Source organism: Caulobacter sp. GW821-FHT09B11 (assembly GCF_059418205.1).
Window position 1 is genome coordinate 76557 of record NZ_JBWKPK010000002.1, and the last position, 51869, is coordinate 128425.

A 51869-nucleotide genomic window follows, 5' to 3' on the forward strand; every position below is an offset into this window, starting at 1 on the left:
CCCCCGGCTCGGCACAGGCCGGCGCTACCCCCTCCGGCCCTCTGGGCCACCTCCCCCAAAGGGGGAGGATCTTAGATTCTCAGGCCGCCTCGACGTCCAGCGAGTAGCCGGCCGAGCGGACGGTGCGGATCGGGTCGCTTTCGGCCGAGCCGTTGAGGGCCTTGCGCAGGCGGCCGATGTGGACGTCGACCGTGCGGGCCTCGACATAGACGTCCGAGCCCCAGACGGCGTCCAGCAGCTGTTCGCGGCTGAACACCCGGCCCGGGTGCTGCATCAGATAGTCGAGCAGGCGGAACTCGGTGGGGCCGAGATGGACTTCCTTGCCCTGGCGCTTCACGCGATGGGCCACCCGGTCGATGATGATGTCGCCGACCGTGATGCGGTCGTCGGCCAGGGCCGGACGGATCCGGCGCATCACCGCGCGGACGCGGGCGGTCAGCTCGACCATCGAGAACGGCTTGACCACGTAGTCGTCGGCGCCGGTGTCGAGCCCTCGAATCCGGTCGCTCTCTTCACCCCGGGCCGTCAGCATGATGATCGGCACGTTGCGGGTGTCGGTGCGGCCGCGCAGGCGGCGGCAGACCTCGATGCCCGAGACCTTGGGCAGCATCCAGTCGAGGATGACGAGGTCCGGCGCGCGCTCGCTGGCCAGGGTAAGGGCTTCCTCGCCATCGGCGGCCACCGCGACCTGGTAGCCTTCCTTGTCGAGATTATAGTGCAGGAGGGTGGCCAGGGCGTCCTCGTCCTCGACCACCAGAACGTACGGAGTCACGTCGACCGACCCTCCAGAAGCTTACTGAGCGATCACGTCGAGCTTGGGACGCTGGGAGATGATCTCCTCGCCCGTCAGCTCGAAGTGGATGTTTTCGGCGATGTTGGTGGCGTGATCGCCGATGCGCTCGAGGTTCTTGGCCACGAACAGCAGGTGGGTGCACGCGTTGATCGTACGCGGATCGCCCATCATGTAGGTCAGCAGTTCGCGGAAGATCGAGTTGTAGTGCTCGTCGACTTCCTCGTCGCTGCTCCAGACGCTGATGGCGCGCTGCACGTCCGAGGCCGTGTAGGCGTCGAGCACGTCCTTCAGGCGGCTCTGCACCAGGCGGCCCATGCGCTCGATCGAGCGGGTCAGGGCGCTCATCGGCTCGGCGTCGTTGAGGATCAGGGCGCGCTTGCCGATGTTCTTGGCGAGGTCCCCGCAGCGCTCGAGGTTCATCGAGATCTTCAGGGCGGCGACGGCGTGGCGCAGGTCCACGGCCATCGGCTGGCGAAGGGCGATCAGGCGGAAGGCCTTGCGCTCGATCTCGACCTGCAGGGTGTCGAGGCGCTCGTCGCGGCCGACCACGCTCTGGGCCAGGCCCGCGTCGCGACGGGCGATGCACTCGATGGCGTCGGCCACCTGGGCTTCGGCCAGGCCGCCCATGCGGGTGACTTCAGCCGTCAGGTGGCTGAGCTCTTCGCCGTAGGATTTGACGGTATGTTCGGTCATGTCCTCGTTCCCTTCCGCTTAGCCGAAGCGGCCGGTGATGTAGTCCTGGGTGCGGCTGTCGCGAGGATTGGTGAACATCTCCTCGGTCGGACCGCTCTCGACCAGCTTGCCGAGGTGGAAGAAGGCCGTCTTCTGCGAGACGCGGGCGGCCTGGGCCATCGAGTGGGTGACGATGACGATGCAGAACTGGCTGCGCAGCTCGTCGATCAGCTCCTCGATCTTGGCCGTGGCGATCGGGTCCAGCGCCGAGCAGGGCTCGTCCATCAGGATCACTTCGGGCGAGACGGCGATGGCGCGGGCGATGACCAGGCGCTGCTGCTGGCCGCCGGACAGGCCGGTGCCGGGCTGGTGCAGGCGGTCGGCCACTTCGTTCCAGAGGCCGGCCTTCTTGAGGCTGCTCTCGACGATGGCTTCCAGCTCGTCCTTGCGGGTGGCGATGCCGTGGATCTTGGGGCCGTAGGCGACGTTCTCGAAGATGGTCTTCGGGAAGGGGTTCGGCTTCTGGAACACCATGCCGACGCGCGAGCGCAGCACCACCGGGTCGACGCTCTTGGCGTTGACGTCGGCGCCGTCGATCTCGATCGCGCCCTGCACCCGGGCCGACGGGATGGTGTCGTTCATCCGGTTGATGCAGCGCAGGAAGGTCGACTTGCCGCAGCCCGACGGGCCGATGAAGGCGGTGACCGACTTGGCCGGGATGTCGAGGGCCACGTCGAACAGGGCCTGCTTGTCGCCGTAGAAGACGTTGACGTCGCGGGCGCGGATCTTGAAGTCGCGGGTCTCGACCACGCCGTGGCCTTGCGGCACGGCGGTGTGGATCACGGGGGCGGCGACGCCGCCATCACGGTTCTGGGTGGGCATGGCGTGTCCCTGGACGAGGGCGAGAGCGTTGGGGTTGGTGACGGTCATCTTGATCCTACCACCGGCGTTCGAAGCGGCGGCGCAGGATGACGGCCGCGGCGTTCATGACGATCATGAAGACGAGAAGCACGAGGATGGCGGCGGCGGTGCGCTCGTGGAAGGCGCGTTCCGACGCGTTCTCCCAGATGAACACCTGCACCGGCAGCACGGTCGAGGCGCCGGTGAAGCCTTCCGGCACGCCCGGCACGAACGAGACCATGCCGATCATCAGCAGAGGGGCCGTTTCGCCCAGGGCGTGGGCCAGCGACAGGATGGCGCCGGTCATCACGCCGGGCATGGCCAGCGGCAGCACGTGGTGGAACACGGTCTGGGCGCGGGAGGCGCCGACGCCGAGGGCGGCTTCGCGGATCGAGGGCGGCACGGCCTTCAGCGCCGAGCGGGTGGCGATGATCACGGTCGGCAGGGCCATCAGGGCCAGCACCAGGCCGCCGACCAGCGGCGAGGACCGCGGCACGTGCAGCCAGTTGATGAACAGGGCCAGGCCCAGCAGGCCGTAGACGATCGAGGGCACGGCCGCGAGGTTGTTGATGTTGACCTCGATGACGTCGGTCCAGCGGTTCTTCGGCGCGAACTCTTCCAGGTAGACGGCGGCCATGACGCCGACCGGCACCGAGATCAGGGCCGTGATGATCAGCATCAGGGCCGAGCCGACCACCGCGCCCAGCACGCCGGCCTGTTCGGGCTCGGTCGAGTCGGACTTGGTGAAGAAGGCGAAGTTGAAGCCGCCCTTGACGGTGCCGCTCTTCTCGAGCTGGTCCAGCCAGCCGAGCTGCTGGTTGTCGAGCTTGCGGTCCTCTTCGGCCGTCGCGCGCTTGATCTCGCCCTTATAGTAGAGGTCGGCGTCGGCCTTGACCGGGCCGGTGACCTCGATGGTCTTGCCGATCACCGAGGGGTCGGCCTTGATCTTGTCGAGCAGCTGGAAGCCGAGATCGCGCGAGACCAGGTCCATGACCTTGCCCGACGTCGTGCCCAGGTCGTCGTCCTGGATGTTCAGCTTCTTCATCACCGCCTCGGCGACGATGTAGTCGTAGTTGACCCCGTCGAGGGCGGTGCGGTCGATGCGGTCCGGGTTCAGGTAGACCGGCACGCTGATCGAGTGCGTCTCGAAGGTGGTGTAGCCCTGGGCGACGATGCGGCCCACGAGCACGACCAGGAAGATCATGGCCACCACGATGGCGGCGATGCCCTGGGCCTTGAACCACATTTCCGAGCGGTAGCGCTTCTTCACGCGCGCCTCGGCGGCGGAGAGCGTCGGGCGGGGACCCTGCTCGCGCGGGCCGGCGCCGGCGTTGATGGCGGCGTCAGTCATATTGTTCCCGATACTTCTGGACGATGCGCAGGGCGATGATGTTGAGCGCCAGGGTCACGACGAACAGCGTCAGGCCCAGGCCGAAGGCCGAGAGGGTCTTGGGGCTGTCGAACTCCTGGTCGCCGGTGAGCAGGGTGACGATCTGCACGGTCACGGTGGTGACGGTGTCGAGCGGGTTGGCGGTCAGCTTGGCCTGCAGGCCGGCCGCCATGGTCACGATCATGGTCTCGCCGACGGCGCGGGACACGGCCAGCAGCATGGCGGCCATGATGCCCGGGAGGGCGGCGGGAAGGATGACCTTCTTGACCGTCTCCGACTTGGTGGCGCCCATGGCGTAGCTGCCGTCGCGCAGGCTTTGCGGCACGGCGTTGATGATGTCGTCCGACAGCGAGGAGACGAACGGGATCAGCATGATCCCCATCACCACCCCGGCCACCAGGGCCATCTGGTTCTGCACCTGCATCAGGTACTGGGCGAGCCCGTCCAGCGGACCGCCGGCGATGCTCGCGCCGATGGCGTTGAAGCCGGCGCGGAACAGCGGACCCACGGTCAGGGCGGCGAAGAAGCCGTAGACGACGGTGGGCACGCCGGCCAGCACCTCGAGCAGCGGCTTGACCACCGAGCGGACGCGGCGATCGGCGTATTCCGAGAGGTAGATCGCCGAGTAGAGGCCGACCGGAGCGGCCACCATCATGGCGATCAGCATGATCAGGAAGGTGCCGGCGAAGAGCGGCACGGCCCCGAAGGCGCCCGACGAGGCCACCTGGTCGGCGCGCATGGCGATCTGCGGGCTCCACTCGGTGCCGAACAGGAACGACAGCGGGTTGACGCTCTGGAAGAAGCGCCAGCTTTCCCAGACCAGCGACAGCACGATGCCGAGCGTGGTCAGGACGGCGGCGACCGAGCAGGCGATCAGCAGGCCGGTGATCCAGCCCTCGACGCGGTTGCGGGCGCGGAATTCAAGGCCCACCCGCGGCAGCGCCAGCAGCACGCCGGCCAGGGCCAACAGGGCCGCCAGGGCGATCGTGCTGTAGCGGACGGTGGCGGTGATCCGGCGCGACTCGGCGATCTTGGCGTCCAGCGCCGTCTTCAGCTCGCCCTCGTAGACGACTTCCGACGGCGACTGCTTGGCCGCGATGGCGCGGGCGTCGCTGAAGAAGACGTCCTGGCGGTCGGGCGTCAGGGCCAAGACGGCCGCGGGACGCTCGGCCTGCAGGACCGTCTCCTCGACCCGGCCGCCGAACACGGCGCCGAGCAGCAGCAGGAGGGCGGCGGGCGCGGCGGCCCAGAGGGCGGCGTAGGCGCCGTAGTAATTGGGCAGCGAATGCAGGCGCACGGAGGCGCCGCCAGCGGCCTTGAGCGCCCGGCCGCGGCCGAGCAGGAAGGCCGCCAGCGCGAAAAGCGCCAGGGCGAAGAGCGAGAGCCAGGTCAGCATGCGTGAAGCGGTCTTGCGCGTGGGATGCGAGCACGACGCCCGTTGCGCCGCCCCGCCCGTGACCGATCTATGCCGGGCGGGCGACGACCTTATGCGACGTTTCTACGACAGTTTTACGACACCACCCGGAGCCGCCCCGTCTGCTGTGGCCAGGTCCTTCTCCGGCAAGGCTTTCGCCATTGGCAGGTAGACGCCGAAAGTCGCCCCCTCGCCCTGCACCGACTCCACGTGCAGGCCGCCCCGGTGGCGGTTGATGATGTGCTTGACGATGGCCAGGCCCAGACCCGTGCCCTGGCGCTCGCCGCTCTTCTGGCCCTCGACGCGGTAGAAGCGCTCGGTCAGGCGCGGCAGGTGCTCGCGGGCGATGCCCGGCCCCCGGTCGCTGACCCGCAGGCCGGCGTAGAGCAGCTCGGAGGCGGAATGGTCGGGCGTCAGCAGCGACAGGCGCGCGGCGGCCGGATCGCGCGGCGCGACCGCCGTCGCGGCGGTCAGGCCGGGGAAGATCTCGACCCGCACGACGCCCTCCCTGGGCGTGTACTTGATGGCGTTGTCGACCAGGTTCTGGATCACCTGGACAATCTGGTCGCGGTCGCCCTCGACCACCGCCGAGCCGCGCGGCGGCAGGATGGAGTCGAAGCTGACCTGCTTGTCGCGGGCCTGCGGGGCCAGGGCGTCGACGACGTCCTGGGCGGCCATGGCCAGGTCGACGCGGCCGGCCGGGGCGATGTGCTCGTTCAGCTCGATGCGCGACAGGCTCATCAGGTCGTCGATCAGGCGCGACATCCGCTCGGCCTGGGCCTGCATGATGCCGAGGAACTTGTCGCGGGCGCCCGGATCCTCCTTGGCGTGGCCGCGCAGGGTCTCGATGAAGCCCGACAGCGAGGCCAGCGGCGTGCGCAGCTCGTGGCTGGCGTTGGCCAGGAAGTCGGCGCGGGTGCGCTCGCTGCGGCGCACGTCGGTCTCGTCGCGCAGCACCAGCAGGGCCAGCTGCGAGCCATGGTCGTCGCGGCCCAGCGGCCGGGCGTGGGCGGTCCAGTCGCGGCCCTGCGAGCCGACGCCGGTCCATTCGACCGTGCGCTCGACCCCGCCGAACAGGCTCTCGTCGACCGCCTCCAGCACCTGGGGGCTGCGCACGGCGGTGACCAGCAGGGCGCTTTCCCGGATGCGGAAGCGCTCGCGGGCGGCGGCGTTGGCGAAGACGAAGCGGCGGCCGGTCAGGTCGTCGGCCTCTTCGGCGGCGATGACCATCAGCGGTTCGGGCAGGTTCTCGAGGATCACCGCGAAGGGCGGCGCGCGGTCGGCGGCGGCCGCGGCCGGGATCGTCGCCAGGGTCTCGCTCTCTATGAGGCGGCGCAGGCGGCGCAGCAGGAAGACCCCGCCCCCGCCCAGCAGCACCGCCGCCGGCAGGGCCACGCCCGGCTGGGCCGCGCCCAGGGCGGTCATGGCCACCAGCGCGACCGGGCCGCCGGCGACCGCGGTCCAGGCGCCCGCCCACGCGCCCGCCAAGGGGCCGCCCCAGCGTTCCGGCGCGACCGGAGAGGGGGGGGAGACGGTGGGCATGAGGGCGTCCGGGCTCCTGCTGGGAACGAGGGCCTCGATGGGCCCGACGGCGGGGACCAAGGCTCGTAGGCCAGTTTTGTGACGAAGCGATGATTCGTCGAAGCAGATATGGCGCCGCCCGATCTCATGGGATAGACGGGGAACCCCTAGATGCGTGTCGGGCGAGGCGTTCACCGCAATTTCGCCGCAACCTGACGCAATCTCGGGGGCAGAGGGTATTCTCCTTAGGGTGGTCGGTTCGTATGCAGCGCAAGGTCCTGGTCGCGACGGTCGCGGCCGCTCCTCTTATGGCCATGGCCTTGGCCGCGCAGGCCGAGACGGTGGTGAACACCGAGCGCACGACCCCGATCGCCACGGCATCGGCGGGAACGGGCGGCGCGGCCGACGATGTCAAGATCGACACGGCCGGCACGATCAAGCTGACGGCCTCCGGCGCGCTGGTGACGCTGAACAGCAACAATAAGGTCACCAACACCGGGACGCTGAGCGCCCAGGGCGTCAACGACTCCACCGGCATACTGATCAACGGCGGGCGGACCGGCACGGTCACCCAGACCGGCACGATCACGCTCGACGAGGACTACACCGCCACCGACACCGACTCGGATGGCGACGTCGACGGCGCCTTCGCCCTGGGCCAGAACCGCTACGGCATCCGCCTGGTCGGCCCCGGCGCCTTCACCGGCGACATCCTGGCCACCGGCGGCTCGATCACCATCGAGGGCAACAACTCGGCCGGCATCTCGCTGGAAAGCGCCCTGGTCGGCAACCTGACCAACGGCGGCTCGATCTCGGTGATCGGCAGCAATTCCTACGGCGTGCGGGTCGCCGCCCCGGTGACCGGCAAGGTCACGATCAACGGCGGCGTCAGCGCGGTCGGCCAGAACTCGGTCGGCGTGGCCATCGACGGCGACGTCACCGGCGCCTTCGTGGTGCAGGGCGGCGTCAGCGCCACCGGCTACCGCTACACCAGCCGCCCCACCGACAAGGCCGTGCGCGACAAGCTCGACGCCGACGACCTGCTGCAGGGCGGCTCGGCCGTCCGCGTGGCCGGCAACGTCACCGGCGGCGTGCTGCTCGACGTCCGCCCGGCCGACAACGACACCACCAAGACCGACGAAGACGGCGACGGCGTCGAGGATTCGGTCGAGGGCAGCAGCGCCCTGACCGTCTACGGCGGCGCCCCGGCCCTGCTGATCGGTTCGGACACCGGCGCGATCGCCATCGGCGCGGTCGGCACGGGCGACAACGCCTACGGCGTGATCGCCAAGGGCTCGATCCTGGCCAACGGCCTCTACGACAACGTGGCGGCCACCGGCGTCCAGCTGGGCGGCAACGCCGGCCAGGCGACCAACATCGCCGGCGGCTTCCGTTCGGACGCCGGGATCACCGTCCAGGCCTACGAGGCCAACAGCACCGGCATCCGGGTCACGGCGGGCGGCAACGCCGCGACGATCTGGAACAAGGGCACGATCAATTCCTACAGCGTCTCCGAAGGCCTGTTCGACGCCCGCGGCGTCGTCATCGAGGCCGGCGCCGGCACGACCACCCTGCGCAACGGCGGCGTGATCAACACGACCGTCGTCGGCGAAAAGGGCACGGCCTACGGCGTCATCGACTATTCGGGCGGCCTGACCACGATCGAGAACACCGGCTCGATCATCGCCTCGATCTCGCCGACCGACGACGACCTCGACACCGACGACAGCGACACCGACGCCACCAACGAGACCATCACCGGCAAGGCGGTGGCCATCGACGTCAGCCGCAACACCACCGGCGTCACCCTGACCCAGAACGGTATCAACGACGGCGACGACGGGGCCGACGGCGTGGCCGACACCGACACGGACGGCGACGGGGTCGACGACGCCGACGAGCCGGCCATCATCGGCGCCATCCGCTTCGGCTCGGGGAACGACACCTTCAACGTGCTGAACGGCACCGTTGTCGGCGACATCTCGTTCGGGGCCGGCGCCGACGTCTTCCGCATCGACGGCGGCGCGGCCGTCATCGGCTCGATCAGCGACAGCGACGGCCGGCTGGACGTCACCATCGGCAAGGGCTCGCTGGGTCTGACCAAGGCCGAGGCGATCAACATCACCAGCCTGAACCTGGGCGCCGAGAGCAAGCTGGTGTTCACCGCCGACCCGGCGACCTCGACCAACACCCGCCTGGTGGTGTCGGGCGCGGCCACGGTCGCCACCGGCGCGCAGTTGGGCCTGCGCCTGACCAGCCTGCTGAGCGCCCCGACCTCGTACACGGTGATCACCGCCGGTTCGCTGACCGCCGGCACCCTGGGCCAGAGCCTGCTCAACGACGCGCCCTACATGTACGTCGCCAGCAGCCGCGCCGACTCCAACAACGTCTATATCGACGTGCGCCGGCGCACGGCGGCCGAGATCGGCCTGGCCCGCTCGGGCGCCTCGGCCTACGACGCGATCTTCAACGCCTTCAGCGCCGACGCCAACGTGGCCAGCACCTTCCTGGGCATCAGCGACCGCGCCAGCTTCCTGCACAACTACAACCAGCTGCTGCCGGACCAGGGCGAGGGCATGTTCGCCACCGTCCAGACCGTCAACCAGCAGATCTCGCAGGCCACCGCGATCCGGCCCGATCCGGGCGACCGCTACGGGCCCGACAGCATCTGGGTCCAGGAGATCAACGCCCTGGTCCGTCGCGAGGACGGCCCGACCCTGGGCACCGACACCCAGGCCTTCGGCTTCGTGGCCGGCTACGAGGCCATGGGCGACGCGGGCGGCGCCCTGGGCGTGACCCTGGCCTACACCGCCCTGGAAGAACACGACACCGTCGCCCAGGTCGGCGAGCAGACCACCTCGTCGCTGGTGCAGGCGGGCGTCTACTGGCGCCGGTCGGTGGGCCCGTGGCGGTTCAACCTCGGCGGCGGCGTCGGCTACGGCTGGTTCGACAGCAACCGCGTCATCCTGCTGGACAACAACAAGGACGGCGTCTTCGAGGACAAGCGCAAGGCCAACAGCGACTGGGGCGCCCTGACCGCCAACGCCTTCGCCGGCACGGCCTACGAAGTGAAGTTCGGCCGCTTCTTCTCGCGTCCGGAAGCGCGCGTCGACTACACCTACCTGAACGAGGACAAGCACGAGGAAACCGGCGGCGGCCCGGTGCTGGACAACAAGATCGGCCAGCGCAAGTGGAGCAACCTCAGCGGCGACGTGGGCGTGGTCCTGGGCGCGGACCTGGGCCGCGACGTCTGGGTGCGCCCGGAAGTCCGCGTCGGCTACCGCAAGACCCTGGCCGGCAAGCTGGCCGACACCGTCGCCACCCTGAACGGCCAGAGCTACGTGCTGGAGCCGTTCGACGACAAGGACGGCGCCCTGACCCTGGGCTTCGCCCTGCGGGCCGGCACGGCGATGTCCTACGTGGCGCTGGAAGGCACGGCCGAAAGCACCAAGCGCCAGAAGCGCTACAACGTGAAGCTGACCGGCCGGACGATGTTCTGATCGACGTCCGCCCAGGTGGAATGCAGGAGGCCCCGCACAACGTGCGGGGCCTTTTTTCATAAGGACTTACCGCAGGTTTGGCGACAATCCGCCGCAGCCGTCGCAGCGCCGGCGGCGCGCCACGCTAAAGGTCCGTTTAAGGACTAATATTAAGGCTGTTCCCATCGATAACAGACGGCGGCCCTGATCGCCGTGAGGGGAAGACCTTGACCATCCATCGCTTCGCCCGGGGCGCCGCCGCCCTGGCCGGCGCCGCGACGCTCGTCGTCGCCGGCGGCGCTCACGCCCAAGTTCCGTCAAATGGGGCAGCTCCCGACCAACAGGCCCGCATCGAGGCCCTCGAAGCCCAGCTGGCGGCTCTTCAGAAGCAGATCGCCGAGATCAAGACCGCGACCGCCGCGGCCCCCAAGGCGGCCCCCGCCGCCGCGCCCGCCGCGACCGTCAGCATCGCCGGCGGCCGTCCGACCATCGCCTCGACCGACGGCGCCTTCAGCGCCACCCTGCACGGGGTGATGCAGCTCGACACCGCCCACTACTTCCAGGACAAGGGCCTGCCGGCGGTGATCGGCAACGGCCGCGACCTCAACAGCGGCAGCAACTTCCGCCGCGCGCGCCTGGGCATGGACGGCAAGGTCTTCAAGGCCTTCGACTACAGCGTGCTGCTCGACTTCGGCGGCGCCGGCACCGACGGCTCGGGCGTGCTGCAGGAGCTGTTCCTCCAGTACAACTACGCGCCCTTCAAGGTGCGCGTCGGCGCCTTCGCCCCGAACGTGGGCCTGGAGGACGCCGGCTCAACCAACGGCTCGCTGTTCGCCGAGCGCCCGGCGATCTCGGAACTGACCCGGGGCCTGGCCGCCGCCGACCGCCGCTACGCCCTGCAGGTGCAGACCAGCAGCGAGCGCTGGCTGCTCTCGGCCGCCGCCACCGGCGGCAAGACCGGCGACGCCCAGACCTTCGACGAACAGCAGGGCTATGTCGCCCGCGCCGCCTTCCTGCCGGTCAAGACCAAGGACTGGATCGTGCACACCGGCCTTGGCGCCGGCTACATCGTCACCCCGGCCCAGACCGCGGTCGGCGGCGCCTATCCGCTGACCCTGACCGAGCGTCCGGAACTGCGCGTCGACGGGACCACGCTGGTCACCACCGGCGCCATCGACGCCGACAACCTGCGCCACTTCAGCGCCGAACTGGCCGTGCAGCACAAGAACCTGCTGATCCAGAGCGAGTACTTCGATATCGTCCTGGACCGCCGCAACCCGGCGGCCGGCGTCAGCAATCCGAAGTTCGGCGGCTGGTACATTGAGGGCGGCTGGGTGCTGACCGGCGAGACCCGCCGCTACAACGGCTCGACCTTCGCCTTCGACGCCCCGTCGATCGCCAACCCCTTCGACCCGAAGGCCGGCAAGTGGGGCGCCTGGGAACTGGCGGCGCGCTATTCGGTGCTCGACCTGAACCACCATGAGACCGCCACGCTGGCGGCCGACCGGGTGCGCGGCGGCGAGCAGACGATCTGGACGGCCGGGGTGAACTGGTTCCCCAACTCGGTGACCAAGTTCTCGCTCGACTACCTGGACGTCGATATCGACCGCCTCGATCCGGCCGGCGGGACCGTGGCGCTGAGCCAGGGCTACCAGGCCGTCAACCTGCGCAGCCAGTTCGCGTTCTGACAGCTCACCCTCCAACTCCCGTCATTCCCGCCCTTGTGGCGGGAACCCCTGGGTCCGCTGACACGTGAGGAGCAAGCGGCGTGCTGAGCACGCCGCCCTATCCGCCCTTTCGGCTGACAGAGGGTTTCTCGCCACAAGGGCGAGAATGACGGGAAGAGGTGGGAGGGGCTGCTCCCCCGCCCCTTTCTGATCCCGTCTTCAGAAACATTCGCGCGTACAAGGGCAGCCAGATCGGCCAAGGTTTCGGCGTTATCCCAGAGGACGCCCGATGACCCTGTTCCGTCTCCCCTCCCGCCGGGACCTCGCGATCGGCGCCGGCGCCGCAGCGACGGCGGCCCCCTTCGGACACGCCCTCGCCCAGCCCGCCAAGGCGCCCAAGGTCGTGACGCTGCTGAACGTCAGCTACGACCCGACCCGGGAGCTGTACCAGGAGATCAATCCGGCCTTCGCCGCCTATTGGAAGCGTCGGGTCGGCCAGACGCTGGAGATCAGGCAGAGCCACGGCGGCTCGGGCAAGCAGGCCCGCTCGGTGATCGACGGACTGCAGGCCGACGTCGTCACGCTGGCCCTGGCGGACGACATCGACCAGATCGCCGCCCGAGGCCTGATCGCCAGGAACTGGCAGTCGCGCCTGCCCCGGAACTCGGCCCCCTACGCCTCGACGATCATCTTCCTGGTCCGCAAGGGCAACCCCAAGGGGATCAAGGACTGGGGCGACCTGGTCAAACCCGGCGTCGAGATCATCACCCCCAATCCCAAGACCGGCGGCGCGCCGCGCTGGGCCTATCTGGCCGCCTGGTCGTGGGCGCTGAAGCAGAAGGGCGGCGACGACGCCAAGGCACGCGCCTTCGTCCAGCAGCTCTATCGCCAGGTGCCGGTGCTCGACAGCGGGGCGCGCGGCTCGATGACCACCTTCGCCCAGCGGGGCGTCGGCGACGTGCTGCTGACCTGGGAGAACGAGGCCCACCTGGCCCGCGAGGAGTTCGGGGCCGACAGGTTCGAGATCGTCTATCCCTCGCGCTCGATCCTGGCCGAGCCGTCGGTGGCCGTGGTCGACAAGGTGGTGCAGCGGCGCGGCACGCGGCTGGTCGCCGAGGGCTATCTGAACTTCCTCTACAGCCCGCTGGCCCAGGACATCATCGGCAAGCACCACTACCGCCCGCGCGAGCCCAAGGCCGCGGCCAGGTACGCCGCCAAGTTCCCCGACATCCCGCTGGTGACCATCGACCGCGAGTTCGGCGGCTGGGCCAAGGCCCAGGCCCGCCACTTCGCCGACGGCGGCGTCTTCGACCAAATCTACCGGCCCTGAGAGTCTTCTTGGGCGTGAAGCCTACCTAGACAATAGGATATAGCGCCTTGCGTCAGGTTCGTGCGTTATCCCGCACGACACCGCCTCAGACATCACCCGAGACAGAGCGACAGAGCCATGAAAAACGCCTTGAAGTCTCCCACCCGGCGCGGCCTGCTGGGCGCGGCCGGCGGCGCCGCCGCCCTCGGGGGTTCGACCCTCACGGCCGGCCAGGCTTTCGCCCAGGCCAAGCCGCTGACCCTGCTGAACGTCAGCTACGACCCGACCCGCGAGCTCTACAAGGCGATCAACGTCGCCTATGCCGGCTACTGGAAGAAGAAGGTCGGCCAGACCCTGACCATCAACCAGAGCCACGGCGGCTCGGGCAAGCAGGCCCGCTCGGTGATCGACGGCCTGGAAGCCGACGTCGTCACCCTGGCCCTGGCCTATGACATCGACGAGATCTCGGACAAGGCCAAGCTGCTGCCGGCCAACTGGCAGTCGCGCCTGCCGCAGAACTCCACGCCCTACACCTCGACCATCGTGTTCCTGGTCCGCAAGGGCAACCCCAAGAAGATCAAGGACTGGGGCGACCTGGTGAAGCCGGGCGTCGAGGTCATCACGCCGAACCCGAAGACCTCGGGCGGGGCGCGCTGGAACTACCTGGCCGCCTGGGCCTGGGCGCTGAAGCAGAAGGGCGGCAACGCCGCCAAGGCCCAAGCCTACATCACCGACCTGTTCAAGCACGTGCCGGTGCTCGACACCGGCGCCCGCGGCGCCACCACCACCTTCACCCAGCGCGGCATCGGCGACGTGCTGCTGGCCTGGGAAAACGAGGCCTTCCTGGCGCTGGAAGAAATTCCGGGTCAGTTCGAGATCGTCGTGCCGTCGATCTCGATCCTGGCCGAACCGCCGGTGGCCGTGGTCGACAAGAACGTCGACCGCCACAAGACCCGCCTGGCGGCCGAGGGCTATCTGCGCTTCCTCTACAGCCCGCTGGCCCAGGACATCATCGCCCAGAACCACTACCGGCCGCGCGACGCCAAGGTGGCGGCCAAGTACGCCGCCAAGTACAAGAAGATCCCGCTGGTGACGATCGACAACACCTTCGGCGGCTGGCGCAAGGCCCAGGCCACGCACTTCGCCGACGGCGGCGTGTTCGACAAGATCTACCAGCCGAAGTGACGGCGCCGGACCCGCGAGGGTCTGGAAGCTTGACCTTTCCAAGGCGCGGCGGTCCCCATGGGCCGCCGCGTTTTGCGTTTTCCGCCTGAGCTTGGTCGGGAACCCGACCCTGCGAGCGGCGTTGAGGCGTGATGGGGCATACCAATAACAAAAGCCGGGGTCGGGCTCAGGAATGACGGATTATCTGAAGTCGCAACGGGCGGGCGACCAGCTCGCGGCCGAGCATGGCATCGACGACCCCTTCGCCGCGGCCATCCGCGCCACCCGGATGGCGATGATCGTTACCGACGCGACCCAGGCCGACAATCCGATCATCTTCGCCAACGACGCCTTCCTGCGGCTGACCGGCTATGCGCGCTCGGAGGTGATCGGCCGCAACTGCCGCTTCCTGCAGGGGCCCGACACCAATCCGGCCTCGATCGGCGAGCTGCGCGGGGCGATCGCCGACGGCGACGACATCGCCATGGACATCCTCAACTATCGCAAGGACGGCAGCAGCTTCTGGAACGCGCTGTACCTGAGCCCCGTGCGCAACAAGCAGGGCCAGATCATCTACTTCTTCGGCTCGCAGCTGGACGTCAGCGACAAGAAGCAGACCGAGCAGCACCTGCGCGAGACCCGCAGCGACCTGGAGCTGGCCGTCGAGGCCCGCACCCGCGAACTGACCCAGGCCCTGGAGCAGAAGACCGCGCTGCTGCACGAGGTCGACCACCGGGTGAAGAACAACCTGCAGCTCATCTCGTCCCTGCTGCTGCTGCAGAACCGCCGCGAGAAGGACCCGGCCCTCAAGCACAGCCTGCGCGGCATGCTGGAGCGGGTGAACGCCATCGCCACCGTCCACCGCCGGCTGTTCCAGAGCGAGGACGTCGAGCGCTTCGACGTCTCGGCCTTCGTGCGCGACCTGGTGTCGGACATGACCGGCTCGGCCAATCGCGAGGAGATCCGCGTGCGGCTGGACCTGGAGCGGGTGGACGTGGCCGCCTCGAAGGCCGCGCCCCTGGCCCTGGTGATCAGCGAACTGTTCTCCAACGCCCTGCGCCACGCCTTCCCCGACGGTCGCGCCGGCGAGATTTCGGTATCGATCACTCGCCAAAACGGCGACTTCCGGATCGAAATCACCGATGACGGCGTTGGAACAGCTGAAGGGACCCGGACTTCGGGCTTCGGACTGACCATCGTCCAGCTGCTGTGCCAGCAGCTGAAGGCGCGGTCCGAAACCACGGCGGCCGACCCCGGAACGCGTGTCGTCGTGCATCTGCCAGTCAACGGCGCGCACCACTGAGGACTGAGTTTTACCCATGGCCGGGCGTGCGTTGGATGTGTTGATCGTCGAGGACGAGGTCCTGCTGGCCACCGAGCTGGAGTTCCTCGCGCAGGAAGTGGGTTACCACTCCGTCGGCCTGGCCATGAGTTCGGACGAGGCCGTCGACCTGGCCAAGGCCCTGCATCCCGACCTCGCCCTCGTGGACGTGCACCTGCAGGACGGCCCGACCGGCGTCGAGGTGGTGCGCAGGATCCATGACGACTGCGGCTGCGTGGCCCTGTTCATGACCGCCAACGTCAAGCGCCTGCCCGACGACTTCGCCGGCGCCTGCGGGGTGATCGGCAAGCCCTATTCCGAGCACGGGGTGAAGACCGCCCTGGCCTATCTGGCCGTCTGCCTGGAGCAAGGCCAGGCGCCGGGCCTGCCGCCGGTGGGGCTGGAGCTGGCGCCGTCCTTCGCCGAGCGCTGGGGCCTGACCGAAATGCCGCGCTCGGCCTGATGGCCGCCTCGCCGCTCGCCGTCTTCGTCGGCACCGCAGCGGCCCTGCTGTCGATCACCAGCTTCGCCCCGCAGATCGTCAAGATCTGGAAGGAGAAGGACGCCTCGTCGGTGTCGCTGCGGACCTATGTGGTCACCGTGGCGGGCTTCTCGTGCTGGCTGGCCTATGGGCTGATGATCAAGGCCTGGCCGGTGGCGGCGTCGAACCTGGCGTGCCTTGCGATGTCGGCCGCCGTGCTCGCCTTGAAATGGCGCTACGGCCGGCAGGAGGACGGGAAAGACGTCAAAGGGTGACAGGGGGGGCGGGGTCCGCTATCGAGGCCCGCCTAATTTCGCGCACCAGGACCACCGCCTTGACCGAAGTCGCCGAGGAAGCTGGCTGGGCCACCGCCAAGACTCTGGCCGAAGCCCTGCCCTACATCCAGATCTACGACCGCGAGACGGTGGTGATCAAATACGGCGGCCACGCCATGGGCCAGGAAGAGGTGGCCAAGCTGTTCGCCGCCGACGCGGTGCTGCTGAAGCTGCTGGGCGTCCATCCGGTCGTGGTGCATGGCGGCGGTCCGCAGATCAGCCGCATGCTCGACAAGGCCGGCGTCAAGTCGACCTTCATCGACGGCCTGCGCGTCACCGACGAGGCGACGATGGAAGTGGCCGAGATGGTGCTGTCGGGCGCCATCAACAAGGAAATCGCCAACTGGATCACGCTCGCCGGCGCCGAGGCCGACGTGCGCGGCGTGGGCCTGTCGGGCAAGGACGCCCGCCTGATCACCGCCGAGAAGGTGACCCGGACCAAGAAGGATCCGGACAGCAACATCGAGCAGGTCGTCGACCTGGGCTTCGTGGGCGAGCCGACCAAGGTCGATCCGCACCTGATCCAGGCCCTGCTGAGCTCGGAAACCGACTACATCCCGGTGATCGCCCCGATCGGCGTGTCCGAACAGGGCGAGACCTTCAACATCAACGCCGACACCGTGGCTGGAGCGCTCGCGGGCGCCCTGAAGGCCAAGCGGATGCTGATGCTGACCGACATCAAGGGCGTGCTCGACGCCAATGGCGAGCTGATCCGCGAGATGACCCTGGACCAGGCCCGCCAGCTGATCGCCGACGGCGTGGCCACCGGCGGCATGATCCCCAAGCTCGAGAACGCCATCCACGCCGTGGAGAGCGGCGTCGAAGCCGTGGTCATCCTCGACGGCCGCCGCCCGCACGCCATGCTGGTCGAACTGTTCAGCGAACACGGCGCGGGCACGCTGATCTCGAAATGATCGTCGCGATCCTCCCCCCCTGGGGGAGGTGGCCCGCAGGGCCGGAGGGGGGCCGTTCTCAGCTTCCGCCGCGCCAAGGCCCCTCCCCCCTCCGTCCGCTGCGCGGACACCTCCCCCACGGGGGGAGGTTCCAGCTATGAGCGCCGACCTCACCCACGTCGACACCTGGCTGTTCGACCTCGACAACACCCTCTACCCGGCCGAGACCGAGTTCATGGGCCTGATCGAGGGCCGGATGACCGACTTCGTCGAGCGCTTCACGGGCCTGCCCCGCGAGGAAGCCCGGGCGCTGCAGAAGAAATACTACCTGGAGCACGGCACCACCCTGGCCGGGCTGATGACCTATCACGGCATGGACCCCGCCCAGTTCCTGGAGGAGGTGCATGACGTGTCGCTGGACAACCTGGTGCACGACCCGGCCCTGCACGCGGCGATCGACGCCCTGCCCGGCCGGCGGCTGGTGTTCACCAACGGCTCGCTGGGCCACGCCGAGCGGGTGCTGGGGCATCTGGGCCTGCGCGACCTGTTCAGCGAGATCTTCGCCATCGAGACGGCCGACTACATCCCCAAGCCGTCGCTGGCGACCTTCGACAAGATCACCAAGCTGCACGCCATCGATCCGCCGATGACCGCCTTCTTCGAGGACAGCGAGAAGAACCTCGTCCCGGCCGCGCGCATCGGCATGACCACCGTGCTGGTCGGCGCCCACGCGGCCGCCTCGACCTCAGAATACGTCCACCATCGCACCAACGACCTCGCCGGGTTCCTGAGCTCGGCGCGCCTGAAGGAAGCCTGACATGACCGCCCTGACCTTCGCCGATCTGCAGACCGAGATCGAAGCCGCCTGGGAGGCCCGCGACGGCGTCTCGACCGCCACCACCGGCCCGGTCCGCACCGCCGTGGAAGAGGCCCTGCTGCTGCTCGACAGCGGCAAGGCCCGCGTCTCGGAGAAGATCGACGGCGAGTGGACCACGCACCAGTGGCTGAAGAAGGCCGTGCTGCTGTCGTTCCGCCTGAACCCCAACACCGTCATGCGCGCCGGCACGCTGGGCGGCGGCGTCGGCCCGTGGTGGGACAAGGTTCCGAACAAGTTCGACGGCTGGGACGCCCCGCAGTTCGAGGCCGGCGGCTTCCGCGCCGTGCCGGGCGCCATCGTGCGTCGCGGCTCGCACGTGGCCAAGAACGTCATCCTGATGCCGTCGTTCGTGAACATCGGCGCCTTCGTCGACGAGGGCACCATGGTCGACACCTGGGTGACGGTCGGCTCGTGCGCCCAGATCGGCAAGCACGTCCACCTGTCGGGCGGCGTGGGCATCGGCGGCGTGCTGGAACCCCTGCAGGCCAACCCGACCGTGATCGAGGACAACTGCTTCATCGGCGCCCGTTCGGAAGTGGTGGAAGGCGTGATCGTCGGCGAGGGCAGCGTGCTTTCGATGGGCGTCTACCTGTCGGCCTCGACCAAGATCGTCGACCGCAAGACCGGCGAGATCCACATCGGCAAGGTGCCGCCTTACAGCGTCGTGGTGCCGGGCAGCCTGCCCGACAAGAACGGCGGCCCGAGCCTCTACTGCGCCGTGATCGTCAAGACGGTCGACGCCCAGACCCGCTCGAAGACCTCGATCAACGACCTGCTGCGCGACTGATCCGCGTGATGGGGGCGGCCGTGAACGACACACTGGCCGCCCTGCGCGCCGGCGACCTGGCCGGGGCGACGAGACTGGACCTCTCCGGCGCGGACCTTTCCGAGGTTCCGCCGGAGATCTTCGGCCTTTGCGAGACGCTGGAGGTGCTGGACATCGGCGCCACCCGGATTTCGGACCTTCCCCACGACTTTTCCCGCCTGAAGAAGCTGGAGGTGCTGTTCGCCTCCGGCGCGCCGTTCCGCCGGCTGCCCGAGGCTCTCGGCGACTGCCCGGCCCTGAGCCAGGTCGGCTTCCGGGGCTGCGGGATCGAGGAGATCCCCGCCGACGCGCTGTCGCCGGCCCTGCGCTGGCTGACCCTGACCGACAACCGCATCGCGGCCCTGCCCGAGGCCCTGGGCGAGCGCCCGGCGCTTCAGAAGGTCATGCTCGCCGGCAACCGGCTGTCGGCCCTGCCCGAAAGCCTGGCGGGGTCGCGGAGCCTGGAGCTGCTGCGCATCGCCGCCAACCGGTTCGAGGCCCTGCCCGGCTGGCTGGCCGACCTGCCGGCGCTGGCCTGGCTGGCCTGGGCGGGCAATCCGTTCGACACCGCCGTCCCTGATGCGGCCGTTCCGCCCGTCGCCTGGCGCGACCTGGCCATCGGCAAGGCCCTGGGCCGCGGCGCCTCGGGCGACGTGTTCGAGGCCGCGTGGGCCGGCCGCCCGACGGCGCTGAAGCTGTTCCGCGGGACCATGACCAGCGATGGCTTGCCCGAGCGCGAGATGGCCGCCTGCCTGGCCGCCGGCGCGCATCCGAACCTGACCGGCGCCCTGGGCCGCGTGGTCGGCCATCCGGACGGCGCCGAGGGCCTGCTGATGCCGCGGCTGCCGGACGGCTGGCGCGCCCTGGCCGGCCCGCCCAGCCGCGAAAGCTGCAGCCGCGACGTCTATGCGCCGGACCTGGGCCTTTCCATCGAGGTCGCCCGGCGTCTGGCGCGCGATGCGGCGGCGGGGGCCGCATGGCTGCACGCGCGGGGCATCAGCCACGGCGACCTCTACGGCCACAACCTGCTGTGGGACGGGACCGACGGCGCGGCGGTGCTCAGCGACTTCGGCGCCGCCTCGTTCCTGCCGGCCGGCGAGGAACGCCGCTGGTCGGCGCTGGATGTCCGCGCCTTCGGCCTGCTGCTGGGCGAAATCCTCGACCATGTCGACGGCGAGGTCCCGGCCGCCCTGCGCGCCCTGGAGGCCGCCTGCATGCAGCCGGACGGCGCGATGCGGCCGTCGATGGACGAGGCGCTCGCCGCCCTGTCCTGAACCCTTTCCGAATGGGGCGGATCAAGCTCTAGTGGCGGCCATGCCGAGCCTGGTCGAAAAGCTGAAGCCGTTCTTCTCGCTCAAGGGCCGGGCCGCCCGGCTGGAATACTGGCGGGTGCAGGTCGCCCAGATCGCCCTGGCCGCCGTGGTCATGAGCCTGGTGGTGATCGCCACCCGGATCGGCGGCTGGCTGGGGGCGCTGCCCTGCCTGCTGTTCGCGCCGATCCTGGCGGCCGGGGTCTGCGTGGCCGTGCGCCGGCTGCACGACCGGGGCAAGGCCGCCTGGTGGATCCTGATCTTCGCCGTCGGCCCCTACGCCCTGACCGCCCTGGCCGCCGGCCTCTACGAAGGCGGCGGCCCCACCGGCGCCGAACTCGCCTCACCCCTGCTCGGCCTGGCCGCCTTCGCCCTGTCGATCTGGGCCTGGGTGGAGCTGGGCTTCCTGCGCGGGACGAGGGGCGACAACCGGTACGGGGCGGAGCGGCGATAGGGAGCGCTCCCCTTTTCGCCCGTCATTCCCGCCCTTGTGGCGGGAAACCCTCTGTCAGCCGCAAGGGCGGCAGAGGCGGACTGCTGAGCAGTCCGCTTGAACTTCACGTGCGAGCGGAACCAGGGTTTCCCGCCACAAGGGCGGGAATGACGGGAGTTTGGGGGGGTGGCGGGAGAGCAACGCCCTCACCGCTTGCGCCCGCTCTCGACCTCGTACGGCGTTCCGTCGCGGTGCCTATACGTCTCCTCGCCCGGGCGGATGATCAGGTCGAGGTCGGGATAGTCGCAGCCGTCTTCGTCGGGCTTTCGCGAGCCCATTTCCAGCAGCACGGCGACCGCGTTCGAGCGGTTCTGGATCTGGTGGCCGTTGGGAACCCCGGCCTTGAAGCCCGCGCAGTCGCCGGCCCGCAGGATGGTCTCGCCGTCCTCCTCGACCAGCACGACCTCGCCCTCGACCACCCAGACGAACTCGTCTTCCGCCGTGTGCCAGTGGCGCTGGCTGGACCAGGTTCCGGGCTCGAGCCTCATCAGATTGACGCCGAACTGGGTGAGGCCGACGGCGTCGCCCAGCTTCCAGCGCTGGCGGGCCTTGCAGGGCGCGTCGAACGGCGGCGGATAGGCCGTGCCGTGGCGGGTGGGGGCCTGGTCGATATCGATCTTGGGCATGGTCGGCCTTGGCAAGTTCGTGCGCGGTTTGCGTCCCGCCGAAGGGAAGCCTAAAGCCTGCACCATGACCAGTCCCGCGCCCGTTTCCGTCAGCATCGACGCCGTCGAGCTGGCCCAAGCCCTGATCCGCCGCCCCTCCGTCACGCCCGCCGACGAGGGCGCGATGGACGTGCTGCAGCGCCAGCTGGAAGCGCTGGGCTTCGATTGCCGGCGCATGAAGTTCGGCGAGATCGAGAACCTCTACGCCAGGCGCGGCGCGGCGCGGCCCAACCTCTGCTTCGCCGGCCACACCGACGTGGTGCCGGTGGGCGACGACGCGGCCTGGACGGCCGGGCCGTTCGAGGCAGAGATCAAGGACGGGGTGCTGTACGGCCGCGGCGCGGTCGACATGAAGTCGGCGATCGCCGCCTTCGTCGCGGCGGTGGCCAATACGGACGAGGTTCCCGGCTCGATCAGCTTCCTGATCACCGGCGACGAGGAGGGCGTGGCCGAGGACGGCACGGTCAAGGTGGTCCAGGCCCTTGCGGCCGAGGGCGAGATCATCGACCACTGCATCGTCGGCGAGCCCACCTCGGCCAGCCTGCTGGGCGACATGGTCAAGATCGGCCGGCGCGGCAGCATCAACGCCTGGATCGCCGTCGATGGCCGCCAGGGCCACGTGGCCTATCCGCACCGGGCGGCCAACCCGATCCCGGTGCTGGTCGATATCCTCAGCCGCCTGCAGAGCCGGGTGCTGGACGAGGGCTATACTGGCTTCCAGCCGTCGAACCTGGAGATCACCACGGTCGACGTCGGCAACCCGGCGACGAACGTCATTCCGGCCTCGGCGAAGGCCCGGATCAACATCCGCTTCAACCCGGCCCACAAGGGCAAGGACCTGGCCGCCTGGATCGAGCACGAGTGCCGCGAGGCGGCCGAGGGCTTTTCGGGCCGGGTCGAGGCGCTGTGCAAGATCAGCGGCGAGGCCTTCTTGACCCAGCCGGGCGCCTTCACCGACGTGATCGTCGGCGCCGTGGGCGACGCCACCGGCCGCGTGCCGGAACTGTCGACCACCGGCGGCACCAGCGACGCCCGCTTCATCCGCGCCATCTGCCCGGTGGTGGAGTTCGGCCTGGTGGGCTCGACCATGCACCAGGTGGACGAGCGCGTGCCGGTCGAGGAGGTGCGCCAGCTGGCGGTGGCCTACACCGCGCTGATCCGGCGGTATTTCGAGGCGTTTTCGGGGTAGGTTTTCGCGCTCGAAAAGGTCGTCATCCCGGAAAGCCCGAAGGGCTTATCCGGGACCCAGGGGCCAAGCGCAGTGCGGCCGCCCCTGGGTCCCGGCTCTCCGCTGCGCTGCGGCCGGGATGACGAGCAAGGGGGCGCTGATGGAGGGGACGACGGCGCGATGAACGAGCTCTCCATCGACGAAGTCCTCGCCGAGGTCGCCGTGCTGGTGAAGCCGCACTTCGGCAAGGGGCGGGTGCCCGACTACATCCCGCAGCTGGCCACCGTGCCGGGGACGAAGTTCGGCATGGCCGTGCGCACGGTCGACGGCGGCGAGCACGTGATCGGCGACGCCGACGAGGGCTTCTCGGTGCAGAGCATCACCAAGGTGCTGAGCCTGGGTCTGGCCTTGAACCGTATCGGCGACGAGGTGTGGGTGCGGGTCGGCAAGGAGCCGTCGGGCACGCCGTTCAACCACCTGTCGCAGCTGGAGTCCGAGGGCGGCTTCCCGCGCAACCCGTTCATCAACGCCGGCGCCCTGGCCGTGACCGACATCCTGCTCGACAAGGTGAAGGACCCGGCCGCCCTGGTGCGCGGCTTCGCGGGGTTCCTGAGCGACAGCCCGGTCGAGATCGACGAGGCGGTGGCGGCATCCGAGCTGGCCAACGCCTGGCAGAACCGGGCGATCGCCAACCTGATGCGCGGCAAGGAGACGATCACCCACGACCCCGAGGCCGTGGTCGCCGCCTATTGCCGCCAGTGCGCCCTGACCCTGAGCTGCCGGCAGCTGGCCCGGGCCTTCCTGCCGCTGGCGGCGGGCGGCTTCTCGCCGGTGGTCGAGGAGACGATCTTCGCCGAGCGCCTGACCCGGCGGCTCAATTCCCTGCTGCTGACCTGCGGCATCTACGACAGCGTCGGCAGCTTCGCGTACCGCGTCGGCCTGCCCGCCAAGAGCGGCGTCGGCGGCGGCATCGTGGCGGTCGTGCCCGGCAAGGCGACGGTGGCGGTGTGGTCGCCGGAGCTGGACCGGTTCGGGACCTCGGTGGTGGGCGCGGCGGCGCTGGAGGCGTTCGCGCAGCTGACGAACTGCTCGGTGCTTTAAAAAACCCTCTCTCTTTGAGAGAGGGAGGGGCCCACGCCGCAGGCGTGGGAGGGTGAGAGGTTTCACCCTTGGCGGTAAAATCTCGATTCCTTCCGTTGCGTATCCCCGTGGGCGGTGACCGGCTTTCGCCATGGACACCACCGCCAACGCCCGCCGTCTTCGCCAGAACCAGACCCTGGCCGAGAAAACGCTCTGGCAGCTCGTGCGCAACCGCCGGCTGGGCGGTTTCAGGTTCCTGCGACAGGCCCCGATAGACCGCTACTTCGCCGATTTCGTCTGCGAGGCCGGCAAATTGATCGTCGAACTTGACGGCGTCGTCCACGAAGGACGCGAAGACTACGATGAACACCGCACGCGGGTGCTGGAGCTGTTCGGCTACATGGTCCTGAGGCTTCCCAACGAACGGGTGCTAACCGATCCTGGCGGAGCCTGCGAAGATATCCTTGCCGTGCTGCAAACCGGCCGACGGTGAAACCTCTCACCCTCCCACGCCTGCGGCGCGGGCCCCTCCCTCTCTCGAAGAGAGAGGGGGCTTTATTGTCTGTTTGACCCAGATCAAGGCGAAGCTCGCGCGGGCCGTGCAACGTCCGGGCGACCTCCAACGGAGCCCGCCATGTCGCTCGGTCAGATCGCCTATCTCGGTTTCGTGCTCGCCGGTTTCGGCGTGTTCATCCTGGCCTTGGGTACGGTCTGGATCGCCGAGCGCATGTCGGATCGCAAGCCGGACTGACCTCCCCACCGGAAGCCCCTTCCCTGACTTCCCCGGGGTTTCCGCCCTCGGGCCTGTCCGCCCGGGGTCGCCGTCGGCGCGGGCAGGCCCATTTTCTTGCCGCCTTCAGTCCCCGTACCCCACGCCCACCAGATAGAGCCCGTCGGCCGGGGCCACGGGGCCGCATTGGGTGCGGTCCCTGGCCTCCAGGGCGGCCTTGACGTCGGCGGGCTCCCAGCGGCCGGCGCCGACCTCGACCAGGGCCCCGGTCATCGAGCGCACCTGGCGATGCAGGAACGATCGCGCCTCGAAGTCGAGGTGGATCTCTTCGCCGACCTGGCGCACGCGGGCGACGTCCAGGGTCTTGAGCGGCGACTTGGCCTGGCAGTGGGTGTCGCGGAAGGTGGTGAAGTCGTGCAGGCCCACCAGATGCTGGGCCGCCGCGTGCATGGCGTCGGCGTCCAGCGGCTTCTTCATGTGCCAGACCTTGCCCTTGTCGAGGGCCGGCGGGGCGCGGCGGTTGAGGATGCGGTAGAGGTAGCGGCGCTCGTTCGCCGAGAAGCGCGCGTGCCAGTCTTCCGGGGCCACTTCGGCGTCGAGGATCGAGACGGCCTCGCGCATCAGGTGGGCGTTGAGGGCGTTCATGACCGTCTGGGCCGGCCAGTCGCGCTCGAGGTCGACATGGACGACCTGGCCCGTCGCATGGACGCCGGTGTCGGTGCGGCCGGCGGCGGCGATGCGCAGTTCCTGGCCGCTGAAGGCCTTCACCGCCGCCTCGATCGCCCCCTGCACGCTGGGCAGGGTCGCCTGGGCCTGGAAGCCGGCATAGGGACGGCCGTCGTACTCGACGAGGAGGCGGTAGCGGGGCATCAGGCCAGGACCGTTCCGGCGGCCAGCGGGAAGCCGCGCAGGAAGACCTCGGCGTCCTGGGCGCCCTTGCCCTCGCGCTGGGCCTTGAGCAGGCGCACCGCGCCCTCACCGCAGGCGATCAGCAACTCGTCGTCGAGCACGGTTCCGGGCGCGCCTTCGGCGTCGTCCACCGTCGACAGCAGGGCCTTCACGCGCACCGGGCCCTTGTCGGACGGGGCTTCGAACCAGGCGCCGGGGAAGGGCGACAGGCCGCGGATGTGACGGTCGACCTCGGCGGCGGGGCGGGTCCAGTCGATGCGGGCCTCGGCCGGCTTGATCTTCCTGGCGTAGGTGACGCCCTCTTCGCTCTGCGGGGTCTCGACGGCCTGGCCGCGCTCGATGGCGCCCAGGGCCACGGGCAGGATGCGGGCGCCGACGGCGGCCAGGCGGTCGTGCAGGCTGGCCACGGTGTCGAGCGCGTCGATGCGCACGCTCTCCGACAGCAGGACGGGGCCCTCGTCGAGGCCCTCGCTCATCCGCATCACCTGGACGCCGGTGACGGGATCGCCGGCCATGATCGCCCGCTGGATGGGGGCCGCGCCGCGCCAGCGGGGCAGCAGGCTGGCGTGCAGGTTGAAGCAGCCCAGACGGGGGGCCTCCAGCACGTCCCTGACCAGGATCTGGCCGAAGGCGACCACGACGGCGGCGTCGAGATCGAGCGCCTGGAAGGCCTCGATCTCCTCGGGGGTCTTCATCGAGACCGGGGTGCGCACGGGCAGGCCAAGCCCTTCGGCGAAGGCGTGGACCGGCGAGGGCTTCAGTTCCTGGCCGCGGCCGCGCGGGGCGGGCGGCTGGCTGTAGACACAGGCGATCTCGTGGCCGCTGGCGACCAGTTCGGCCAGGCAGGCGACGGCGAAATCGGGGGTTCCGAGGAAGGCGATGCGCATGGCGGGGGTTTAGCCCCCGAAAGGCTCGGGGGAAAGCCGCGCGGACGGCGAGGCCGCGCCAGAGGGCGCTTGAGAGTCGGAACCTCGACCGTTCGCGCATCGTTGTTTGCCGGACTCTTTGCAACCACGACCGTTGGAGGAAGACCCATGCGCACCCTCGCCCTGATCGCCGTTTCCGCCCTGGCCCTGTCGGCCGCCGCCTGCTCGGACCAGCACGCCCAGCAGATCAAGGAAGGCGCCGCCGCCGCCGGTCAGGACATCAAGGAGGCCGCCAACGAGATCAAGAACGATCCCGACGTCAAGGAAGCCGGCACGGCCCTGAAGGAAAGCACCAAGGAAACCGCCGCCGACCTCAAGGTCGCCGCCGGCGACGCGGTGGACGCCGCCAAGGAAGCCGGCGCCAAGGCCGGCGACAAGGCCCAGGAAGCCGGCAAGGACATCACCCGCGAGAGCAAGGAAGCGGGTACGGCGGCCAAGAAGGAAGTGCACGAGGCGACGAAGTAGGGGGCAGAGTTATCCACAGGGCTCACCTCTTCTCTCCCGTCATTCCCGCCCTTGTGGCGGGAACCCCTCTGTCAGCCGCAGGTGCGGATGGGGCGGCGTGCTCGGCACGCCGCTGGCGCTTCACGTGCAAGCGGAACCAGGGGTTCCCGCCACAAGGGCGGGAATGACGGGAGATTGGGTGGGCGCGGGTGACTTATCCCCGTACCTGGCCGCTCCGCCCCCAACGAATTCAACGCCCTAGAAGAAAACACACGTTTCCCGTCCCCGGCCTTCGGACCGGCCTCATGCTGTTGGTCATGAGCGAACAGACCTCCCGCGCCTGGTGCGCGAAGATCCAGCAGCGGCTGATGGCGGCGATGGATGACCTGTGGACGGCGATGGAGGACGGTCTCGACCGCGAGGCCTTCCGCAAGGCGTCCGAGAAGGTGCGGCTGCTGGGCCAGATGGCCGCGACGGTGCGCAAGATCGTCGTCGCCCTGCCGCCGGAGCGCGCGGCGCGGCCGGCGGGCGGCTGGCTGTCGGCGCTGGAGCCCGAGGCCGCGACGCCGAGGCCTGAGCGCAAGATCGACGCCCTGAAGGGCGGTGCGCGGGGGCGGCTGTGAGATCCTCCCCCTCTGGGGGAGGTGGCCCGAAGGGCCGGAGGGGGGGCGGTTTCAGCCGCCGCCAAGGCTGGCCGACCTTGTAACCCCTCACCCTCCCACGCCTTCGGCGCGGGCCCCTCCCTCTCCCTATGGGAGAGGTTTTCCAGGGCGATACCGGCGTTCTCCGCATCCCTTGCAAGCGGCGCCGGCGGAACCATATGACGGTCACGGGCGCTGGATTTTCAGACCCGCAACGGACCCGAACCACCATGGCCGCCAAGGCCCTCATCGCTCTCGCCATCGTCGCGGCCATCGCCCTTGGCCTGCTGCTGCCCACCCCCGGCCGCCAGCACAAGGCGCAGGCCAGCCAGTCGCAGATCGAGACGATTGATATCAAAGGCAGCTAAGGCTGCCTTGGCGACATCAAGGGCGGCTGAGGCCGCCCTCCCCTCTTTCGTCATCCCGGCCGTAGCGCGCAGCGCGGAGAGCCGGGACCCAGGGGCCGGCGCAAGGCGGCTGCTACCCACAGGGCGGCGAACCTGACCGCGGCGCCCAGTCCCCTGGGTCCCGGGTCTGCGGACCGCTATGCGGTCCTTCGCCCGGGATGACGGCGGAAGGGGAACGCTCTCACGGCCGCCCCTGCTTCTCCAGTTCCTCCACCCTTCCAGCGCAGCCCTTCAGGGTCGCGCCGTCGATCCAGACTTCGGCCGCATGGCTGAAGGCGCGGTCGGACATGCCGTCGGAGCAGGGCTGGGGCGTCAGGCGGAAGACCAGGCGGTGGCCCGCGCCGGCCTCTCCCGGCTGCTCGGCGTCCCAGACGCCCTGTTCGCCGTCGATGCGCGCGCCGGGATTGGGCAGGGTGACCGCGCCCCCGTCCATGCGGTCGAGCAGAAGGCCGCCCTCGCGGATGCGGCCGCTCCAGAACGGTTCGGTCCCCACCAGGTCGAAGTCGCCGCCATAGTCGGGACCCACGCCCGTCGGGGCGTCGGCCGGCGCGGCGCTGGCGCCCTCGGACTGGCCCATCGGTCCGTCGCCGCATCCGGCCAGCAGCACGCAGGCGGCGGCCCCCACGACAGCGATGACGGTGAAACGCATCATGCGGCGCTATCCTCGAAGCGGCGGCTCAAGCTAGAGTCAGGCCACGATGAATCACAACGCCGCCCCCGTCTTCTACGAATTCTTCGCCGGCGGCGGCATGGCCCGCATCGGCCTCGGCGAAGGCTGGACCTGCGCCTTCGCCAACGATTTCGACCCGGTGAAGGCGGCCACCTACCGCGCCAACTTCGCCGACGCGGACGATCACTTCCACACCGGCGACGTCTTCAAGCTGGAGGCGGCCGACCTGCCCGGACAGGCGGACCTGGCCTGGGCGTCGAGCCCCTGCCAGGACTTCAGCCTGGCCGGCGCGCGGGCGGGCCTGCACGGCGGGCGCTCGTCGGCGTTCTTCGGCTTCTGGCGGCTGGTCGAGGCGCTGGAGGACGAGGGCCGCGCCCCGACCACCATCGTCATCGAGAACGTGGTCGGCCTTCTGACCTCGCACCGCGGCGAGGACTTCACGGCCCTGTGCCAGGCCCTGGCTGATCAGGGTTACCACTTCGGGGCGCTGGAGATCGACGCGGCCAGCTTCACCCCGCAGTCGCGCCCCCGCGTGTTCGTGGTCGCCACCCGCGCCCCGACCGAGGGCCTGACCGGCCAGGGCCCGTTCCACAGCCGCGCGGTGCGCGAGGCGGCCGCCCGCCTGCCGCAGGCCCTGAAGGACCGCTGGCTGTGGTGGGCCCTGCCCGCCCCGCCGGCCCGCAACACCGACCTGTCCACCGTGCTGGAGCCCGACGACGCCGTCGAATGGCGCAGCGAGGCGGCCACCGCCGCCCTGCTGGACCTGATGGCCCCCGCCCACCGCGCCTCGGTCGACGCCCGGATCGCGTCGGGAGAACGGGCGGTCGGCGGCGTGTTCCGGCGGATGCGCGGCGGCGAACAGCGGGCCGAGGTGCGGTTCGACGGCCTGGCCGGCTGCCTGCGCACCCCGCGCGGCGGCTCCTCGCGGCAGACCCTGCTGGTGATCGACAAGGGCGTGGTGCGCTCGCGCCTGGTCACGCCGCGCGAGGGGGCCAGGCTGATGGGCCTGCCCGACAGCTACGCCCTGCCCAAGAGCGCCACGGCCGGCCTGCACGTGATCGGCGACGGCGTGGCGGCCCCGGCCGTGCGCTGGCTGGCCGCGCACCTGCTGACTCCGCTCGCGACCAGGAAATCTGCGGCCCTGGCGGCCGAATAGGTCGCTGACACGCAAAAGCCTACGGCCTAAGGTGGAGATCGACCCTAGGGCCGCAATTCAACGCTCCGAGAGACCATCATGGACGACGCTTCCAGCCTGTACGACGCCGCTCGCTTCAAGCGCGCCGGCCGGGGCAAGATCTACGACTCCATCCTCGACACCGTCGGCGACACCCCGATCATCCGCCTGCCGCGCCTGACGGCCGAGCTGAAGCCCAAGGGCGAGGTCGTGGCCAAGCTCGAGTTCTTCAACCCGCTGGCCTCGGTCAAGGACCGCATCGGCGTGGCCATGGTCGAGTACCTGGAAGCCAAGGGCGTGCTGAAGCCCGGCGGCTCGATCGTCGAGCCGACCAGCGGCAACACCGGCATCGCGCTCGCCTTCGTCGCCGCGGCCAAGGGCTACAAGCTGACCCTGGTGATGCCCGAGAGCATGTCGATCGAGCGCCGCAAGATGCTGCTGCTGCTGGGCGCCAAGCTGGAGCTGACCCCGGCCGAGAAGGGCATGCGCGGCGCCGTCGCCCGCGCCCAGGAGATCGTCGAGGCCACCCCCGGCGCGGTGATGCCCCAGCAGTTCGAGAATACCGCCAACCCGCTGATCCACAGGGTTTCGACCGCCGAAGAGATCTGGAACGACACGGCCGGCGCCGTGGACGCCGTGGTCTCGGGCGTCGGCACCGGCGGCACGATCAGCGGCGTCGGCCAGGTGCTGAAGGCCCGCAAGCCGGGCCTGAAGATGGTGGCCGTCGAGCCGGAAGCCTCGGCCGTGCTGTCGGGCGGCCAGCCCGGCCCGCACAAGATCCAGGGCATCGGCGCCGGCTTCGTGCCGGGGATCCTGGATCGCGGCGTCATCGACGACATCGTCCAGGTCAGCAACGACGACGCCTTCGCCATGGCCCGCAAGGCCGCCTCGACCGAGGGCCTGACCGTCGGCATCAGCTCGGGCGCGGCCCTGACCGCCGCCTTCGACCTGGCCCTGCGCGACGAATACGCCGGCAAGCTAATCGTGGCGATCATCCCCAGCTTCGCCGAACGCTACCTGTCGACGGCCCTGTTCGAGGGGCTGTAAGGCCGCCTCATGCTCGTCATCCCGGAAAGCCCGAAGGGCTTATCCGGGACCCAGGGGCCGGCGCACTGCGGCTGCCCCTGGGTCCCGGCTCTCCGCTTCGCTGCGGCCGGGATGACGACTGATTTGGATGAGGCGTCGGAACGCCCCTCCCGCGTTACCCCGCCATGACCACCGACGTCTTCGATCCGGCCAAGCGCTCGGCCGTCATGGCCCGGGTGAAGAGCAAGGGCACCACGCCCGAAAAGACCCTGCGGCGGCTGCTGACCGCCCTCGGCGCGCGCTACCGCCTGCACCGCAAGGATCTGCCCGGCTCGCCCGACGTCGTCATGCCGGGGCGCGGGCTGGTGTTCTTCGTGCATGGCTGCTTCTGGCACGGCCACGACTGCGCGCGGGGCTCGCGCGTCCCCAAGGCCAACCGCGACTACTGGCTGGCCAAGGTGGCCCGCAACAAGGCCCGCGACGTCAGGAACGAAGCCGCGCTGGTCGAGGCCGGCTGGCGGGTCGAGACGATCTGGGAATGCCAGATGAAGGACGAAGCGGCGCTGACGGAGCGGCTGAAAAGCAACCTCTCCCCAAACCAGGCTCACCTCTCCCATGGGGAGAGGGAGGGGCCCGCGCCGTAGGCGTGGGAGGGTGAGGGGGTACGCCGTCGGCGGTCCCATCCCCTCTGCCCTGTCCGGATAGTTTGTAACCCCTCACCCTCCCAGGCTTCGCCTGGGCCCCTCCCTCTCCCTCTGGGAGAGGGTGAGATCAGGCCGCCACGGTCCGCGCGGGGATCACCGGCAGCACCTCGACCAGGGCGGCGTGCAGCTGGGCCGGGTCGATGGGCTTGGCGACGTGGGCGTTCATGCCGGCGGCGCGGCAGGCGTCCCAGTCCTTGGCGGTCGAGGAGGCGGTGACCGCGATCACCGGCGCGTCGCGGTTGGGGCCCGGCTCGGCGCGCAGCAGGCGGGTGGTCTCGCGCCCGCCCAGGCCCGGCATGTAGACGTCCATCAGCACAGCGTCGAAGACGGTGGAGGCCAGGATCTCGAGCGCCTGCTCGCCGGACTCGGCCAGGACGGGCGTGACGCCGAAGGTCTGCAGCACCAGCTCGACCGCCCGGCGGTTGACCGCATGGTCGTCGACCACCAGCACCCGCGCCCCGGCGATCGAGGCGGCGTCGCCCAGGGCGACGGGGGCCTGGGCCTCGTCGAGGCGCAGGGTGAAGCGCATGGTCGCCCCGTGGCCCAGCCCCTCGCTGGAGGCCACCAGGTCGCCGCCCATCAGCCGGGCCAGCTCGCGGCTGATCACCAGGCCCAGGCCCGAGCCGCCGTGCCGGCGCACGACCTCGGCGCTGAGCTGGTCGAAGGGGGTGAAGAGGCGCGGCATGGCCTCGGGCTCGATGCCGCGGCCGGTGTCGGACACCCGGATCTCCAGGGTCCAGCCGTCGCCTTGGCGGTGGGCGGCGAGCACGGCGGTGATGCCGCCGCGCTCGGTGAACTTGATGGAATTGGACAGCAGGTTGTTGAGCACCTGGCGCAGGCGCAGGGCGTCGCCCGACACCCAGCGCGGCAGGCCGACCGCCCCCTCGACCCGCAGCCTGAGCCCCTTCTTCTGGGCCTCGGGCCGCCACAGGCGCAGGGTGTCGGCCAGGGCCTGGCGCAGGTCGAACGGCGCGCGCTCGACGGCCATGCGCCCGGCCTCCAGCCGCGAGAAGTCGAGCAGGTCGTTGAGCAGGGTGCGCATCATGCTCCCGGCGTCGGCGATCAGCTGGGCGTGGACCTTCGAGGAGGCCTCGGGGACCTCGCTGTGCAGGCGCGCGGCGCCGGCCATGATGGCGCTGATCGGGGTGCGCAGCTCGTGGCTGATCATGGCCACGAAGGCGCTCTTGGCGGCGACGGCCTCCTCGGCCTCGTGGCGGCGGCGCTCGGCCTCGGCCTTGGCGGCCTCCTCGGCGCGCAGGGCGGTCTCCAGGGTGCGGGCGGCCACGGCGACCGAGAAGATCAGCAGCAGCACCCCGAACCACAGGGCGTTGGCCAGGGGCGCGTCGGGATTGGCCGCCCGGCCGATGAACGGCACGATCAGCAGGTAGACGATGTGCGGCGCGGCCGCCGCCAGGGTGGCCGACCTGAGGCTGACATTGACGACGATGACGTTGAGCAGGGCGCCGGCCAGCAGCATGCCGCCCAGGGTGGGGGCGAAGCGCTGGTTCGAGGCGAACAACGGCAGCGACAGGGCCCCGAAGATGATCGAGGTGACAGCCGGCATGATCGCCAGCGCCCAGCGCCGCCAGCCGGCCAGGGCCTTTTCGGGGGCGGCCTTCAGCGCCTGGAACAGCCACAGCTCGAACAGCTGGGCGATGGCGTAGGCCGCCGCCCACAGCCAGACCCAGCGCAGGCCGATGAAGACGTGCAGGATGGCGGCCATGGCGATGGTGGCGGTCAGGCGCAGGTAGATATTGCCCCGCCGCGCTGCGGCGGCGCGAACGATCGCTGCCTGCCTGTCCTTGGCGCTCATGGGCATGGCCCCCGCTGGCCTGTTCGACGCTATTTTTCGCCCCGACTATGGACGAGCGAACTCTAAGAGGATGTGAAAGAACACAATTCTCTCAATGGCACAGCCCAGCCGCGCTTGCGAGGGCGCCGCCGGACGGCCGGCCCATTTGTCGCACCCCGGCGGGGAAGGGATCAGTCCGGACGGTCCAGCAGGCGGTCGAGCGCGTCCTGGGCCAGGCCCTCGACCTCGATGCGCTTGAGGCGGGCGGTCGCGCCCGAGGCCACCCGCACGGCCGAACGCGGCGCGGAGAGGCGCTTGGCCAAAAGGGCGACGAGGGCGGCGTTGGCCTCGCCCTCGACCGGCGGGGCGCTGACCCGCACCTTCAGATAGGGACGGCCGTCGGCGTCGGCCGCCCAGCCGTCGATCGCGTCGCGCCCGCCGCGCGGCGTCAGGCGTACGGCGAGCAGGGCGACGGGAGCCCCGGTGGTAGCGACGGGCCGGGCCTGGCTCAGCCGAAGATCCGCAGCAGGGTGTCGCGCAGCGGATAGAGCAGGAACGACTGCACCCCGACGATGATCAGGAACAGGATGATCGGCGTGATGTCGACGCCGCCCAGCGGCGGGATCACCCGGCGCAGCGGGGCCAGCAGCGGCGTGGTCACCGCGTCGAGGAAGCGGCTGATCGAATAGATCGCCCGGTTGCGCAGGTTGATGACGTCGAAGGCCACCAGCCAGCTGAGGATGGCGCTGATGACCACCACCCACTGCAGCAGCTTCAGCAGCGAACCGAGAATGAAGAAGACGAAGTAGATCAGCGGGGCCATGTGCGTTCCATGCGAAGTCGCAAGCTTCTTGCCGCGCCCCGTCCCCCCTGGCAAGGCCGCGCTGCCTTGGGCTTCCGCCCGAGCTTCCGCCGAAACCCGCGCAACTGCCGCTTGACGGACGCCGCCGGCCACCGTATCTCCGCGCTTCCTTGGGGCCGTAGCTCAGATGGTAGAGCGCCTCGTTCGCAATGAGGAGGTCAGGGGTTCGATTCCCCTCGGCTCCACCAAGGACCTTTCCGGACATCGTCATAGTCGCCTGCGAGCCGCCGCCGGAGCGCCGCCTCGCGCCTCGCGGCTGTGCGCTCGCCAGTGCTCCACCTTGGGCGCCGCGACGTTGCGTCGCGGCGTAAAGGGCTGGGAATAAAGGGTTTCTGAGCCTTGGGCCGCGATGCTGGCCGCCACTTCATCAAGCGGCGGCAGAATGCGGACCCTGATCATCGGAACGGCCCTGACGGCCGGCCTGGCCTGTTTTGGCCAGGCGCAGGCGCGGGAGGCGGAAGCCTCCGGAGCGCTGGATCTCTCTTTCGGCTACAAGGCCGACCTGGCGGCGACGGTCGACGGCGGCGCGGCCAGGCGCGGGCGGGTGCTCGACAACCTGACGATCGGGGCCGACCTGGACCTGGAAAAGGCGGTCGGCTGGACGGGCGCGCGCGCCCATGCCCTGGTGCTGAACAACACCGGCGGCGCGCCGGGCGAGGATTCCGGCTCGATCCAGGGCGTCGACAACATCGAGGTCTCGCGCCATCGGCTGCGGCTGTACGAGGCCTGGATCGAGCAGGACCTGGCCGGCGGCAAGGGCTCGGTGCGGGCCGGCCTCTATGACCTGAACAGCGAGTTCTACGCCAACGACAGCGCCGGCCTGCTGATCGCGCCGGCTTTCGGCATCGGCTCGGAGCTGGCGGCGACGGGACCGAACGGGCCGTCGATCTTTCCCTCCACGAGTCTCGCGGTGCGTCTGGCCTGGACGCCGTCGGAGCATGTCTATGCGCAGGCGGCGGCGCTCAACGCCCACGCCGGGGTGCTGGGCGATCCGGGCGGGATCGACTTCCATATGGACGACGGGGCGCTGCTGATCGCCGAGGGCGGCTGGACGGGCGCGGGCAAGGTGGCCTTCGGCGCCTGGCGCTACACCCGCAAGCAGGACGACATCCGTGATCTTGGCCCCACCGGCGATCCGGCCAGGCGCAAGGCCCAGGGGGCCTATGTGCTGCTGGAGCGGGCGCTGACGGGGGCCGAGAGCGAAGACGCCGTGCGCCGCACGACGGCCTTCGCGCGCCTGGGCGTCTCGGACGGCGACACCACCCCGTTCCAGGGCGGCTGGCAGGCCGGGATCAAGGTCGACCGGGTGTTTGCGAGCCGGCCCGGCAGCGCCTTCTCGATCGGCGTCAACCAGGCCTATCTGACCCAGAAGCACCGGGCCAACGCCGCCGACGCCGGCCAGGACCTGGGCCAGGCGGAGTCGGCCATCGAGGTCACCTATGCCGACACCGTCGGCCCGCTGACCCTGCAGCCGGACCTGCAGTACGTGATCAGCCCCGGCGGCGACCGGGCGGTGAAGAACGCCGTGGTGGCGATCCTGCGGGTGGGGGTGGAGTTCTAGGACGAAGCGCCTCGGAGCGGCGCTAGCCAGGGTTGCAGCTTCCAGCTAGCCTGCCGTGGCGGGCTCGGGGGCGAATGACCGTGGATCTGAAATTAGCGTTGTTGCGCGTGACCGCGTTCGGCTACGTCATTGCGATCGCGGCCTGGTACGCCCAGTTGCTGGCCCACCTAACGATGATGGCCTGGCGATCCTGGGGCCAGGGCCGCCCCGCGCGACCGGCCTGGGTGCTGATCATTTTTTCGATCGTCAACCTCCTGGCGTTCGGCGTTATCTTTCTCGTCGTCACCCAGCAATTCCAGACCAAGCCGGGCGACTTCCTTCGCGTGCACGAACAAACTATCGCCCCGGCGATCGGTTTCATCGCCTGTAGCGGCGTCAGCCTGGCTCTCATCCTCCGAGAGTACTTCACCGCCTCGCGATCGCGGCTGCGCCATGCGTGGCGGGCTTTTATCATCTCGGCCGCATTCGCCGGCCTTCCACTGGCGGCCACCGTGGCGCAGGGCATGCTCGTCCTGGCCACCGCCAAAGCGCCCGTGGCGGGGACGACCTTCAATCCCCCTGCGATGTTTGAGCGGGTCGCCGAACCCAGCCGATGCGCGGTCGCGCTGACGCCGACGCCGTCATCGCTCCCGCTCAGCCAGGACTTGAACGAAACTCTGCTGTTCTGGCTGGACACGACGATCCAGGCCGCCAGTTTTGACGCCCCCCAGGCGTTCGGTTGCTCGCTGACCTCCATGGCCTACGACCCCCAGTCTCGCGAAATCTCCTCGCTGTACTTCCTCTACAAGCTGTTCTGCTCCTCGGCCGTCGTCACCTTGATCGCCAGCGCGGTGATCAAGGTCATACAGCGGCGGCGCGAGCATCTGCGTGGACAGCCGAGGCTCGGCGCAGAGCCGCTGCCGTCCAAGGAACAAGGCGCCTACGCCACCCTGGCCCTGGTCATCCTGATGATGTTCGGCTTCGCGACGTGGATCTTCTGGCCCCGCTCGCCCCACCTGGATCCCGCTGCGGCCAAGCTCGCGGCGAGGCTCGACGCTGTCGAAGAGCGGATCTGGTTCTTCGCCGACTGCAGATACATCCAGACCATCGCCTTGGCGGGCGAGACCGAAGAGACCATCGCCAACGCCGCCCGCGGCTCGGCGCGCGCAGCCACCGCCGCGGCCTTGGACTATTCATGCTCCTCAATCTCGTCCCCCAGCGGCGCGGACCAAGCCTGGCGCATGCTGAATCGCGCGGCTGAGCTCGACGAGCCCCTCGCCCAATGGATGCTCGGCAGGGACTATCTCTACAGCTCGCGCGTGGCCAGGAATCCGGCAGAGGCGGCGCGGCTGTTCGCGAAGGCCGCAGACGCCGGCCTGCCTCGCGCCATGACGGCGCTCGGTTCGGCCAAGCTCAATGGCGAGGGCGTTGCGAAGGATCCCTACGACGCAGTGAAACTGTTCCTGAAAGCCGCGGACGCGGGTGACCCCGACGCCCACGTCGAGCTGGCGGGAGTGTACATCAACGGAATCGGCGGCCTGCCACGCGATTGCGCCCAGGCGCAGCGGCACATAGGGGCCGCTCGAAAAGGCGGCGCCTCCATACTGCCTCTGGTCCTGCCCCTCGCCTTCATCTGCGGCGCCAAACCGGCCGAGCCCTCTCCCCTAAACGATGGCGCGCCATGACTTGGCCTTACAGGCGCCTTCGGCGCGGGCCCCTCCCTCGATGAGAAAAGGTTCAAGGGCCGCCCTGACCTGCTAAGGCTGGCGGCATGGCCAAGCTCGACGATGCATATGATCCGTTGACCCCCGTGCCGGCCGAGCGCCGGGTGTTCGGGGCGCGGGACGCCTTTTCGCTGTGGTTCAGCCTGGGGATCGGCCTGCTGGTGCTGCAGGCCGGGGCCTTCCTCGTGCCGGGGCTCAGCCTGCCGATGGCGCTGGCGGCGATCGTGGTCGGCTCGGTGCTGGGGGCGCTGCTGCTGGCGGCGGCCGGGGTGGTCGGGGCCGACACCGGGCTGTCGGCCATGGGGACGCTGCGGCTGACCCTGGGCCGGCGCGGGGCGGCGGTTCCGGCGGTGCTGAACGCGGTGCAGCTGGCCGGCTGGGGCGCGTTCGAGATCATCGCCATGCGCGACGCCGCCGACGCCCTGGCCAGGCAGAATTTCGGCTTCTCCAATCCCGTCGCCTGGACCCTGCTGTTCGGCGTGCTGGCCACGGCCCTGGCGGTGCTGGGGCCGGTGTCGTTCGTGCGGCGCTTCCTGCGGGCCTGGGGCCTGTGGCTGCTGCTGGGCGGGGCCGGCTGGCTGACCTGGCGGCTGCTGGCCCAGCACGACCTGGCCGCGCTGATGGCGCGCGCGGGGACGGGTGAGACCAGCTTCGGCGCCGGGGTCGACCTGGTAGCGGCCATGCCGCTGTCGTGGCTGCCGCTGATCGCCGACTACACCCGCTTTGGCCGCACCCCGGGCGGCATGTTCCGGGGCAGCGTCGCCGGCTATGTGCTGGCCAACATCTGGTTCATGGGGCTGGGCGCGGCCTACGCCCTGGCGTCGGGCGGCGAGGGGCTGCTGCTGAGCGCCCTGGCGGCGGCCGGCGGCGGGATCGCCCTGCTGCTGATCATCATCGACGAGACCGACAACGCCTTCGCCGACCTGCACTCGGCCGCGGTCTCGACCGCCACCCTGGTGCCGGTGCGGCCGGCGCGGCTGGCGCTGGCGTTCGGCGCGGTGTGCACGGCGGCGGCCCTGCTGGCCCCGATGGGCCGCTACGAGGGCTTCCTGCTGCTGATCGGCTCGGTGTTCGCGCCGCTGTTCGGGGTGCTGCTGGCCGACCACTTTATCGTGCGTCGCCGCAAGGCCGAGGGCGCGGCGAGCGGGGCGGTGAGCGTTTCGGGCCTTGCGGCCTGGGCGATAGGCATCGCGGCCTATCAGGCGGTGAGCCGCCTGGCGCCGGAGGTGGGAGCGACCCTGCCGGCCGTGGTGGTCGCGGGCGCGGCGTATGTGGGGCTGCGGATGATCCGCAGGCCCTGAGCCCTCCCCTCTCCCGTCATTCCCGCCCTTGTGGCGGGAACCCCTGGTTCCGCTGACACGTGGGGCGCAAGCGGATCGCCGGCGATCCGCCCCTACTGCCCTTGCGGCTGACAGAGGGGTTCCCGCCACAAGGGCGGGAATGACGGGAGAATGGAAAGGCCTAGCGCTTCTTCTTCGCCGTGTTGAGCTCGACCGCCGCGCGGATCAGCGCCTTGAAAGCCGCAGCATCCACCGCCTCGCCTTCGCGGATGTCGATGGCGCGGCGGGTGTTGCCGTCGAGGCTGGAATTGAACAGGCCGGCGGGGTCGGGCAGCGACGCCCCTTTCGCAAACGTCAGCTTGATGTAGGCCTTGTAGGTCTCGCCGGTGCAGAGGATGCCGGCGTGCGACCAGACGGGCGTGCCCCGCCACTTCACCTCTTCGAGCACCTGCGGATCGGCCTCGTGGATCAGGCCGCGCATGCGGGCCAGGGCCTCGCCGCGCCAGTCGGCGAGAGCGGCGATGCGGTCGTCGATGTACTTGGTCGCGTCTTCGACAGTCGGGACTTCGGCGGCGGGCATGGTTTCCTCGTTCGTTTCTTTTCTAGAGCCGCTCGCCGGGCAGGGCGGCGGCCTGCTTGATCCAGGCGGTCAGGCGGGCCTCGTCGAGGGGCTCGCCTTCGTGGATGTGGAAATAGCGGGTGTCGCCGCTCTTGGACGGCTCGGGCGGGACCGGGTCGAGAGCCTGGCCGCGGAAGAAGGCGATCTTCACGTAGCGGGCGAAGACATGGAAGCTGAGGAACCAGGTCTTGTCCTGATCGGGCGCGCCGTAGAACGGCGAGTTCCACTTCACGGCCTTGCGCACGCCGGGGACGGCGGCGGCGACCAGGGCGTCGAGCCGGGCGCCGACGGCACTCTTCCAGCCGGGCATGGCCGCGATATAGGCCTGGATCGGGGCCTCGCCGTCGCCCTTGGCGATCTGGGGGTTGCCGCCCGAGAGCAGTTTGGGGGCCATGATGTTACCTCCAATGACCAAAACCCATCGTCATCCCGGCCGCAGCGAAGCGGAGAGCCGGGACCCAGGGGCCGGCGCAGTGCGGTCGCCCCTGGGTCCCGGGTCTGCGGCGCTTCGCGCCTTCGCCCGGGATGACGAGCTAGGAACGCACGAACCGCATCCCTCCCTCAATCCCGGCCCAGCACCGCTTCCAGCTTCTCGAGGAAGCCCTTCCAGCCGGCGTGGGCGCCGCCGTAGGCCTGTTTCTGGTCGGGGCGGAAGCCGGACTGCTCCATGCGCAGGTGCGTGCCCGCCGCCGTGGGGGTGAGGGTGAAGGTGACCACGCTGGTCAGGGCGTAGGCAGGGTCGGGGTGGGCGTGGTTCCAGGTGTAGGACAGCGACTTCGGGGGATCGACCTCCAGCACCTCGCAGTCCAGCACCCCGCCCCACTCGCCGCGCAGGGTGAAGCGGTGGCCGACCACGGGGGCGAAGTCGGACTTCATCAGCCATTCCTCGATCAGATGCGGCTGGGTCAGGGCGCGCCACAGCTTGTCGGCCGGGAACGGCAGGTCGCGCTCGACGACGACGGAGCGCAGGTCGGCGGTCTGGTCGATCATTGGTCCATCCTGTTCAAGAGGTCTTCCAGCCGGTCGAAGCGGCTCTCCCAGAAACCGGCCATGCGGCGGGTCCAGTCGACCAGGGGCGACAGGGCCTCGAGCCGGGCGCTGTAGTGGGTCTGACGGCCGGCGTGGCGGTCGGTGACCAGGCCCGCCTGCTTGAGCACGGCCAGGTGCTTGGACACCGCCGGCTGCGAGACGCCGGCCTGGGCCGTCAGCGCCCCCACCGTCTGCTCGCCCTCGCGGCACAGCCGCTCGAACAGCGCCCGGCGGGTGGGGTCTGCGAGGGTGCGGAAGAGGTCGTCGGGGGCGGGGATCATGCGCTTATCGATAACCGGTTGGCTATGGGTTATTGATAACTACAGAGTTATTGATGAGTCAAGCAGGCATGAAAAACGCCCCCTCCGGCGGGCGGAGGGGGCGTTGCATTTTCGGGGCTCGATCACCCGCCCTATCCGCTCGTCATTCCCGCCCTCGTGGCGGGAAACCCTCTATCGGCCGCAAGGGCGAAGGGGGCGGACCGCCGGCGGTCCGCTGGCGTCTCACGTGCGGGCGGACCCAGGGGTTCCCGCCACAAGGGCGGGAATGACGGGAGTTTGGGGAGGCGTCCGTTTGATCAAACGCTCGGCCGCGGCCCGGCCAGGCTGGCGTAGAACTCCGGCCGGCGGTCGCGGAAGAAGCCCCAGGCGGCGCGGTGGGTGGTGAGGAAATCGAGGTCGAAGCTGGCCTGGACCAGGCCCTCGTCGGCGCGGCCGAGTTCGCTGACCAGGTCGCCGCGATGGTCGGCGATGAACGACGAGCCGTAGAAGGTCTGGCCGCCGTTGGGATAGCCGTCCCAGGGCTCGAAGCCGATGCGGTTGGCGCCGATCACCGGGATCACGTTGCTGACCGCGTGGCCCTGCATGGCCCGCCGCCACGGCAGGGCCGTGTCGAGGCTGGCGTCATGCGGCTCGCTGCCGATGGCGGTGGGGTAGAACAGGGCCTCGGCGCCCATCAGGGCCATGGCGCGAGCGGCCTCGGGGTACCACTGGTCCCAGCAGATGCCGACGCCAAGGCGGCCGAAGCGCGTGTCCCAGACCTTGAAGCCCGTGTCGCCCGGCCGGAAGTAGTACTTCTCCATGTAGCCGGGGCCGTCGGGGATGTGGCTCTTGCGGTAGACGCCCAGCAGGCTGCCATCGGCATCGGCCATCACCAGGCTGTTGAAATAGTGCGGGCCCTCGCGCTCGAAGATCGAGATCGGGATGACCACGCCCAGCTCGCCGGCCAGGGGGGCGATGGCCTTGACCACCGGGTGCTCGCGCCACGGATGCGCCTGCGCGAACCAGCGCTCTTCCTGGGCCACGCAGAAGTACGGCCCCTGGAACAGCTCCGACGGCAGGATGACCTGCGCGCCCTTGGAGGCGGCTTCGCGGATGAAGCCCTCGGTCTTCTTGATGTTGGCGGCCAGGTCCATGCCGTAGGAGGTCTGGATGGCGGCGACGCTGAGCGTGCGGGGCATGCGGACTACTCCTGCGGTTCTTGCTGGGTGCGTTGACACAAATGGCTCATGCAAGTCGCCCTTCATGGCCTGCCGTTCAAGTGGCTGCGGCGTTTAGCCTATCGCCCGGCGGGCTTCAATCGCGCCGCGATGGCGGGGTCAGCCCCGGATCCGATACTCGCCCAGGCCCTCGCCCTGGGCAGATGCCCCGCCGATCGGCCGGCCGGCGATCATCGACATGACGGCCTGCATCTGGCCGACGACCTCGAGCTCGTACTCGCCGCGCTTTTCCAGGGGCGTGACGCGCACCTGGCCGACCAGCTGGCGGAAGGCCTCGCGGGCGGCGGTCTCGGCTGCGCCGTCGCCGTCCAGCTGCTGGCCGAGATCCTCGATCATCTGGCGATAGTGGCCAGCGGCGGCCGGGTGGATGGCGACGACCTTGCCGGCGTCGTCGAGGCGCGCCAGGTCGCGCTGCAGGACGGCGGCGCGGGCCTCCAGATCGCGGATCTTGCCGGCGACCGTGGCGCCCGCCAGCACGCCCTCGGCCACCTGGTCGACCAGGCGCTCGGCCTTGCGCTGGGCGTCGGCGAGCTCGCGTTGCAGGCGGTCGCGATCGACGCCGGCGGTGCGGCCCTGCTCGGCCGACAGGCGATGGATCTCGCGCACGACGGCGTCGATCATCTCTGGGCGCAGCAGCCGGTCGCGCACCGCCGCCAGGACGCGGCGCTCGGCGTCGACCATCGGCACGGTGCGGCTGTTACTGCAGGTCGATGCGCCCCGGCCGATCCGGCTGTTGCAGCGGAAGCGGGCCGCATGGGCGCCGCCGACGGCCTGGCCGGCCGACAGCACCATGTTGTAGCCGCACACCCCGCACACCACGATGCCCGACAGCAGACGCTTGGGCCGGCGCTGGGCATGGGCGCGGGCCGGAACCTCGGCTGCGCGATCGGCCAGGATTTCCTGGGCCTTGTACCAGGTGGCGTCGTCGACGATGCGCAGGTCGGGCCGCTCGGAACGCACGACGCCGTCGGCCGGGGCTGCCGTGGCCTTGCGCTGGCCGGTGGCGCGGTCCTTGCGCAACGTCGTGCGTCCCCAGACCAGCACGCCGCGATAGACCTCGTTGCGCAACATGCCCTTGAGGGGCTGGTTGAGGCGCGGGACCAGCCAGGTCGAGCCGCGTGCGCTGGGCACGCCCTCGAAGTTGAGGTCGTTGCAGATCTGCTGGGGCGAGCGGCCGGCGACGTATTCGGCGAAGATGCGGCGGACGACGGCGGCCTTGACCTCGTCGATCTCGCGAAGGCCGACCAGGATCTCGCCGGCCGGGCCGATCCTGCGCACCACCCGGTAGCCGTAGGGCGTGGCCACCGCCCGCCCCTCGCCGATCACGCCGGCCAGGCCGCGCCGGGTCTTGGCGCCGAGCTCCTTGAGGTGCAGGGCGTTCATCGTGCCCTTGAGGCCGATGTGCAGTTCGTCGATCCGCCCCTCGGAGAGCGTGTGCAGGGCCACGCCCCAGGACGCCAGATCCTCGAACGCGCCGGCGACGTCGGCCTGGCCGCGCGAGAAGCGGTCGAGCGCCTCCATCAGCACCACGTCGAAGCGCCCGCGGCGGGCGTCGTCCATCAGCTGCAGGAAGGCGGGGCGGTTGACGGTGTTGGCGCCGGAAATCCCGGCGTCGGCATAGATCTCGACGACCTCATAGCCCAGGCGCGCGGCCAGCGCCCGGCACACCGCGATCTGGTCGCGGATCGAGGCCGGGTTCTGCCGGGGGTCGCTGTATCGGGCGTAGATGACGGCGCGCACGCCTTACCCCTTGGAGTCGAGTTGCGCCGAACCATGACGCTCCACGATCACCCGGGCAAGCGCCCGCGCAAAGGCGAGCTCCGCCGGCGACAGCGGGTCGGCCGGCGGAGGCGCTTTGGCCTCAGGTGAACGGGAGCGACGGGCGGCCATGGTCAGGCCGGCTTGTCGCTGAGAGCGGCGCGGCCGACGTCGGTCAGGCAGACGCCGGTTCTGTCGTTCGGAGGGTTGCTGGCGAGGGCGGCAAAGTGGTTATCGACCAGGAAGTCGAGATCCGAGCCCTTGCACTCCCCATAGGCGCTCCAGTCTTCTTTGCTCAGCCACTCCAGAAGGAAGCGCTGCGCCTTGGTCAGCTTCGCCATCAGCCTTCTCCCTCGACGGGTTCGAAGAAGGCGATGACGTATTCCTGCACGAGGATCGCGCCGCCGGCAGGAGACCAGTCGTAGTCGGGGTCGCCGACCTTCACGCCCTCGTCCTTCAGGAACTCGGCCACAGCGGCGCGGGATTGCTCCCAGGCCTCGCGCGGCTTCACGCCGTGTTTCATCAGTTCGACCTGACCGCCGACGATCACCGGATAGGCCGGGTTGTTCATGAACACGTCGATCACGGTGTCCACTATCGACGGCATGGCCTTCTCCAGCCCTGACGTGACGCCTTCGGTGACCGCCTGTGCCATGCGGGGCGCAGCCTTCTCGAAGCCCGCGTCGAGCCCCTGGGTGAGGGCTCGGTTCAGGTTCTTCATCCAGGGGAAGCGCATCAGCCTTCTCCCTCGGACTGAGGGGCGCGGAGTCCGAGCGCCGACGCGGCGGCTTCCTTCCAGCGCTTGGTGGAAGCGCTGACGAAGTCGGCTATGTCAGGAAATCGGAACGGCTTCCGTGAGCGTTGGAGCGTGTAGCCGTGGCCCGCCAGAACCCACAGGAAGACGTCCACCGTGTAGACGTGGGCGGCGATCCATGTGACGTCCTTCGTGCACGACAGCCCGCCGTCCTTGGCGTTCCGCCGCTCCACGATCTCTTGCAGGGCCTTGAACAGCTCCTTCTGGTCATGAAAGTCGCGCATGAACTCGGGCAGGTATCCGCCCGCCTTGCGCCACGCATAGAAGGCTTCTTGGCTCACTGCTCGCCCTCCCCTTGAGGAGAGAGCGAAGCCAAGGCCTGAAGCTGCTCGCCGGTCAGGCTGATGGTGTGGCGCACGGCGGGATCGGCCGCGCCGAAATCAGGGAAGGCCGAGAGCTTGCCTTGGGCCACCTTGGCAGCCTCCACCAGCGCAGCCTTCTCGTCAGGGGCGGCGAGGCTCATGACCGCGACGTCAGCGGGTAGTCCGAACTCGCCGCCGTACAGGACGTAGGTTACCGCCAGGGAGCACTCGTCGCCGCTGTAGGCGTCGGCCTCGGGGTCGTACTCGCGCTGACGAAGCGTGTCGCCGACACGGAAATCCCGGTCGTTCCTGCGGACCTCGAACCGCTTTTCGCCCGACTTCACCTTCTGGAAGTAGGCCGGCCAGCATTTCAGTTCGTGCGTGATCGGATCGCGCTCGCCCTTCACCCCCTCATGGGAGACGGCGGGAGGCGTGGGCGCGGCGACGGCCTCAAGAGACTGCGCCTTTAGAAAGCATTCCTCGGCGAGCGCTTCAGCCGACTGGCATTCTTCCTTCCAAGTGACCGGCCAGAGCGGGCCGCAACCGTTCGGGCAGGGCTCCGACTTGCTGTCGCCCGCGCCTACCGTGCCGTTCCGAACGAACAAGACCTTTCTGATTAGCCGGAAGTTGCATTTGGCGCACCGCATCACACCCGGTCGAAGGTCTCCGACGGTCGCGGCCGATGCGGCCTGGCGCGCGAACGCCGCAAAGATCGCCTCGCGGGCCTTGGTCTGGATCGCCGCGTGACTATGGCCGTGGCGCAGGGCGTGCGTTTCGTTGAAGACGTTGATCAGGACGCCGTTGATCTCCCTGACCAGTTCCTCCGGGCCGAGCGGTGTTTCGCGGCCGGCGAGCGCCGCCTTGATGGCGGGCATGTCTTCGCCCAGGGCCTCGAACGAGTAGCCGCGATTGTCCCGCCCAATCCAGGCGGCCAGGTGCTCGATGTGGCCGACCGCCAGGCGGAGCGCTGGCGATAGGCGGCCGATCGCCGTAGCCTGCGCGGTCAGCACGGCCCGCGCCGTCGCGTCGTAGGTGAGGCTCGCGGCGAACGCTAAGGCCGCGTGCTCATAGGCGGCCTTAGCCTCGGCGTTGATGAGGTCCCATCGCACCGCAAGGCGCGGGAGGTGGGCGTAGACAGCGGCGGCCAGCTTCTCGCCGAGGCTCGCGGAGGGGGTCTCAGCCATGGTTGGCCGCCCTCCTGCTGCGCGCCCGCACCTCGGCGGTCAGGGTGTCGAGGCGCGCGGCCTCGGCCGTCGCCGCGGCGAGATAGGCGTCGATGTCGACCAGGTGCTTGGTCAGCGTCTCGCGGGCCTGGCGCGCGGCGTCGAGGTAGACGGTCGACGGCCCGGCGCCGTTGTCCAGGTCGGCCTGGATGACGTCGCCGTGGATCTCGGCGAGGGTGGCGAAGGCTTGGCGGATCGAGACGATCGCCATGGTCTGCCGTTTGCGCAGGGCGCGCGGGCTGTCGAAGGGCGACGGCGGAAGCTTGGGGCGTCGGCGCGTCATCGGTCACCATCGTACGGCACGCGGTCAGCAAAGGCCTCGAGCGCCTGGTCGAGCTCGCGCATCGCCGCCTTCTCTTCTTCGCTCGCCGCAAACAGCTCTTCGAATGCCTGGCGGCCCGCGATGACCAAGCGGGCCACGTCGGCGGGCAGTTTCGCCCGTGTCTCGTCGGTGGTCACGAGTCCACCCGCCCCTGTCTTCCCGCTGAAGGTCACGTAGCCGGCGACAATCGTCGCGACGCTCAAGCCCGCGCTGATGGCGATGTTGAGGGGCGGCTGCTCGGCAGTGACCGCGGCGATCGCGGTGTTGAGGGCAAGAAGGCAGCCGAAGGCGCATGTGAACACGCCGCAGGTCCAGACGAGGACGCGCTTCATTGCCCCGTCTCCCCGCGCGCGGCCTTGCGATCGAGGCTCTTGATCGCCGCGATGATCAGGGCGCCGGCCTTGACCAGCTGGCGGCGCACGGAGCCGCGCTTGAAGGTCTCGGGCGGGAACGGCCAGAGCTCCACGCTATCGAGCGCGTAGGCGGTGGCGGCCGTCACCAGTTCGTTGTTCTGGTAGGTGTCGTCCTGGCCGGGCGTGTGGCCCTTGTCGGTCATCTGCCGGCGGTGCTCGCCCGCCAGTTCGCCGGCGACCAGGTCGGTCGCGTCCGGTTCGTAGTCGACCGGCTCGTAATCGAACGGTCCAGACACATCATCGGCCTCTTTCGACGCCGGCTCGAAATGCTGGTCGATGAAGCTGCAGACGCGCCAGAGGTCGCCGGCAAAGGCGATCCGGACGCCGCGCGCGTAACTCAGGTCGCGGGACCCGGGCGAAAAGTCCTCGATCACCACGACGTAGCCGGCGACCTCGGCGGCCTCGATGTAGAGGCGGGCGGGTTTGCTGCTCATGCCGCGCGCCCCGTCTGGCGACCGCGGCCGATCATCGGCGCGGTGCTGTGGGTGGCGGCCAGGGCCGCCTCGAGCACGGCGCGGCCGGCGCCGTCGAGCCAGACCCAGCCGATCCAGTCGCGGCGGGCGCCGTCGGCCAGGGTGTAGACGGCCACGCCGCGCACCTCGCCCCAGTCGCGGATGTTCAGCGGCTGGTCGTCGACGAGCTCGATCGCCGCCTCGCCGCGATGGCGGTGGATGGCGCGGGCCAGGTCCATCGCCGTGCTGAAGGCGACGGGCTTGCAGAGCGGGTTATGCGGGTAGCGCACCAGGGCGTAGCGGGTGTCGCCGGGCATGCGGATCCTCCGAAAATAGGTGAGCGCCTCGGCCAGGGCCGGGTCGCGGGGGCGGTAGGCGGCCGCCAGGTCGGCGGCGGTGTCGTAGAAGTCGAGCGCCATCAGGCGGCGCCCTGGGCGGGGTCGGCGGCGCTGGGCGGCGGTGCGAGCGGCGCTCGCACGACCTGGCCGGTCGACAGGCGAAAGAGGCCCTCGCCGGGGAAGTCCTCGACGCTGCAGGCGCGCAGGAAGGTGACGGGCAGCAGAGCCAGGTCGCCGGCCCGCATGGCGGGGTTGGGCCGCATCGCCGCCAGGGTGAGGCCCCAGGTCAGGTGCCGCTCGGCCAGCAGGCGGGCGGCCTGGGCGCAGACCAGGAACTGTTGGGCGCGCAGCGGCGAGGGCGGGATCCGATCGGTGCCGGCGCCGAGGATCTCGGCGCGCTCGGCGTGGGCCTGGGCGATGGCCACGTAGCGCTGGGCCTCGCCTTTCAGGTAAACGATCGTCTCGTCGATGCTCGCGGGCGCGATGACGTCAGGCCGCATCGGCTTCCTCCCCTTGGTTTTGTTCGAGATCCTGGTGGTCGGGGTCGACCAGCTGGCCGTCCTCGAGGTGGTCTTCCGCCCACAGGTCGGCGGCCTCGCGGGCGCCGTCCCGGGTGAAGTCGAGCTCGCCCTCGGCGTCTTCCTGCAGGCGGACGCGGACGCGTTCGGCGTAGAGGGGAGCGTCGGACGGTGCGACCGCGTGCGCGTCGAGCAGGTGTTCGCTGATCCAGAAGGTGAACTGGGCCCAGTCGGCGGCGTCTCCGCTGTCGTTAAGTTCGCTCTTGGGCCAGCAACCGGTCAGGGCGTTGACCGCGACCATGGCCAGGCGCAGCGCCCTCTGGGAATTTCCGGTGATGTAGCTTTCGTCGGCGGTGCGCGCCCATTCCCAGGAATTGACGCCGGCCGACCACGGGGGCGAGGCCTTGCCCTCCAGCAGCAATTGCCGCAGGCGCTTGCCGACCAGTTCCAGCGGCATGTCCGGCGCCTGAGCCTCGAAGTCCGCCAGCTGGCGTTCCCTGACCTCGGCCTCGGCCTTCTCCTTCGCCTGGGCGGCCGCCCTGTCACGCTCGGACTGGGCGCGCCGCTCGAGCATCTGCTTGCCGGCCGGCGAGAGCTCGAAGGGGCCGTTCAGCCACTCGGTGGCGTAGGCCTTGGCCTTCTGCACGGCCTTGGTCGCGTCGGCCCCGATCAGGTCCTCGCGAAGGTGCATCAGGATCTTGTTGCGATGGGCCTGCGAGGTCAGGACCTCGGCCTTGCCCAAACCCATCAGGGCGCGCTCGGCCTTGTTGGTGATCTTGATGCGGATGCTGCCATCGCCCGACGCGGGCTTTTCAGGATCGCCGCCGACGACGAGGTCCTCGTTACGCAGTCGCTGGACCACCAGGGGCGGCGCGTTCCAGCGCATCGCTACGCCCAGATAGTTGTCGTTGTGGTTGTTGGGCAGGCGGCGAGTGGCGTCGTAGATCTCGAGCAGGGTGAGCGCGTCGGCCGCGGCGACCGTCGGCGGAGGACCGGGCGCTGGCCGCTTGGGCAGGTTCAGCCAGTAGGTCCAGTATTCGTCCTCGGCCTGCAGGCGAGCATGCTCCTCGCCGTCATCGCCGAAGGCCGTGTTGCGAGCGAACAGCAGACCGTGATCGTCGGTCATGCTGTAGACCATGCGGCTGACGAACTGCTCGCCCCGGCGCAGCAGCGACACGGCCGACCCGCCGTTGAAGTAGTTGAAGGCGATGTAGCCGCCCTGCACCAAGCCCAGTTCGGCCGGGTGCTGATTGTCATTGTAGGTCGGCATTTCGTTGATGCGGGTGGTGCGCCCGACGGCCAGCGGGTGGCTGAAGGGCCGCGCGCGGATCGCCGCGGCGATCTCGACCAGCATCAGCGCCTGGTGGTCGCTGGGCTCCTCCTCCTCGGTCGCGAGGGCCGCGCCGACGGCGTCCTCGAGCTCGACCTGCTCGGGCTCGGCTTCAGCGGGCGGCGTCACCGCGTCGGCCGGCTTGGCCTGGGTGACGCTGTCGCGCAGCTGCTCCCAGGTCCACAGGCCGCTTTCGTGCGCCTCGATCTGCGCCGGGCCGGCCTTGTCGACGGTGCGGATCTTCTCCTGCACGGCGCGCACGCCCGTCTCGCTGCCCTCGCGGGCGCGTCCCAGCTTGAAGGCGATGGCGCGGGCCGACAGGCGCGTCTCGTCGCGATAGGCGGCCAGGGCCTTGGCGTCTTCCCAGGGGCTGAGGTCGGCGCGCTGGGCGTTCTCGACCAGGCCGATGAACAAGGCTTCGGACAGCGAACCCTCGCGCTCGACGAACGGCAGGCCCGCCTCGAGGCTGGCGGGCAGGCGGCCCTCGGCGATCAGTTGGGCGCAGGCGCGCCAGCGGCGCTCGCCGGCGTGCAGCATGCGAACGCCGCTCGCATCGGGCGGATAGAGCACCAGGTTCTGCAGCAGGCCGCCGGCCTCGACGATGGTGTCGGCCAGGCCGTCGAGATCGGTCTGGGCGAAGCGTTTGCGCGGGTTGGCCGGGTTGGCCGCGATCCTGTCGTGCGGCCAGGTGTCGGAGCCCGCCGCGCCGGCGGCCGCGCCCTCGGCGCGGTCCAGGGCGGCGACGATGGCGCGGCCCGTCTCGGTGATCGCGTAGCCCTCGCCGGTGTCGGTCAGGCGCTCGGCGTCGGCCAGTTTCAGGAGGTCGCGGCGGGTGTTGGAGTTGTCGCGGGCCAGGGCCTGGGCGACGTCGCGATGGGTCACCGGCGCCTCGCGCTTGGCGATGAAGCGCAGCACATCGGCGAAGGCCAGGTCGGTGGCGGTCAGGATGCTCATTCGTCGTCTCCGGGAGACAGGAAGGGGTTTTCGTCGTCGCTCCAGGTCATCGGGCTGGGCGCGGCGGGCGAGTGGCGGGACAGGTCGACGCGGACGTAGGGCCGGCGGCCGAGGCCGAAGTTGATCCAGGTCGCCGAGAGGCCTCGCACCTGGGCCAGCCGCTCGGCCGCTCCCAGGCCATCGCAGGCGCAGACCCAGGCCCAATCGAACGGGCGCGGGTCGCCTGCCTCGATGGCGATCAAGGTCGCCGGCTCGACCTGGAGGGCCGAGCAGAGATCCGCGGCGATCTCCGCTGCTGTGGGGGCGTAGTGCGTGACCCGGTGGTCGGCCTTGCCATCCGCGCCGGGGTAGAAGATCTCGACGATGTCCCGCAGGCCCAGGGCTTCGTTGACGTCGTCAGCGCTGAGGCCCCGCAGGCGGGCTAGCCGATCACCGGCGCGGCCGTCGACGCGGCGGCAGATCCACAGCAGGTCTTCAGGGTAGGGCTCGCCGCAGGGCTGGGCGACTAGGTCGCCCAGTTTCAGACCCAACTCTCGCAGCAGCTTGCCGGCGACGCTCAGCGGGGTTGGGCCATAGCTGACCGTGCGCAGTTGAGGTTGCCCCGGCGCGGCCCGATAGATGACCTGCACCACCGGGCCTTTGCGGAACGGCAGGTCCTGGCCCGGATCCTCGGCCAGGGCGTCGCCAGGGCCTGATACCGAAGTGATCTGGCCTTGGAAGGGCGCCAGCCTTCGACCGGCGTCGGCGAAGGAAAGAAGGTTGCTCATGGCCGGGCCGCCCGGCGCATGCGGTCCTGCAGCACCAGCAGATCCGCGCAGCCGATATATTGCCACAGCACGTCAGACCGCCGGATCGAGCCGCGGTCGCCCTGCAGGCGCAGGGCGTGGGCGAGGATGACGGCGTCGTGGCGCTCGAGCACGAAGCGACGGCCGCCGGCCTGCAGGCCGATCACCGGCCGGGCCGGGGCCGCGCCGGCGAGCACGGCGAAGGGCAGGAACCTGATGGAAGCCAGCGCATCGACCGCGCCGTCGCCGGCGGCGTCGATGGCCATCAGCACCTCGGCGACGCGGTCGTCCTGGGCGAGCTCGGCGGGGCTGGCCATGGTCAGGCGACCCGGCGGGGGATCAGGCGGCGCTCGCGGATCGGCACGCCGTTGACCTCGTCCGTAGTCATGACGACGGACTGCAGCTCGACGCCGCCGAGGGGGAGGCGCTGGCGCAGCACGGTCAGGCGCTCGGTCAGGTCGAGAAGCAGACGGCGATCGCCATGGGGCAGATTCACGAACCCGCGCGCCAGTTCCACGCCGCCGGCCACGCCCGCCAGCAGGTCCGCCGGGTTGGGCGCGTCGTCCGCCTCGCCGGCGTCGGCGTCGAACGACAGGCCCTCGAAGAAGAAGGCCGGCGTCACCTTCAGGGCGCGGGCGGCCTCGACCATCTTGCTGGCGCTGATGCGGTTGGCGCCGCGCTCGTACTTCTGGATCTGCTGGAAGGTGATGCCCAGGGCGGCCGCCAGCTGCTCCTGGCTCATGCCGACCAGCTTGCGGCGCAGGCGGATCTTGGCGCCGACATGCAGGTCGATCGGGTTGGGGGTGCGACCGCTGCTGTCGTAAGGCTGAGCTTGACTGGTCGTCATGGACGGATCCTCACACCGCCGCGCCGACCGCCTGTCGCGTCACGCCCTTGGCTGGAGGCGCGCCGCCGGTCGGACCTTCCGAAGACGCGAGCGAGCGTCCT

General features: G+C 69.9%; 56 protein-coding genes, 1 tRNA gene and 2 pseudogenes. 25 read left to right on the forward strand and 34 right to left on the reverse strand.

All coding sequences use genetic code 11. From position 1 onward, the window contains the following. Window positions 1–79: 79 nt before the first annotated feature. The 6 genes from phoB to AC07N1_RS01350 form a co-directional block, all read right to left on the reverse strand. Window positions 80–772: a phosphate regulon transcriptional regulator PhoB gene (phoB, locus tag AC07N1_RS01325; protein WP_494670123.1), complete on the reverse strand. Its 693-nt coding sequence runs from the start codon at window positions 770–772 to the stop codon at window positions 80–82. A gap of 21 nt (window positions 773–793) precedes the next feature. Then, entirely contained in the window at window positions 794–1486 is a 693-nt protein-coding gene (phoU, locus tag AC07N1_RS01330; protein WP_494670124.1) for a phosphate signaling complex protein PhoU, read from the reverse strand. A gap of 18 nt (window positions 1487–1504) precedes the next feature. Next, on the reverse strand, window positions 1505–2347 hold the full coding sequence (gene pstB, locus AC07N1_RS01335; protein ID WP_370444041.1) for a phosphate ABC transporter ATP-binding protein PstB: 843 nt from the start codon (window positions 2345–2347) through the stop codon (window positions 1505–1507). Window positions 2348–2402: 55 nt separating this feature from the next. After that, a complete protein-coding gene (gene pstA, locus AC07N1_RS01340; protein WP_494670125.1) occupies window positions 2403–3716 on the reverse strand; it encodes a phosphate ABC transporter permease PstA in 1314 nt (437 codons plus the stop codon). Further along, entirely contained in the window at window positions 3709–5151 is a 1443-nt protein-coding gene (gene pstC, locus AC07N1_RS01345; protein ID WP_494670126.1) for a phosphate ABC transporter permease subunit PstC, read from the reverse strand. Before pstC ends, pstA begins: the two co-directional genes overlap by 8 nt. Window positions 5152–5253: 102 nt before the next feature. Next, window positions 5254–6711, reverse strand: a complete 1458-nt coding sequence (locus AC07N1_RS01350) for a sensor histidine kinase (RefSeq protein WP_494670127.1) — start codon at window positions 6709–6711, stop codon at window positions 5254–5256. A 242-nt stretch (window positions 6712–6953) separates the two neighbouring features. Between AC07N1_RS01350 and AC07N1_RS01355 the strand changes: the two genes are divergently transcribed. The 12 genes from AC07N1_RS01355 to AC07N1_RS01410 all read left to right on the forward strand — a co-directional run bounded on the left by AC07N1_RS01355 (window position 6954) and on the right by AC07N1_RS01410 (window position 20785). Further along, window positions 6954–10190, forward strand: coding sequence for an autotransporter domain-containing protein (locus AC07N1_RS01355; RefSeq protein WP_494670128.1), 3237 nt, complete (start codon window positions 6954–6956; stop codon window positions 10188–10190). Window positions 10191–10396: 206 nt separating this feature from the next. Beyond that, window positions 10397–11857: an OprO/OprP family phosphate-selective porin gene (locus AC07N1_RS01360; RefSeq protein WP_494670129.1), complete on the forward strand. Its 1461-nt coding sequence runs from the start codon at window positions 10397–10399 to the stop codon at window positions 11855–11857. Window positions 11858–12125: 268 nt separating this feature from the next. After that, on the forward strand, window positions 12126–13166 hold the full coding sequence (locus AC07N1_RS01365) for a sulfate ABC transporter substrate-binding protein (protein ID WP_494670130.1): 1041 nt from the start codon (window positions 12126–12128) through the stop codon (window positions 13164–13166). A 117-nt stretch (window positions 13167–13283) separates the two neighbouring features. Further along, the gene (locus AC07N1_RS01370; RefSeq protein ID WP_494670131.1) at window positions 13284–14330 is read left to right on the forward strand and encodes a sulfate ABC transporter substrate-binding protein; all 1047 of its coding nucleotides are present in this window, start codon (window positions 13284–13286) and stop codon (window positions 14328–14330) included. Window positions 14331–14502: 172 nt separating this feature from the next. Beyond that, a complete protein-coding gene (lovK, locus tag AC07N1_RS01375) occupies window positions 14503–15612 on the forward strand; it encodes a photosensory histidine protein kinase LovK (RefSeq protein ID WP_494670132.1) in 1110 nt (369 codons plus the stop codon). A 16-nt stretch (window positions 15613–15628) separates the two neighbouring features. Beyond that, entirely contained in the window at window positions 15629–16093 is a 465-nt protein-coding gene (locus AC07N1_RS01380) for a response regulator (protein WP_494670133.1), read from the forward strand. Then, on the forward strand, window positions 16093–16386 hold the full coding sequence (locus AC07N1_RS01385) for a SemiSWEET family sugar transporter (protein ID WP_494670134.1): 294 nt from the start codon (window positions 16093–16095) through the stop codon (window positions 16384–16386). Before AC07N1_RS01380 ends, AC07N1_RS01385 begins: the two co-directional genes overlap by 1 nt. Window positions 16387–16445: 59 nt before the next feature. Further along, a complete protein-coding gene (gene argB / locus AC07N1_RS01390; protein WP_494670135.1) occupies window positions 16446–17360 on the forward strand; it encodes an acetylglutamate kinase in 915 nt (304 codons plus the stop codon). A 136-nt stretch (window positions 17361–17496) separates the two neighbouring features. Beyond that, window positions 17497–18156: a pyrimidine 5'-nucleotidase gene (locus AC07N1_RS01395; protein WP_494670136.1), complete on the forward strand. Its 660-nt coding sequence runs from the start codon at window positions 17497–17499 to the stop codon at window positions 18154–18156. A gap of 1 nt (window position 18157) precedes the next feature. Continuing rightward, entirely contained in the window at window positions 18158–19003 is an 846-nt protein-coding gene (gene dapD / locus AC07N1_RS01400; RefSeq protein WP_494670137.1) for a 2,3,4,5-tetrahydropyridine-2,6-dicarboxylate N-succinyltransferase, read from the forward strand. A gap of 20 nt (window positions 19004–19023) precedes the next feature. Beyond that, window positions 19024–20295, forward strand: coding sequence for a leucine-rich repeat-containing protein kinase family protein (locus AC07N1_RS01405; RefSeq protein ID WP_494670138.1), 1272 nt, complete (start codon window positions 19024–19026; stop codon window positions 20293–20295). A 40-nt stretch (window positions 20296–20335) separates the two neighbouring features. Then, window positions 20336–20785 carry a DUF805 domain-containing protein gene (locus AC07N1_RS01410; protein ID WP_494670324.1) on the forward strand — a complete coding sequence of 150 codons (450 nt, stop codon included), beginning with the start codon at window positions 20336–20338 and terminating at the stop codon, window positions 20783–20785. 185 nt (window positions 20786–20970) lie between these two features. Here the strand turns inward: AC07N1_RS01410 and AC07N1_RS01415 are convergent, their stop codons facing one another. Continuing rightward, the gene (locus AC07N1_RS01415; RefSeq protein ID WP_494670139.1) at window positions 20971–21450 is read right to left on the reverse strand and encodes a cupin domain-containing protein; all 480 of its coding nucleotides are present in this window, start codon (window positions 21448–21450) and stop codon (window positions 20971–20973) included. A gap of 64 nt (window positions 21451–21514) precedes the next feature. Here AC07N1_RS01415 and dapE point away from each other — a divergent pair, with 64 nt between their 5' ends. Continuing rightward, window positions 21515–22678, forward strand: a complete 1164-nt coding sequence (gene dapE / locus AC07N1_RS01420) for a succinyl-diaminopimelate desuccinylase (RefSeq protein ID WP_494670140.1) — start codon at window positions 21515–21517, stop codon at window positions 22676–22678. 48 nt (window positions 22679–22726) lie between these two features. Here the strand turns inward: dapE and AC07N1_RS01425 are convergent. Beyond that, window positions 22727–22814, reverse strand: a pseudogene (locus AC07N1_RS01425) (hypothetical protein); the annotation flags it as partial. A gap of 23 nt (window positions 22815–22837) precedes the next feature. Between AC07N1_RS01425 and AC07N1_RS01430 the strand changes: the two are divergent. Continuing rightward, window positions 22838–23758 (forward strand): glutaminase, encoded by a 921-nt coding sequence (locus AC07N1_RS01430; protein ID WP_494670141.1) that lies wholly within the window; start codon window positions 22838–22840, stop codon window positions 23756–23758. Between the two features lie 130 nt (window positions 23759–23888). Further along, complete coding sequence (locus AC07N1_RS01435; protein WP_494670142.1) at window positions 23889–24230, forward strand: endonuclease domain-containing protein; 342 nt, start codon at window positions 23889–23891, stop codon at window positions 24228–24230. Between the two features lie 363 nt (window positions 24231–24593). Here the strand turns inward: AC07N1_RS01435 and truA are convergent, their stop codons facing one another. Both truA and fmt read right to left on the reverse strand, forming a co-directional pair. After that, the gene (gene truA, locus AC07N1_RS01440) at window positions 24594–25337 is read right to left on the reverse strand and encodes a tRNA pseudouridine(38-40) synthase TruA (RefSeq protein ID WP_494670143.1); all 744 of its coding nucleotides are present in this window, start codon (window positions 25335–25337) and stop codon (window positions 24594–24596) included. Continuing rightward, window positions 25337–26263 (reverse strand): methionyl-tRNA formyltransferase, encoded by a 927-nt coding sequence (gene fmt, locus AC07N1_RS01445; protein WP_494670144.1) that lies wholly within the window; start codon window positions 26261–26263, stop codon window positions 25337–25339. Before fmt ends, truA begins: the two co-directional genes overlap by 1 nt. 147 nt (window positions 26264–26410) lie before the next feature. On the opposite strand from fmt, the gene AC07N1_RS01450 reads away from it, so the two are divergent. From AC07N1_RS01450 to AC07N1_RS01460, 3 genes are all read left to right on the forward strand, one after another. Continuing rightward, entirely contained in the window at window positions 26411–26767 is a 357-nt protein-coding gene (locus AC07N1_RS01450; RefSeq protein ID WP_494670145.1) for a cell surface protein, read from the forward strand. A 296-nt stretch (window positions 26768–27063) separates the two neighbouring features. After that, window positions 27064–27369 carry a hypothetical protein gene (locus AC07N1_RS01455; protein WP_494670146.1) on the forward strand — a complete coding sequence of 102 codons (306 nt, stop codon included), beginning with the start codon at window positions 27064–27066 and terminating at the stop codon, window positions 27367–27369. Between the two features lie 248 nt (window positions 27370–27617). Continuing rightward, window positions 27618–27755: a hypothetical protein gene (locus tag AC07N1_RS01460; protein ID WP_494670147.1), complete on the forward strand. Its 138-nt coding sequence runs from the start codon at window positions 27618–27620 to the stop codon at window positions 27753–27755. Window positions 27756–27975: 220 nt separating this feature from the next. On the opposite strand, the gene AC07N1_RS01465 is transcribed toward AC07N1_RS01460, so the two are convergent. Beyond that, window positions 27976–28446: a COG3650 family protein gene (locus AC07N1_RS01465; RefSeq protein WP_494670148.1), complete on the reverse strand. Its 471-nt coding sequence runs from the start codon at window positions 28444–28446 to the stop codon at window positions 27976–27978. Between the two features lie 46 nt (window positions 28447–28492). Here AC07N1_RS01465 and AC07N1_RS01470 point away from each other — a divergent pair, with 46 nt between their 5' ends. After that, window positions 28493–29620: a DNA cytosine methyltransferase gene (locus AC07N1_RS01470; RefSeq protein WP_494670149.1), complete on the forward strand. Its 1128-nt coding sequence runs from the start codon at window positions 28493–28495 to the stop codon at window positions 29618–29620. 78 nt (window positions 29621–29698) lie between these two features. Then, entirely contained in the window at window positions 29699–30685 is a 987-nt protein-coding gene (cysK, locus tag AC07N1_RS01475; RefSeq protein ID WP_110117705.1) for a cysteine synthase A, read from the forward strand. A 42-nt stretch (window positions 30686–30727) separates the two neighbouring features. Here cysK and AC07N1_RS01480 read toward each other — a convergent pair. Beyond that, a pseudogene (locus AC07N1_RS01480) lies at window positions 30728–30799 on the reverse strand (hypothetical protein); the annotation flags it as partial. Window positions 30800–30849: 50 nt separating this feature from the next. On the opposite strand from AC07N1_RS01480, the gene AC07N1_RS01485 reads away from it, so the two are divergent. Then, window positions 30850–31308 carry a very short patch repair endonuclease gene (locus AC07N1_RS01485; RefSeq protein WP_494670150.1) on the forward strand — a complete coding sequence of 153 codons (459 nt, stop codon included), beginning with the start codon at window positions 30850–30852 and terminating at the stop codon, window positions 31306–31308. A 127-nt stretch (window positions 31309–31435) separates the two neighbouring features. Here AC07N1_RS01485 and AC07N1_RS01490 read toward each other — a convergent pair whose 3' ends face one another. The 3 genes from AC07N1_RS01490 to AC07N1_RS01500 all read right to left on the reverse strand — a co-directional run bounded on the left by AC07N1_RS01490 (window position 31436) and on the right by AC07N1_RS01500 (window position 33983). Continuing rightward, on the reverse strand, window positions 31436–33181 hold the full coding sequence (locus AC07N1_RS01490) for an ATP-binding protein (RefSeq protein ID WP_494670151.1): 1746 nt from the start codon (window positions 33179–33181) through the stop codon (window positions 31436–31438). A gap of 170 nt (window positions 33182–33351) precedes the next feature. Continuing rightward, the gene (locus AC07N1_RS01495) at window positions 33352–33672 is read right to left on the reverse strand and encodes a DUF167 family protein (RefSeq protein ID WP_494670325.1); all 321 of its coding nucleotides are present in this window, start codon (window positions 33670–33672) and stop codon (window positions 33352–33354) included. After that, complete coding sequence (locus AC07N1_RS01500) at window positions 33669–33983, reverse strand: YggT family protein (RefSeq protein ID WP_494670152.1); 315 nt, start codon at window positions 33981–33983, stop codon at window positions 33669–33671. Before AC07N1_RS01500 ends, AC07N1_RS01495 begins: the two co-directional genes overlap by 4 nt. A 151-nt stretch (window positions 33984–34134) precedes the next feature. Between AC07N1_RS01500 and AC07N1_RS01505 the strand changes: the two genes are divergently transcribed. The 4 genes from AC07N1_RS01505 (at window position 34135) to cytX (ending at window position 38587) form a co-directional block, all read left to right on the forward strand. Further along, window positions 34135–34210 (forward strand) — tRNA-Ala (locus AC07N1_RS01505). Window positions 34211–34404: 194 nt separating this feature from the next. Beyond that, window positions 34405–35583 carry a carbohydrate porin gene (locus AC07N1_RS01510; protein ID WP_494670153.1) on the forward strand — a complete coding sequence of 393 codons (1179 nt, stop codon included), beginning with the start codon at window positions 34405–34407 and terminating at the stop codon, window positions 35581–35583. 74 nt (window positions 35584–35657) lie between these two features. Further along, window positions 35658–37247: a tetratricopeptide repeat protein gene (locus AC07N1_RS01515; RefSeq protein WP_494670154.1), complete on the forward strand. Its 1590-nt coding sequence runs from the start codon at window positions 35658–35660 to the stop codon at window positions 37245–37247. 86 nt (window positions 37248–37333) lie between these two features. Beyond that, window positions 37334–38587 (forward strand): putative hydroxymethylpyrimidine transporter CytX, encoded by a 1254-nt coding sequence (gene cytX / locus AC07N1_RS01520; protein ID WP_494670155.1) that lies wholly within the window; start codon window positions 37334–37336, stop codon window positions 38585–38587. 160 nt (window positions 38588–38747) lie between these two features. Here cytX and AC07N1_RS01525 read toward each other — a convergent pair whose 3' ends face one another. The 19 genes from AC07N1_RS01525 to AC07N1_RS01615 form a co-directional block, all read right to left on the reverse strand. Then, the gene (locus AC07N1_RS01525) at window positions 38748–39146 is read right to left on the reverse strand and encodes a DUF1801 domain-containing protein (RefSeq protein WP_494670156.1); all 399 of its coding nucleotides are present in this window, start codon (window positions 39144–39146) and stop codon (window positions 38748–38750) included. Between the two features lie 22 nt (window positions 39147–39168). Next, the gene (locus AC07N1_RS01530; protein WP_494670157.1) at window positions 39169–39579 is read right to left on the reverse strand and encodes a DUF1801 domain-containing protein; all 411 of its coding nucleotides are present in this window, start codon (window positions 39577–39579) and stop codon (window positions 39169–39171) included. A gap of 167 nt (window positions 39580–39746) precedes the next feature. Beyond that, the gene (locus tag AC07N1_RS01535) at window positions 39747–40175 is read right to left on the reverse strand and encodes an SRPBCC family protein (RefSeq protein ID WP_494670158.1); all 429 of its coding nucleotides are present in this window, start codon (window positions 40173–40175) and stop codon (window positions 39747–39749) included. After that, the gene (locus tag AC07N1_RS01540; protein ID WP_494670159.1) at window positions 40172–40495 is read right to left on the reverse strand and encodes an ArsR/SmtB family transcription factor; all 324 of its coding nucleotides are present in this window, start codon (window positions 40493–40495) and stop codon (window positions 40172–40174) included. Before AC07N1_RS01540 ends, AC07N1_RS01535 begins: the two co-directional genes overlap by 4 nt. Before the next feature lie 296 nt (window positions 40496–40791). Next, window positions 40792–41673 (reverse strand): N-carbamoylputrescine amidase, encoded by an 882-nt coding sequence (gene aguB / locus AC07N1_RS01545; protein ID WP_494670160.1) that lies wholly within the window; start codon window positions 41671–41673, stop codon window positions 40792–40794. 138 nt (window positions 41674–41811) lie between these two features. Next, window positions 41812–43452 (reverse strand): recombinase family protein, encoded by a 1641-nt coding sequence (locus AC07N1_RS01550; RefSeq protein ID WP_494670161.1) that lies wholly within the window; start codon window positions 43450–43452, stop codon window positions 41812–41814. 152 nt (window positions 43453–43604) lie between these two features. Beyond that, window positions 43605–43811: a hypothetical protein gene (locus AC07N1_RS01555; protein ID WP_494670162.1), complete on the reverse strand. Its 207-nt coding sequence runs from the start codon at window positions 43809–43811 to the stop codon at window positions 43605–43607. After that, a complete protein-coding gene (locus tag AC07N1_RS01560) occupies window positions 43811–44206 on the reverse strand; it encodes a hypothetical protein (protein ID WP_494670163.1) in 396 nt (131 codons plus the stop codon). The genes AC07N1_RS01555 and AC07N1_RS01560 overlap by 1 nt, the downstream gene beginning before the upstream one ends. Further along, window positions 44206–44565, reverse strand: a complete 360-nt coding sequence (locus AC07N1_RS01565; protein ID WP_494670164.1) for a hypothetical protein — start codon at window positions 44563–44565, stop codon at window positions 44206–44208. Before AC07N1_RS01565 ends, AC07N1_RS01560 begins: the two co-directional genes overlap by 1 nt. Further along, the gene (locus tag AC07N1_RS01570) at window positions 44562–45770 is read right to left on the reverse strand and encodes an ASCH/PUA domain-containing protein (protein WP_494670165.1); all 1209 of its coding nucleotides are present in this window, start codon (window positions 45768–45770) and stop codon (window positions 44562–44564) included. Before AC07N1_RS01570 ends, AC07N1_RS01565 begins: the two co-directional genes overlap by 4 nt. Beyond that, complete coding sequence (locus AC07N1_RS01575) at window positions 45763–46092, reverse strand: hypothetical protein (protein WP_494670166.1); 330 nt, start codon at window positions 46090–46092, stop codon at window positions 45763–45765. The genes AC07N1_RS01570 and AC07N1_RS01575 overlap by 8 nt, the downstream gene beginning before the upstream one ends. Then, window positions 46089–46463: a hypothetical protein gene (locus AC07N1_RS01580; protein WP_494670167.1), complete on the reverse strand. Its 375-nt coding sequence runs from the start codon at window positions 46461–46463 to the stop codon at window positions 46089–46091. Before AC07N1_RS01580 ends, AC07N1_RS01575 begins: the two co-directional genes overlap by 4 nt. Beyond that, window positions 46460–46978, reverse strand: a complete 519-nt coding sequence (locus AC07N1_RS01585) for a hypothetical protein (protein ID WP_494670168.1) — start codon at window positions 46976–46978, stop codon at window positions 46460–46462. Before AC07N1_RS01585 ends, AC07N1_RS01580 begins: the two co-directional genes overlap by 4 nt. After that, window positions 46975–47415, reverse strand: a complete 441-nt coding sequence (locus tag AC07N1_RS01590) for a hypothetical protein (protein ID WP_494670169.1) — start codon at window positions 47413–47415, stop codon at window positions 46975–46977. The genes AC07N1_RS01585 and AC07N1_RS01590 overlap by 4 nt, the downstream gene beginning before the upstream one ends. Next, window positions 47415–47834, reverse strand: coding sequence for a hypothetical protein (locus AC07N1_RS01595; protein WP_494670170.1), 420 nt, complete (start codon window positions 47832–47834; stop codon window positions 47415–47417). The genes AC07N1_RS01590 and AC07N1_RS01595 overlap by 1 nt, the downstream gene beginning before the upstream one ends. Continuing rightward, a complete protein-coding gene (locus AC07N1_RS01600; protein ID WP_494670171.1) occupies window positions 47824–50136 on the reverse strand; it encodes a ParB/RepB/Spo0J family partition protein in 2313 nt (770 codons plus the stop codon). The genes AC07N1_RS01595 and AC07N1_RS01600 overlap by 11 nt, the downstream gene beginning before the upstream one ends. Beyond that, window positions 50133–50903 carry a hypothetical protein gene (locus AC07N1_RS01605; RefSeq protein ID WP_494670172.1) on the reverse strand — a complete coding sequence of 257 codons (771 nt, stop codon included), beginning with the start codon at window positions 50901–50903 and terminating at the stop codon, window positions 50133–50135. Before AC07N1_RS01605 ends, AC07N1_RS01600 begins: the two co-directional genes overlap by 4 nt. Next, a complete protein-coding gene (locus AC07N1_RS01610) occupies window positions 50900–51238 on the reverse strand; it encodes a hypothetical protein (RefSeq protein ID WP_494670173.1) in 339 nt (112 codons plus the stop codon). Before AC07N1_RS01610 ends, AC07N1_RS01605 begins: the two co-directional genes overlap by 4 nt. A 2-nt stretch (window positions 51239–51240) precedes the next feature. Next, window positions 51241–51768 carry a helix-turn-helix domain-containing protein gene (locus AC07N1_RS01615; protein ID WP_494670174.1) on the reverse strand — a complete coding sequence of 176 codons (528 nt, stop codon included), beginning with the start codon at window positions 51766–51768 and terminating at the stop codon, window positions 51241–51243. Window positions 51769–51869: the final 101 nt, after the last annotated feature.

What these genes read in the sequence shown, in the direction of transcription:
- phoU (WP_494670124.1), bottom strand. Translation starts at nt 1,486, where the DNA reads ATGACCGAACATACCGTCAAATCCTACGGCGAAGAGCTCAGCCACCTG.
- pstB (WP_370444041.1), bottom strand. Translation starts at nt 2,347, where the DNA reads ATGCCCACCCAGAACCGTGATGGCGGCGTCGCCGCCCCCGTGATCCAC.
- pstA (WP_494670125.1), bottom strand. Translation starts at nt 3,716, where the DNA reads ATGACTGACGCCGCCATCAACGCCGGCGCCGGCCCGCGCGAGCAGGGT.
- pstC (WP_494670126.1), bottom strand. Translation starts at nt 5,151, where the DNA reads ATGCTGACCTGGCTCTCGCTCTTCGCCCTGGCGCTTTTCGCGCTGGCG.
- AC07N1_RS01350 (WP_494670127.1), bottom strand. Translation starts at nt 6,711, where the DNA reads ATGCCCACCGTCTCCCCCCCCTCTCCGGTCGCGCCGGAACGCTGGGGC.
- AC07N1_RS01355 (WP_494670128.1), top strand. Translation starts at nt 6,954, where the DNA reads ATGCAGCGCAAGGTCCTGGTCGCGACGGTCGCGGCCGCTCCTCTTATG.
- AC07N1_RS01365 (WP_494670130.1), top strand. Translation starts at nt 12,126, where the DNA reads ATGACCCTGTTCCGTCTCCCCTCCCGCCGGGACCTCGCGATCGGCGCC.
- AC07N1_RS01370 (WP_494670131.1), top strand. Translation starts at nt 13,284, where the DNA reads ATGAAAAACGCCTTGAAGTCTCCCACCCGGCGCGGCCTGCTGGGCGCG.
- lovK (WP_494670132.1), top strand. Translation starts at nt 14,503, where the DNA reads ATGACGGATTATCTGAAGTCGCAACGGGCGGGCGACCAGCTCGCGGCC.
- AC07N1_RS01380 (WP_494670133.1), top strand. Translation starts at nt 15,629, where the DNA reads ATGGCCGGGCGTGCGTTGGATGTGTTGATCGTCGAGGACGAGGTCCTG.
- AC07N1_RS01385 (WP_494670134.1), top strand. Translation starts at nt 16,093, where the DNA reads ATGGCCGCCTCGCCGCTCGCCGTCTTCGTCGGCACCGCAGCGGCCCTG.
- AC07N1_RS01395 (WP_494670136.1), top strand. Translation starts at nt 17,497, where the DNA reads ATGAGCGCCGACCTCACCCACGTCGACACCTGGCTGTTCGACCTCGAC.
- dapD (WP_494670137.1), top strand. Translation starts at nt 18,158, where the DNA reads ATGACCGCCCTGACCTTCGCCGATCTGCAGACCGAGATCGAAGCCGCC.
- AC07N1_RS01410 (WP_494670324.1), top strand. Translation starts at nt 20,336, where the DNA reads ATGCCGAGCCTGGTCGAAAAGCTGAAGCCGTTCTTCTCGCTCAAGGGC.
- AC07N1_RS01415 (WP_494670139.1), bottom strand. Translation starts at nt 21,450, where the DNA reads ATGCCCAAGATCGATATCGACCAGGCCCCCACCCGCCACGGCACGGCC.
- dapE (WP_494670140.1), top strand. Translation starts at nt 21,515, where the DNA reads ATGACCAGTCCCGCGCCCGTTTCCGTCAGCATCGACGCCGTCGAGCTG.
- AC07N1_RS01430 (WP_494670141.1), top strand. Translation starts at nt 22,838, where the DNA reads ATGAACGAGCTCTCCATCGACGAAGTCCTCGCCGAGGTCGCCGTGCTG.
- AC07N1_RS01435 (WP_494670142.1), top strand. Translation starts at nt 23,889, where the DNA reads ATGGACACCACCGCCAACGCCCGCCGTCTTCGCCAGAACCAGACCCTG.
- truA (WP_494670143.1), bottom strand. Translation starts at nt 25,337, where the DNA reads ATGCCCCGCTACCGCCTCCTCGTCGAGTACGACGGCCGTCCCTATGCC.
- fmt (WP_494670144.1), bottom strand. Translation starts at nt 26,263, where the DNA reads ATGCGCATCGCCTTCCTCGGAACCCCCGATTTCGCCGTCGCCTGCCTG.
- AC07N1_RS01450 (WP_494670145.1), top strand. Translation starts at nt 26,411, where the DNA reads ATGCGCACCCTCGCCCTGATCGCCGTTTCCGCCCTGGCCCTGTCGGCC.
- AC07N1_RS01455 (WP_494670146.1), top strand. Translation starts at nt 27,064, where the DNA reads ATGAGCGAACAGACCTCCCGCGCCTGGTGCGCGAAGATCCAGCAGCGG.
- AC07N1_RS01460 (WP_494670147.1), top strand. Translation starts at nt 27,618, where the DNA reads ATGGCCGCCAAGGCCCTCATCGCTCTCGCCATCGTCGCGGCCATCGCC.
- AC07N1_RS01465 (WP_494670148.1), bottom strand. Translation starts at nt 28,446, where the DNA reads ATGATGCGTTTCACCGTCATCGCTGTCGTGGGGGCCGCCGCCTGCGTG.
- AC07N1_RS01470 (WP_494670149.1), top strand. Translation starts at nt 28,493, where the DNA reads ATGAATCACAACGCCGCCCCCGTCTTCTACGAATTCTTCGCCGGCGGC.
- cysK (WP_110117705.1), top strand. Translation starts at nt 29,699, where the DNA reads ATGGACGACGCTTCCAGCCTGTACGACGCCGCTCGCTTCAAGCGCGCC.
- AC07N1_RS01485 (WP_494670150.1), top strand. Translation starts at nt 30,850, where the DNA reads ATGACCACCGACGTCTTCGATCCGGCCAAGCGCTCGGCCGTCATGGCC.
- AC07N1_RS01490 (WP_494670151.1), bottom strand. Translation starts at nt 33,181, where the DNA reads ATGAGCGCCAAGGACAGGCAGGCAGCGATCGTTCGCGCCGCCGCAGCG.
- AC07N1_RS01500 (WP_494670152.1), bottom strand. Translation starts at nt 33,983, where the DNA reads ATGGCCCCGCTGATCTACTTCGTCTTCTTCATTCTCGGTTCGCTGCTG.
- AC07N1_RS01510 (WP_494670153.1), top strand. Translation starts at nt 34,405, where the DNA reads ATGCGGACCCTGATCATCGGAACGGCCCTGACGGCCGGCCTGGCCTGT.
- AC07N1_RS01515 (WP_494670154.1), top strand. Translation starts at nt 35,658, where the DNA reads ATGACCGTGGATCTGAAATTAGCGTTGTTGCGCGTGACCGCGTTCGGC.
- cytX (WP_494670155.1), top strand. Translation starts at nt 37,334, where the DNA reads ATGGCCAAGCTCGACGATGCATATGATCCGTTGACCCCCGTGCCGGCC.
- AC07N1_RS01525 (WP_494670156.1), bottom strand. Translation starts at nt 39,146, where the DNA reads ATGCCCGCCGCCGAAGTCCCGACTGTCGAAGACGCGACCAAGTACATC.
- AC07N1_RS01530 (WP_494670157.1), bottom strand. Translation starts at nt 39,579, where the DNA reads ATGGCCCCCAAACTGCTCTCGGGCGGCAACCCCCAGATCGCCAAGGGC.
- AC07N1_RS01535 (WP_494670158.1), bottom strand. Translation starts at nt 40,175, where the DNA reads ATGATCGACCAGACCGCCGACCTGCGCTCCGTCGTCGTCGAGCGCGAC.
- AC07N1_RS01540 (WP_494670159.1), bottom strand. Translation starts at nt 40,495, where the DNA reads ATGATCCCCGCCCCCGACGACCTCTTCCGCACCCTCGCAGACCCCACC.
- aguB (WP_494670160.1), bottom strand. Translation starts at nt 41,673, where the DNA reads ATGCCCCGCACGCTCAGCGTCGCCGCCATCCAGACCTCCTACGGCATG.
- AC07N1_RS01555 (WP_494670162.1), bottom strand. Translation starts at nt 43,811, where the DNA reads ATGGCGAAGCTGACCAAGGCGCAGCGCTTCCTTCTGGAGTGGCTGAGC.
- AC07N1_RS01560 (WP_494670163.1), bottom strand. Translation starts at nt 44,206, where the DNA reads ATGCGCTTCCCCTGGATGAAGAACCTGAACCGAGCCCTCACCCAGGGG.
- AC07N1_RS01570 (WP_494670165.1), bottom strand. Translation starts at nt 45,770, where the DNA reads ATGGCTGAGACCCCCTCCGCGAGCCTCGGCGAGAAGCTGGCCGCCGCT.
- AC07N1_RS01575 (WP_494670166.1), bottom strand. Translation starts at nt 46,092, where the DNA reads ATGACGCGCCGACGCCCCAAGCTTCCGCCGTCGCCCTTCGACAGCCCG.
- AC07N1_RS01580 (WP_494670167.1), bottom strand. Translation starts at nt 46,463, where the DNA reads ATGAAGCGCGTCCTCGTCTGGACCTGCGGCGTGTTCACATGCGCCTTC.
- AC07N1_RS01585 (WP_494670168.1), bottom strand. Translation starts at nt 46,978, where the DNA reads ATGAGCAGCAAACCCGCCCGCCTCTACATCGAGGCCGCCGAGGTCGCC.
- AC07N1_RS01590 (WP_494670169.1), bottom strand. Translation starts at nt 47,415, where the DNA reads ATGGCGCTCGACTTCTACGACACCGCCGCCGACCTGGCGGCCGCCTAC.
- AC07N1_RS01595 (WP_494670170.1), bottom strand. Translation starts at nt 47,834, where the DNA reads ATGCGGCCTGACGTCATCGCGCCCGCGAGCATCGACGAGACGATCGTT.
- AC07N1_RS01600 (WP_494670171.1), bottom strand. Translation starts at nt 50,136, where the DNA reads ATGAGCATCCTGACCGCCACCGACCTGGCCTTCGCCGATGTGCTGCGC.
- AC07N1_RS01605 (WP_494670172.1), bottom strand. Translation starts at nt 50,903, where the DNA reads ATGAGCAACCTTCTTTCCTTCGCCGACGCCGGTCGAAGGCTGGCGCCC.
- AC07N1_RS01610 (WP_494670173.1), bottom strand. Translation starts at nt 51,238, where the DNA reads ATGGCCAGCCCCGCCGAGCTCGCCCAGGACGACCGCGTCGCCGAGGTG.
- AC07N1_RS01615 (WP_494670174.1), bottom strand. Translation starts at nt 51,768, where the DNA reads ATGACGACCAGTCAAGCTCAGCCTTACGACAGCAGCGGTCGCACCCCC.